The sequence below is a fragment of the Paenibacillus sp. 7523-1 genome, assembly GCF_002276415.1.
GTDB classification, from domain to species: Bacteria; Bacillota; Bacilli; order Paenibacillales; family Paenibacillaceae; genus Paenibacillus; species Paenibacillus illinoisensis_A.
Map to the genome: position 1 here is coordinate 115344 of NZ_NPBR01000024.1, position 57671 is coordinate 173014.

At 49.7% G+C, this 57671-nt stretch carries 46 protein-coding genes and 2 riboswitches (2 of these 48 cut by a window edge); of the genes, 17 read left to right on the top strand and 29 right to left on the bottom strand.

The window, feature by feature from the left end:
* The 3 genes from CHH60_RS24090 to CHH60_RS24100 all read left to right on the top strand — a co-directional run.
* Positions 1 to 898, top strand: the 3' portion of a protein-coding gene (locus CHH60_RS24090) for a ribonucleotide-diphosphate reductase subunit beta (protein WP_095361526.1). The gene continues 134 nt to the left of window position 1, outside the view; 898 of the gene's 1032 nt are visible here — the last part of the coding sequence; the start codon falls outside the window, past its left edge; its stop codon occupies positions 896 to 898.
* Positions 899 to 1051: 153 nt separating this feature from the next.
* Positions 1052 to 2011, top strand: coding sequence for an SMI1/KNR4 family protein (locus CHH60_RS24095; protein ID WP_095361527.1), 960 nt, complete (start codon positions 1052 to 1054; stop codon positions 2009 to 2011).
* Between the two features lie 29 nt (positions 2012 to 2040).
* Complete coding sequence (locus tag CHH60_RS24100; protein WP_095361528.1) at positions 2041 to 3075, top strand: aminoglycoside phosphotransferase family protein; 1035 nt, start codon at positions 2041 to 2043, stop codon at positions 3073 to 3075.
* Between the two features lie 117 nt (positions 3076 to 3192).
* Here CHH60_RS24100 and CHH60_RS24105 read toward each other — a convergent pair whose 3' ends face one another.
* On the bottom strand, positions 3193 to 5010 hold the full coding sequence (locus tag CHH60_RS24105) for a S9 family peptidase (RefSeq protein WP_095361529.1): 1818 nt from the start codon (positions 5008 to 5010) through the stop codon (positions 3193 to 3195).
* A 134-nt stretch (positions 5011 to 5144) separates the two neighbouring features.
* Positions 5145 to 5564 carry a metallothiol transferase FosB gene (gene fosB, locus CHH60_RS24110; protein WP_095361530.1) on the bottom strand — a complete coding sequence of 140 codons (420 nt, stop codon included), beginning with the start codon at positions 5562 to 5564 and terminating at the stop codon, positions 5145 to 5147.
* A gap of 156 nt (positions 5565 to 5720) precedes the next feature.
* Between fosB and CHH60_RS24115 the strand changes: the two genes are divergently transcribed.
* The 4 genes from CHH60_RS24115 (at position 5721) to CHH60_RS24130 (ending at position 11524) form a co-directional block, all read left to right on the top strand.
* The gene (locus tag CHH60_RS24115) at positions 5721 to 6620 is read left to right on the top strand and encodes a glucose 1-dehydrogenase (protein ID WP_095361531.1); all 900 of its coding nucleotides are present in this window, start codon (positions 5721 to 5723) and stop codon (positions 6618 to 6620) included.
* A gap of 192 nt (positions 6621 to 6812) precedes the next feature.
* Complete coding sequence (locus tag CHH60_RS24120; protein ID WP_095361662.1) at positions 6813 to 8423, top strand: gamma-glutamyltransferase family protein; 1611 nt, start codon at positions 6813 to 6815, stop codon at positions 8421 to 8423.
* Between the two features lie 413 nt (positions 8424 to 8836).
* Positions 8837 to 9844, top strand: a complete 1008-nt coding sequence (locus tag CHH60_RS24125) for a BMP family lipoprotein (protein WP_095361532.1) — start codon at positions 8837 to 8839, stop codon at positions 9842 to 9844.
* A gap of 27 nt (positions 9845 to 9871) precedes the next feature.
* Positions 9872 to 11524, top strand: a complete 1653-nt coding sequence (locus CHH60_RS24130) for a methyl-accepting chemotaxis protein (RefSeq protein ID WP_095361533.1) — start codon at positions 9872 to 9874, stop codon at positions 11522 to 11524.
* Positions 11525 to 11669: 145 nt separating this feature from the next.
* Here CHH60_RS24130 and CHH60_RS24135 read toward each other — a convergent pair whose 3' ends face one another.
* The 3 genes from CHH60_RS24135 to CHH60_RS24145 all read right to left on the bottom strand — a co-directional run bounded on the left by CHH60_RS24135 (position 11670) and on the right by CHH60_RS24145 (position 14733).
* Positions 11670 to 13343 carry an NAD(P)H-hydrate dehydratase gene (locus tag CHH60_RS24135; RefSeq protein ID WP_095361534.1) on the bottom strand — a complete coding sequence of 558 codons (1674 nt, stop codon included), beginning with the start codon at positions 13341 to 13343 and terminating at the stop codon, positions 11670 to 11672.
* A gap of 80 nt (positions 13344 to 13423) precedes the next feature.
* Entirely contained in the window at positions 13424 to 14056 is a 633-nt protein-coding gene (locus tag CHH60_RS24140; RefSeq protein WP_095361535.1) for an NAD(P)-dependent oxidoreductase, read from the bottom strand.
* A 251-nt stretch (positions 14057 to 14307) separates the two neighbouring features.
* Positions 14308 to 14733 carry a GNAT family N-acetyltransferase gene (locus CHH60_RS24145; protein WP_095361536.1) on the bottom strand — a complete coding sequence of 142 codons (426 nt, stop codon included), beginning with the start codon at positions 14731 to 14733 and terminating at the stop codon, positions 14308 to 14310.
* Between the two features lie 111 nt (positions 14734 to 14844).
* Here CHH60_RS24145 and CHH60_RS24150 point away from each other — a divergent pair, with 111 nt between their 5' ends.
* A complete protein-coding gene (locus CHH60_RS24150) occupies positions 14845 to 15732 on the top strand; it encodes a hypothetical protein (RefSeq protein ID WP_095361537.1) in 888 nt (295 codons plus the stop codon).
* A gap of 167 nt (positions 15733 to 15899) precedes the next feature.
* Here the strand turns inward: CHH60_RS24150 and CHH60_RS24155 are convergent, their stop codons facing one another.
* Entirely contained in the window at positions 15900 to 18656 is a 2757-nt protein-coding gene (locus CHH60_RS24155; RefSeq protein ID WP_255248071.1) for an S-layer homology domain-containing protein, read from the bottom strand.
* 314 nt (positions 18657 to 18970) lie between these two features.
* Here CHH60_RS24155 and CHH60_RS24160 point away from each other — a divergent pair, with 314 nt between their 5' ends.
* Both CHH60_RS24160 and CHH60_RS24165 read left to right on the top strand, forming a co-directional pair.
* Complete coding sequence (locus CHH60_RS24160) at positions 18971 to 21280, top strand: AraC family transcriptional regulator (RefSeq protein ID WP_095361538.1); 2310 nt, start codon at positions 18971 to 18973, stop codon at positions 21278 to 21280.
* 168 nt (positions 21281 to 21448) lie between these two features.
* Positions 21449 to 22987 (top strand): extracellular solute-binding protein, encoded by a 1539-nt coding sequence (locus CHH60_RS24165; RefSeq protein ID WP_255248072.1) that lies wholly within the window; start codon positions 21449 to 21451, stop codon positions 22985 to 22987.
* Between the two features lie 137 nt (positions 22988 to 23124).
* Here CHH60_RS24165 and CHH60_RS24170 read toward each other — a convergent pair whose 3' ends face one another.
* The 6 genes from CHH60_RS24170 to CHH60_RS24195 form a co-directional block, all read right to left on the bottom strand.
* Positions 23125 to 23364 (bottom strand): YezD family protein, encoded by a 240-nt coding sequence (locus CHH60_RS24170; RefSeq protein ID WP_095291770.1) that lies wholly within the window; start codon positions 23362 to 23364, stop codon positions 23125 to 23127.
* A gap of 221 nt (positions 23365 to 23585) precedes the next feature.
* Entirely contained in the window at positions 23586 to 24461 is an 876-nt protein-coding gene (gene cysW / locus CHH60_RS24175) for a sulfate ABC transporter permease subunit CysW (RefSeq protein WP_095361540.1), read from the bottom strand.
* A 40-nt stretch (positions 24462 to 24501) separates the two neighbouring features.
* The gene (gene cysT / locus CHH60_RS24180) at positions 24502 to 25338 is read right to left on the bottom strand and encodes a sulfate ABC transporter permease subunit CysT (RefSeq protein ID WP_095361541.1); all 837 of its coding nucleotides are present in this window, start codon (positions 25336 to 25338) and stop codon (positions 24502 to 24504) included.
* A gap of 79 nt (positions 25339 to 25417) precedes the next feature.
* Positions 25418 to 26497: a sulfate ABC transporter substrate-binding protein gene (locus tag CHH60_RS24185; RefSeq protein ID WP_095361542.1), complete on the bottom strand. Its 1080-nt coding sequence runs from the start codon at positions 26495 to 26497 to the stop codon at positions 25418 to 25420.
* A gap of 476 nt (positions 26498 to 26973) precedes the next feature.
* On the bottom strand, positions 26974 to 28782 hold the full coding sequence (locus CHH60_RS24190) for a rhamnogalacturonan lyase (protein WP_217990007.1): 1809 nt from the start codon (positions 28780 to 28782) through the stop codon (positions 26974 to 26976).
* 329 nt (positions 28783 to 29111) lie between these two features.
* Positions 29112 to 30167, bottom strand: coding sequence for a lactonase family protein (locus CHH60_RS24195; RefSeq protein ID WP_095361544.1), 1056 nt, complete (start codon positions 30165 to 30167; stop codon positions 29112 to 29114).
* A gap of 87 nt (positions 30168 to 30254) precedes the next feature.
* Between CHH60_RS24195 and CHH60_RS24200 the strand changes: the two genes are divergently transcribed.
* Both CHH60_RS24200 and CHH60_RS24205 read left to right on the top strand, forming a co-directional pair.
* On the top strand, positions 30255 to 31286 hold the full coding sequence (locus tag CHH60_RS24200) for an AraC family transcriptional regulator (protein ID WP_176476191.1): 1032 nt from the start codon (positions 30255 to 30257) through the stop codon (positions 31284 to 31286).
* Between the two features lie 148 nt (positions 31287 to 31434).
* On the top strand, positions 31435 to 32118 hold the full coding sequence (locus CHH60_RS24205; protein ID WP_095361546.1) for an S-layer homology domain-containing protein: 684 nt from the start codon (positions 31435 to 31437) through the stop codon (positions 32116 to 32118).
* 120 nt (positions 32119 to 32238) lie between these two features.
* On the opposite strand, the gene CHH60_RS24210 is transcribed toward CHH60_RS24205, so the two are convergent.
* Together CHH60_RS24210 and CHH60_RS24215 are read right to left on the bottom strand one after the other, a co-directional pair.
* Complete coding sequence (locus CHH60_RS24210; RefSeq protein ID WP_095361547.1) at positions 32239 to 32865, bottom strand: nitroreductase family protein; 627 nt, start codon at positions 32863 to 32865, stop codon at positions 32239 to 32241.
* A 213-nt stretch (positions 32866 to 33078) separates the two neighbouring features.
* A complete protein-coding gene (locus CHH60_RS24215; RefSeq protein ID WP_095361548.1) occupies positions 33079 to 33537 on the bottom strand; it encodes an Rrf2 family transcriptional regulator in 459 nt (152 codons plus the stop codon).
* A 418-nt stretch (positions 33538 to 33955) separates the two neighbouring features.
* Here CHH60_RS24215 and CHH60_RS24220 point away from each other — a divergent pair, with 418 nt between their 5' ends.
* Both CHH60_RS24220 and CHH60_RS24225 read left to right on the top strand, forming a co-directional pair.
* Positions 33956 to 34681 carry an MBL fold metallo-hydrolase gene (locus tag CHH60_RS24220; RefSeq protein ID WP_095361549.1) on the top strand — a complete coding sequence of 242 codons (726 nt, stop codon included), beginning with the start codon at positions 33956 to 33958 and terminating at the stop codon, positions 34679 to 34681.
* Positions 34678 to 35250 carry a TetR/AcrR family transcriptional regulator gene (locus CHH60_RS24225; RefSeq protein WP_095361550.1) on the top strand — a complete coding sequence of 191 codons (573 nt, stop codon included), beginning with the start codon at positions 34678 to 34680 and terminating at the stop codon, positions 35248 to 35250. Before CHH60_RS24220 ends, CHH60_RS24225 begins: the two co-directional genes overlap by 4 nt.
* A gap of 90 nt (positions 35251 to 35340) precedes the next feature.
* On the opposite strand, the gene CHH60_RS24230 is transcribed toward CHH60_RS24225, so the two are convergent.
* Complete coding sequence (locus CHH60_RS24230) at positions 35341 to 36471, bottom strand: hypothetical protein (RefSeq protein WP_095361551.1); 1131 nt, start codon at positions 36469 to 36471, stop codon at positions 35341 to 35343.
* 301 nt (positions 36472 to 36772) lie between these two features.
* Between CHH60_RS24230 and CHH60_RS24235 the strand changes: the two genes are divergently transcribed.
* A complete protein-coding gene (locus CHH60_RS24235) occupies positions 36773 to 37258 on the top strand; it encodes a CcdC family protein (RefSeq protein WP_176476192.1) in 486 nt (161 codons plus the stop codon).
* A 116-nt stretch (positions 37259 to 37374) separates the two neighbouring features.
* Here the strand turns inward: CHH60_RS24235 and CHH60_RS24240 are convergent, their stop codons facing one another.
* From CHH60_RS24240 to CHH60_RS24260, 4 genes are all read right to left on the bottom strand, one after another.
* Positions 37375 to 38394: an NADP-dependent oxidoreductase gene (locus CHH60_RS24240; protein WP_095361552.1), complete on the bottom strand. Its 1020-nt coding sequence runs from the start codon at positions 38392 to 38394 to the stop codon at positions 37375 to 37377.
* Positions 38395 to 38651: 257 nt separating this feature from the next.
* Positions 38652 to 39401: a type I methionyl aminopeptidase gene (gene map, locus CHH60_RS24245; RefSeq protein WP_095291747.1), complete on the bottom strand. Its 750-nt coding sequence runs from the start codon at positions 39399 to 39401 to the stop codon at positions 38652 to 38654.
* 521 nt (positions 39402 to 39922) lie between these two features.
* Positions 39923 to 40741: a serine/threonine protein kinase gene (locus tag CHH60_RS24255; protein WP_255248073.1), complete on the bottom strand. Its 819-nt coding sequence runs from the start codon at positions 40739 to 40741 to the stop codon at positions 39923 to 39925.
* Positions 40742 to 40884: 143 nt separating this feature from the next.
* On the bottom strand, positions 40885 to 41538 hold the full coding sequence (locus CHH60_RS24260; protein ID WP_095291744.1) for a hypothetical protein: 654 nt from the start codon (positions 41536 to 41538) through the stop codon (positions 40885 to 40887).
* Between the two features lie 494 nt (positions 41539 to 42032).
* Between CHH60_RS24260 and CHH60_RS24265 the strand changes: the two genes are divergently transcribed.
* Positions 42033 to 42986 carry an L-lactate dehydrogenase gene (locus CHH60_RS24265; protein ID WP_095361553.1) on the top strand — a complete coding sequence of 318 codons (954 nt, stop codon included), beginning with the start codon at positions 42033 to 42035 and terminating at the stop codon, positions 42984 to 42986.
* 126 nt (positions 42987 to 43112) lie between these two features.
* On the opposite strand, the gene CHH60_RS24270 is transcribed toward CHH60_RS24265, so the two are convergent.
* The 6 genes from CHH60_RS24270 to CHH60_RS24295 all read right to left on the bottom strand — a co-directional run bounded on the left by CHH60_RS24270 (position 43113) and on the right by CHH60_RS24295 (position 50957).
* Positions 43113 to 45821 carry a PAS domain-containing hybrid sensor histidine kinase/response regulator gene (locus CHH60_RS24270; RefSeq protein ID WP_095361554.1) on the bottom strand — a complete coding sequence of 903 codons (2709 nt, stop codon included), beginning with the start codon at positions 45819 to 45821 and terminating at the stop codon, positions 43113 to 43115.
* Between the two features lie 481 nt (positions 45822 to 46302).
* Complete coding sequence (locus tag CHH60_RS24275) at positions 46303 to 47037, bottom strand: ABC transporter permease (protein ID WP_095361555.1); 735 nt, start codon at positions 47035 to 47037, stop codon at positions 46303 to 46305.
* Position 47038: 1 nt separating this feature from the next.
* On the bottom strand, positions 47039 to 47755 hold the full coding sequence (locus tag CHH60_RS24280; RefSeq protein ID WP_095361556.1) for an ABC transporter permease: 717 nt from the start codon (positions 47753 to 47755) through the stop codon (positions 47039 to 47041).
* A complete protein-coding gene (locus CHH60_RS24285; protein ID WP_095291735.1) occupies positions 47752 to 48666 on the bottom strand; it encodes an ABC transporter ATP-binding protein in 915 nt (304 codons plus the stop codon). Before CHH60_RS24285 ends, CHH60_RS24280 begins: the two co-directional genes overlap by 4 nt.
* Positions 48667 to 48765: 99 nt before the next feature.
* Positions 48766 to 50277 carry a sensor histidine kinase gene (locus CHH60_RS24290; protein WP_095361557.1) on the bottom strand — a complete coding sequence of 504 codons (1512 nt, stop codon included), beginning with the start codon at positions 50275 to 50277 and terminating at the stop codon, positions 48766 to 48768.
* Entirely contained in the window at positions 50274 to 50957 is a 684-nt protein-coding gene (locus CHH60_RS24295; protein ID WP_095361558.1) for a response regulator transcription factor, read from the bottom strand. Before CHH60_RS24295 ends, CHH60_RS24290 begins: the two co-directional genes overlap by 4 nt.
* A 205-nt stretch (positions 50958 to 51162) precedes the next feature.
* Between CHH60_RS24295 and CHH60_RS24300 the strand changes: the two genes are divergently transcribed.
* The gene (locus CHH60_RS24300; RefSeq protein ID WP_095361559.1) at positions 51163 to 52923 is read left to right on the top strand and encodes an alpha-glycosidase; all 1761 of its coding nucleotides are present in this window, start codon (positions 51163 to 51165) and stop codon (positions 52921 to 52923) included.
* Positions 52924 to 53107: 184 nt separating this feature from the next.
* On the opposite strand, the gene sdaAA is transcribed toward CHH60_RS24300, so the two are convergent.
* From sdaAA to CHH60_RS24320, 4 genes are all read right to left on the bottom strand, one after another.
* Entirely contained in the window at positions 53108 to 54055 is a 948-nt protein-coding gene (gene sdaAA, locus CHH60_RS24305; protein ID WP_095361560.1) for an L-serine ammonia-lyase, iron-sulfur-dependent, subunit alpha, read from the bottom strand.
* A complete protein-coding gene (sdaAB, locus tag CHH60_RS24310; protein ID WP_095361561.1) occupies positions 54045 to 54734 on the bottom strand; it encodes an L-serine ammonia-lyase, iron-sulfur-dependent subunit beta in 690 nt (229 codons plus the stop codon). The genes sdaAA and sdaAB overlap by 11 nt, the downstream gene beginning before the upstream one ends.
* A gap of 106 nt (positions 54735 to 54840) precedes the next feature.
* Positions 54841 to 54943: riboswitch (glycine riboswitch) on the bottom strand.
* Between the two features lie 4 nt (positions 54944 to 54947).
* Positions 54948 to 55073: riboswitch (glycine riboswitch) on the bottom strand.
* Positions 55074 to 55266: 193 nt separating this feature from the next.
* Entirely contained in the window at positions 55267 to 56544 is a 1278-nt protein-coding gene (locus CHH60_RS24315; protein WP_095361562.1) for an MFS transporter, read from the bottom strand.
* Between the two features lie 215 nt (positions 56545 to 56759).
* Positions 56760 to 57671, bottom strand: partial view of a PH domain-containing protein gene (locus CHH60_RS24320; RefSeq protein ID WP_095361563.1) — the 3' portion only. The gene runs 609 nt beyond the window's last position; only the last 912 of its 1521 coding nucleotides appear in the window; its start codon lies off the right edge, out of view; the stop codon is at positions 56760 to 56762.

The window sequence follows — 57671 nt, forward strand, 5'->3', positions numbered from 1 at the left end:
GCTCAATCACTGGATCGCTGACGAAATTCCAATGTCCAAGGATGCATCCCAATTCGCCCAACTGGATCCGGAAGAACAGCGTACATTCAAAATCAACATTTCCCTGCTGGCTGTACTTGATTCCATGCAGACGATGTTTGTAGGTGACGTTAAACGCTACTTCACTGATTCTTCGCTTGAAGCGATCTCGGCTATTATCGGACAACAGGAAGTGGTTCATAACCAATCGTATTCCTACGTTCTGTCTTCCATCGTGTCTGATCGGGAGCAAAAAGAGATTTTTGAATATTGGAAACATGATCCCGTACTGCTCGACCGCAACCGGTTTATCGCCGATATCTATCAAAGCTTCCGGGACGAGCCGTCTCCACAGACATTCTTCCAAGCTATGGTAGCCGACTTAGTACTTGAAGGTATTTTCTTCTACAGTACATTCGCCTTCTTCTACAATCTGGCTCGTGACCAGAAGATGATGGCAACCAGCCAGATGATCTCTTACATTCAGCGTGATGAGAATCAGCACTGCTACTTCTTCGCTGAAGTGTTCAAGCAGCTGCTTGTTGACTTCCCTGAACTGAACACACCTGAGAACATGGACTATGTCTATAAAACAATCAATCGTGCTGTCGAGCTGGAAACCAACTGGGCACACTACACGCTCAGCAATGTTCGTGGAATTGACCTGAACGAGTTGGAAGATTACATCAAATACATCGCCAACAAACGTCTGCGTCTCATGGGCATGGATAAAGCTTACGAAGGCGTGGATGTAAACTGCATGCCTTGGATCAAGCCTTTCTCTGATGAAGCACTCAATGCAACAAAAACAGACTTCTTCGAGGCGAAATCCCGTAACTATGGTAAAGTCGGCGACGACAACGGATTCGACGATTTGTAAGTTCAGATATAACATACAGAAGACACAATATATCCATAAAACACTCCCTCGATGGGAGTGTTTTTGTTACGTTTTGTACCCTTCTCCCCATGGATGAAAATTCTGGGATATAATGGAGAAGGTTTGAATCTCCTATTGAAATGAGGCTAAAGGATGGAACGAGAACTCCTTGATCAATTGAACACCTGGCACGAACAGGACCTGTTTGGTCTCATTATCAAACGCATTGAACAGATCCCTGTACCCGATCGGAATTATGACCTGACAGGTCATCTAGCGAGAGCATATAACAATAGCGCACAATACCGTGAAGCCATTCAGCAGCTTAAGTCCGTTGAAGAGCAAGGAAAATGGGATCCGCTCTGGCAATTCCGTCTGGGTTATGCCTATTACCATATGGCCCTATACGATCAGGCATTGCAAGCATTTGAACAGGCTGACCGGCTTCAGCCCTATGATGATTCGACACTCGAATTTTTGAATTCAACCCGTTCCAAAGTTGTAAAAATGCAGCGGGACCGGCAGCGTCATCTAGAGAAGCTGGCCGAATGGGAACAAAGCGGAATCCAGAACCATCTTAGAGCAGCTTCAGGCTCCTATGATCCCTCCACGTTTTGGGAGCAGACCGACTATGCACAGAGCAGCTATGTTTCTTCTCCTTTCGATGAAAGCCAAATTATCTCTACCGAGCAGGAACTGGGCTACAAACTGCCTGCTTCCTATATTCAAATAATGAACACTCAAAACGGTGGAGTTCCTGCACGTACCGTTTTTCCTACGGAAGAAGTGACATCCTGGGCGGAAAATCATATCGCCATTACCGGCATGATGGGCATTGGGAATGACAAGTCCTATTCCCTTACCGGAGAAATGGGAAGTCGCTTCATGATTGAGGACTGGGGATATCCTGATCTGGGCATTGTGATCTGTGACTGTCCATCTGCCGGTCATGATGTCGTGATGCTGGATTATCGTTTCTGCGGTCCGCAAGGTGAGCCCTGCGTTGTACATGTGGACCAGGAAGATGACTATGAGATCACTTACCTGGCACCGAGCTTTGAAGCATTTGTTCGTGGACTGGTGGATGAGGAAACATTCGATCTGGACGAATAGGACGAGGACTAAACCGGCAGGAGGCCCTTATGACAACCCGAATTTATTTTGCTACCCACCAAATTGGCGATGTTGCATTCTCTTCACTTCAAGAAGCACTCCATGAATTCGACTTGGGAATCCTGGAAGATTACAAACAAACCGAAAAGGGAGTCATGGGCCAGACACTGCTCGTCCGTACCTCTCAAGGGGAGTATATTCTGAAAGGCAACCCGTTGTATGTTGGACAGCTGCAGGAAGAACAGTTTTTCGCCCAGCAGTTAGCTAAGCACACGGCCATTCCAGTACCCGTCCCCTACCTGCTGCAAAAAAACACGGACTTGCTGGGCTGGAGTTACGCAATCATGCCTCGTTTACCGGGAAAACACCTGTATGATTCTTCTCTACAGACAACACTCGGACAGGATGAGCAAGAAGAGATTGCCTCCATGCTCGCACATAGCCTGATTGAACTGCATCGATGGAAAGTACCGGATGCAGGCGAGTATGACCCCATAGCCGAACGAATTGTTCCCTTTGCAGGTACTTATCTCGACTGGCTGTATGGAACCATCCGTCACTGGCTGCTGGATGCCCAGAGGTACTCTGTCATTACGGATGCAGATATAGCTTGGGTGGATGAACAGCTTAGGCATGCAGAGGCTGCATTTGAGTCCATGCCCGTTCCGGGTTTTGTCATGGGAGATTTCAAGGTGGAGAACTTTGTCATCCAGAAGGTTGGCAGCCATGCTTCCGACTGGCGCATTAGTGGGCTGTTTGATTTTACCACCTCCTATTTCGGGGACGGTACGGCAGATCTGACTAAAATGACAGCCATGTATATACATAAAAATCAGCCCGAGCTTGCCAAGCGCTTTCTGTACACTTACCGGGAACTTGTCTGCGCTGACGATGAAGAGCGATGCAAACAATTCGCCGTTCGCTTAGGGATCCATCTGCTGTATCAGCGTATTCTCGTATGGGGAGAAGCCAAAGCAACCAATCGGGTCACATGGGAGGCAGATCTGCCTTTTGCAGTCTGGGCACAGCACTTTATCGATTCTGTGCTTGAATTGATTGATTAGAGCAGCCGATCTGTATGCAGCGAATAAGAATAAACCAAAAAACGGCCGAAATCAGGGACTGCCCCTGCTTCGGTCGTTTTTTATCCTGTCTTGCTATCTAAATTGTTAAACGATAAGTTAAGCTTGGGCTTGCGTTACAGGCGCTTCCTGATGCTTCTGCAGAAACTCCAGCATCCGCCGATACACAAGAATCTCATTCGTCTTTCGGGAGAAGCCATGACCCTCATCGTCCAATACGATATACTCCACGTCTACGCCCTTACCCTGAAGCGCCGCCACGATCTGATCCGATTCAGCCTTCACAACCCTTGGATCATTCGCGCCTTGAATGACCAGCATCGGATTTACCATCTGGTCAAGGTAAGTGATGGGTGAGTCCTTCGTTAACCGCTCACGGTCGCGAACGGGGTCACCGAGCCAGTTATCCATCATCGGTTTCCAATCCTCAGGGACGGATTCCAGGAACGTAAACAGGTTGCTTGGCCCAAAGATATCGACTGCTGCCCGGAACAGCTCGGGATGGCGACCTGCAAGCAGCAGCGTCATGTACCCGCCATAACTGCCTCCAACCACAAACAGGCGATCTGGTGAGGAGATGCCTTGGTCAAACAGCCAATTTATGCCGGCAACACAGTCCAGCCTTGGCCCCTCGCCCCAGTCCCTCTCTACCATCTTCACAAACTCGGCACCATACCCGGTGCTTCCACGGAAGTTTGGCGCAAAAATATGATAGCCCTGTGCCAGCATCAGCTGGAACATCGGCCGGAAGAACTTGGCTTCCGAAGCCTGTGGTCCACCATGCGGCCAGAACACCGTGTAACCGTTGGCCTGCTCCGCCTTGGCTTTAAAGAAAAGTGCCTCGATTTCCAGCCCATCATAGGAGTTGTACCGAACCAGGTCAGGATAGACCAGATCATCCGGATCAAGCCCCGTCACCCGGTTGGCCGTTAATGATTCCCAAGAATCACTCCCCGCAGGCAAACGGTAGATATTATGCGGCTGAATCGCACCCCGACCAAGAATGTATACATTACCCGCTTTGGTTACGTGCGTCTGTTCTACCGTATCCAAAGGTATGTCGAGTCGACGCGGCTGCGCAGCATCTTTGCCCAGGACGTACATTCGGTTTTCCGTGCCTCTAAGCGTCCAAAAGTACAATGTCTTCGATGCCTTATGCCAGCGAATCAGCTCCACGTCCTCCCCTTCAATTTTGCACAAAGGTCGGAACTCGCGGGTATCCAGTCTATATTCAGCCACATAAGAGTATTCTTCCTTATCATTGGTGACGAGCAAAAGACGATGGTCATCTGCAAATAGAATTTCGGATACCTGGCTCTGTCTCTCCGAATCGGGCAGAATGGATATAATCTCCCCTTCCAAGTGCAGATGCGCTGTCTGATACGTATTGGAATACATTTTCACAATGACGAAACTCTTCTCGTCGGGACTTATCGCAACCAAATAGCTCGTCGCCTCTTCCCCGCTGTACAACAGCACATCCTCGCCTGTCTCCAGGTCGCGTCGACGTGAATTGAGATAATTCGGGTTACCCGCACTCGTCACGTAATACAGTCGCTGTCCATCCTCGGACAACTCCGAGAAATAACAGCGGTCATTCGGCTCTGCAGGCACAATGGGCAGCGGCACGCCACCCTCCGGTTTAAGCGCATATAGATGGTAGTTCTCATCGCCGTCCCGATCAAACCCTGTGAGAATATGGCGTCCAAGCGGATCAGGCTTAATAAACTGACTGCTCTGGTTTAAATACGTCAAGGGATACGGATAGCCACCCGGCAGATCCATCGCCCAGATATTCGGCTCACCGTTCAGATTGCTGTCAAAAAACAAACGTTTCTCGTCAGCCGATACGGCAAAGTGCGAAATGCGATACGTCTGAAAATACTGCTCTACATCCGGTTTGGGAAACTGAAGCATGACAAACCTCCTTGGGAATGAACAAAAGTATTTAACGGTGGTGAATTAAGGTATATTTGTCCATATTACAGGAAATTCCATTGTTTACACAATACTCATGTCCTATTCCTCTACATGAGTTATCTGATTCATTTTTACGTATAAAAAGTCATATGTGGTTTATCTTCACGATAATAATCCAGTCTTTGTTTCATGGTGCCTGTGTGCAGTTCGAACAGATGACCATCGGGATCGGTAAAATAAACAGACCTTGCATCTCTGGGATCGCGCGTTCTGCCAGGAAGAATATCGGCCCCTGCTGCCTTTAGCTCTTGCACAGACTGATCAAACTCCTCTTCCTTCACAGTGAAGGCAATATGTGTATAGGTTCGTTCCGTATAATTGCGAATAACATCCTCCTGATTCAAAGCGATCCAGAGACCAGCCAGTTCAAAATAGGCCAGCTTGCGGCCCTTCACTTGAATTCGGGCACCGAGAGCCTGCTCATAAAAGGTAATGGATCGTTCCAGATTGGATACGGAAAAGCAAAGATGATTAATTCCCTGGATATTCACTCGCTCCTGACACCTCCACTATTTAGATTACTCACATCCTTATTATGGTATATTTCTCCTTCAAAAAACAAATGACTTCTTCTCTCAACGCACCTTCTTCTAGGCAAACGCATAGCTTAGGCATATCAATGAATGCTCGAGGAGGATGCAAAGCGAATGAATCCTGTCTACCCTTTTTATGGTGAGAAGACGGTCTGCAAAGAGCAAAAACTGGCATTTCCACCCCAGCACCAAGATCGGCAGCCAGGTCTGGAAACACTCATGGTACCTGAACCCATTAGCGAGGATCCGGCGTATATCGGCAGCTGCAAATTGGATGGCAAAGTAGCCATCATTACGGGTGGGGACAGTGGAATCGGCAGAGCCGCAGCCATTGCTTATGCCAAGGAAGGTGCCGATATAGTCATTGCTTACCTGTATGAACGGACGGATGCCGAGTGGACTCGGGATCGTATTGTAGAGCTGGGCCAGCGCTGTCTGCTCATTGAGATCGACCTCCGGCTGAAGAAAAACTGTGATGCGGTCATTCGTTCTACAATGGAAACTTTCGGGAAAATAGATGTTCTGGTCAACAATCATGCGGTGCAGTATGTGCAGCCGAGTATTGTCGACATTACGGAGGAACAGCTCTATCATACGTTCCAGACCAATGTATTTTCCTATTTTTTTCTGATCCAGGCCGCTCTCCCGCATATGTGCAAAGGGGCTTCCATCATCAACACGGCTTCCATTACAGCCTATAAGGGCAATGTGCAGCTGATTGACTACTCCTCCACCAAAGGGGCTGTTGTCTCTCTGACACGCGTACTCGCCAAATCACTGGCTTCTCAGGGAATTCGGGTTAATTGTGTAGCTCCAGGTCCAATCTGGACCCCTCTTATTCCCTCCAGCTTCTCTGCTGAAGATGTGCAGGTATTTGGAACCGAAACGCCGATGGGTCGTGCAGGCCAGCCCTATGAACTGGCAGCGGCCTATGTCTATCTCGCATCGCGTGATTCTTCGTACGTAACCGGTGAATGCATTCATATCAACGGCGGCGATATGGTGACCACCTAAGGTCAGGTGTGGTGAAAATTAATAGGTATGAAGCAAAAATATGGTGTACTTACTTAACCGATTTATCGTCCATGTCAGGTTGAAATTGGCAAGTTCAGCAGGAGAATCAGGATCTTGTTCCGAAGTGGGTTAGGAGTTAAGCATCCGGTATACCGGAACCAGACATCTTGGGACAAGGAGCTGAACCGTCTGATGATCTATGATCCACTCTATCAACCGTACCCCTCTTATCGTGTGCCCGTCTATGCCAACAAAGGCATGGTCGCCACTTCGCAGCCTCTTGCAGCACAAGCAGGTCTGGATGTGTTAAAAAAGGGCGGCAACGCCATTGATGCCGCGATCGCAACGGCTGCTGCGCTCACCGTGCTGGAGCCAACGTCCAATGGCATTGGGGGCGATGCCTTTGCCCTCGTCTGGACCGAGGGCAAGCTGCACGGCCTGAATGCCAGCGGTCCTGCGCCTCAGGGCATATCCATTGAGGCGCTCAAGGCGGCAGGCCATTCGGAGATGCCGAAGCTTGGGGTCATCCCGGTGACGGTGCCTGGCGCACCGGCAGGCTGGGCTGAGCTGAGCCGCCGCTTCGGGCGGCTCACGCTGGCGGAAGCGCTGGAACCGGCTATCCGCTACGCGGAGGAAGGTTACCCGCTTGCGCCTGGGCTGGCCCGCCACTGGGCACGGGCAGCGGACATTTATGCACGCCAGGGCGACGGGGCAGCCGGGCGTGCTTGGTTTGAGACATTCGCTCCAGGCGGGCGTGTTCCGGCCGCGGGCGAGATGTGGCGTTCGCCGGATCACGCGAATACACTTCGCCGAATCGGCGAGAGCAGCGCACGTGACTTTTACGAAGGAGAACTGGCGGAGCGCATTCATTCGTTTATGGCAGAGCATGGCGGCTACCTAACCAAGGACGATCTGGCGGCCTTTCAGCCTGAATGGATCGATCCCATCTCGGTTTCCTATCGTGGCTACGATGTCTGGGAGATCCCGCCAAACGGTCAGGGACTGATTGCCCTCTCAGCGCTCAATCTGCTCAAAGGATTCAACTTTGATGAAAAAGAATCCGTGCTCGGGTACCACAGACAGCTCGAAGCGATGAAACTCGCATTCGCCGATGGAGAGAAATATATTACCGAGGAACGGAAGATGGGCGTCACGGTGAAGGAGCTCCTATCCGAAGCGTATGCGGAAGAGCGGCGCAAACTCATTGGGGACATGGCACGCATGCCTGAAGCAGGCGATCCAAAGGGAAGCGGTACGGTATACCTCGCTGCGGCTGACGGTGAGGGCAACATGGTTTCCTTCATTCAGAGCAATTATATGGGCTTCGGCTCCGGGCTGGTCGTACCGGGAACAGGTATCGCCCTGCAAAATCGGGGCCACAATTTCTCTCTCGATCCGATTCATGCAAACGCCCTGGAGCCAGGCAAACGCACCTATCATACAATCATTCCTGGGTTCCTTACGCGCGGTGATGAAGCAGTTGGCCCATTCGGGGTCATGGGTGGTTTCATGCAGCCTCAGGGCCACGTGCAGGTTGTCATGAACACAGTAGACTTCCACTTGAATCCACAGGCAGCACTGGATTCTCCAAGGTGGCAGTGGACAAAAGGCAAAACGATACTGGTCGAGCCCGGCTTTCCGCAGCATATTGCACAAGCACTTGCCCGCAAAGGGCATGATATTCAGGTTGCTCTCGACCCTTCCATGTTTGGACGCGGCCAGATTATATGGCGTGACCCAACCAGCGGGGTACTATGCGCTGGCACCGAAAGCCGGACAGACGGATCGGTGGCTGCATGGTAATACAGCTCAGCTTAAAACTGTATTTTTGGTGAGCAGTATCGTAGACAGAAGCAACCGTAAGCTGACCATTTGCTTCGGCGGCAGGAGAAACCGTTGATATATAGAGGATGGCTGATCATTCATGAATCGCTATCGTCCTCACATCACTAGATATTCAGATCAAAAAGGCAAAGAAGAGATCATTCACTGATCTTGTCTTTGCTTTTTTTGGGTTAGACGATCGGCATGGAGGTACGGTATGTTAATAAACCCTGCCAGATTCTGTAACAGGAATGATTAAATCATGAAAAATCGATAAAGATTTCGTAAATTTTCAGCATTAACCATAATCCCCATCCTCCTCCTGGCCGATATACATATAGGGCAAAAGACTCACCTCTCACATCACACATCTATAGAAACGAGGGTATAACATGAAAACAAAAAGGGTCACCCGGGCTTTATGGAGCATGATTTTGATTGTCATGGTTTTGATGCTGGGGGCATGTTCTTCCACAGAAAATGAAACGGCAGCGGACGAGCGGACCAAAGTAGGTATTGTCCTTACTGAAGTCGGCCTTGGCGATCGTTCATTCAATGATGCTGCTTTTGAAGGACTGGTTCAGGCCAGAAATGAAAACACGATTCGGTTTGATTATAAAGAGCCCGGAAAAGATCTAACGGCAGAAACAGCATTTGAGCAATTCGCTCAGGATGGTGTGGACTTGATTATCGGACTTAGCGACACTCTTCTGCCTGATCTGGAAAAGGTTGCTCAACAATATCCGAAGCAGCAGTTTCTTATTGTCGACGGACACTCCGAATTGCCAAACGTGACCTCCATGTCATTCCGCAGTGAAGAAGGCAGTTATCTTGCCGGCATGATCGCTGGCTTCGCGACAACCGAGAATCACGTAGGTTTTTTGGGCGGAATGGAGATTCCTCTTCTCCGCGATTTTCAACAGGGTTTCGAGCAAGGGGTGCAGGCCGTTAATCCGGATGCTACAGTTCAGGTCGTTTATGCAGGAGACTTCGGTAATTCGAAGCTTGGCGAGGAGCTGGCAGCGAAGATGATCCAGGAGCAAGACGTCGATGTTATTTATGTCGCAGCAGGCCTCACCGGCGTAGGCTCACTAACCGAAATTCAGAAGTTGGGTAAATACGCTATCGGTGTGGATACGGATCAATTCTTTCTGGCGGAAAAGGCTGTTCTCACCTCCATGCTGAAAAATGTCAATGTCTCCATCTACAACGCTGTTAACACGTTTACGAAAAACAATCACTCCTTCCCGGAGCAGAACATGGTTGAGGGGCTGGCTGAAGATGCCGTGGGCCTGACCGCATTACATAACATCACACTCAGTGCGGAACAGCAGCAAACCTTCGAAGATCGGAAAGCTGAGATCATATCCGGCAAAACCAAAATTACGCTTGAACCCTAAAATCGACGGATTAGAGGAGATACGCTTATGAAATTGCAAGGCAAACTGATTATTAATGCGTTAATTTCATTACTTCTATGTCTTGTGTTGGTAGCCTATATCATCTTTCAGTTACTGGGCATCAACGCCAAAAATCAAAATCTGGTGCCAGCCATGCTCAAGGTCAGTGAGCTCAAAGCCAATCAGATTCAGACCCAGCAGGCGCTGGATGTGTTCTCTTTCTCGATGACAGCCGGCAATCAGAATGCCGTACGCAGCTTGTTGGACGAAGGTAAAACGATGATTCAGGAACTTACCGAAGGATTACTGGAAACTGATGAACAGCTTCGATTGATGGGATCCATTCAGACAAAATTGACTGCACTGGATCAGGGGGCAACTGAAGCCATGCAAGCCTTGGACAGCTCGGAAGCCAAACGGTACAGCACACGAGTGCAGGGCATTCAAAATGATATCTACATGCTCGATGAAATAACCAAGGAACGGTATGATCAATACACGATCAATCTGGAGCAGGACATTCAGCAGACCTGGCAAATTGCATTGGGCGGCGCTGTCCTCCTGCTCGTCGCTGCCATGCTGTTCAACATGTATACATCCCGGAAGCTAGCCAAACGTATTGGATTGCTGAAGAACGCTGCAGGACAGATTGCAGCAGGCGACCTTACCCAGCAGCTGCCTGAAACCCGGGGCAAGGATGAACTGGATGAGCTGAATCGCTCCTTCCGTCTTATGACAGAAAACATTCGCAATATTATCCAATCGATTGATACCGCCGGGAAACGGGTGGATGGCATGGCTCAGGACATTGACCGCGGCAACGACACCATGCAGGCCATTGTGCAGCAGGTCTCCCGTACGACGGAAGAGCTGTCCATCGGCAGCCAGAAGATTGCGGAGGATCTGAGTGAAACGGTGATGGTCGTGGACAAGATGCAGCACACGTTCGGCAGCAACCTTCATGCCACTTCCCAATCGGCGATCCATGGCAACGAGGTGATGAGCACGGTTGAGGAAGGACACACGGCCATTGAGGAGCAGCTTCGCCTCGCTGAAATGAACCGGATCGCCATGGCTGAGGTTGAACAAACTGTGCAGGAGCTGGAAGAAAGCGCAGCCCGCATTACCACGATGACAGGTTATGTGTCCGAGATCGCCAAGCAGACCACGCTGCTCTCCCTGAACGCTTCAATAGAAGCCGCTCGTGCCGGCGAAGCCGGTCGCGGTTTCGCCGTGGTTGCAGGGGAAGTCAACAAGCTCGCAGAGCAGTCTGCACAATCCGTGCAGCATATCTATGCGGCTGTGGGAGAGATCACAAGCGCCATGGACAAGGTGAAAGGTTCTGTAATGCAGAGTATACAGCTCTTCGCTGAACAGGAAAAGGCGACCGGACAAACCCGGGATTCCTTCTCGGCTATTCGTGACAGCGTAGAACAGATCAGTACGGGTATTAACCAGCTGGCCGAAGATATGCAGCTATCCAGTCAGCTAAGTACACAGGTGCAGCAGGCCATTGAAAACATCAGTGCCATTACGCAGCAATCGGCAGCAAGCAGTGAAGAGATTACGGCTTCGACAGCTGAACAGCAGCGCTCGTTTGAAGAGGCCAGCATCAAGGTCAAATCGCTGCGTGATATCAGTGAGGAAATGCATCAGGAGCTGCAGCGTTTCCGCTTGTAGTAATGGAATGCCTCATCCTTAATCATGTAAACAAGAAAACCTCCACTTCTCTTGGTATGAGAGAAGTGGAGGTTTTTTAATGAGCGTGAGTTTACACAGATTATTATTCAGTTCACGCAGGTTAAGGCTCTCTCAGCGAAGAGAATCACAGGGCGTCAATGATGTCTCCTGCCAGCAGAGACGCCGGGTCACCGCGCCGCTGCGCAGCCTGCTCGGCGGCCTGGCCGTGCAGGTATACACCAAAAGCGGCTGCCTGCTCCGCGCTGAGTCCTTGAGCGAGCAGACCGGCGATGATGCCGGTCAATACGTCCCCGGCGCCGCCCGTTGCCATGCCGGCGTGCCCGGTGGTGTTGATGTACGCCTCGCCGGAAGGCGTTGCGATGACCGTTCGTGCTCCTTTGAGCACCAGGGTCACGCCCTGCTCGCGGGCGTACCTTGCAGCGTGACCAATTCGGTCACGCTGCACTTCGGGGGTCGGCATGCCCAGCAGGCGGCCCATCTCTCCGGGGTGCGGCGTCAAAATGGTCGCTGCACTGCGCCGGCCCCAGTCGCGAGGCCCGGCTCTGCCCGCGTCTGCGAGCATGTTGAGGGCGTCCGCGTCGATGACGAGCGGGCGATCCGTCTGCTGCCACAGGCGGCGCAGCCAGCCAGTGTCGCCCTCGAAGCGGCCGAGGCCTGGCCCGGTTGCAATCACGTCGCGGCTCTCCGCAAGACGAAGCACGGCTTCGGCGGAAGCCGCGTTCCACTCGCCGCTGTCGCCATCTGCGGCGGCTGCGAGCATGAGCTCAGGCACACTGCCGATGACATGCGGCAGCAGTGCCGCGGGCAGTGCCCATGTGGCGAGTCCGCAGCCAGCGCGCAGTGCAGCCTTGGCCGAGAGCAGACCTGCGCCGCTCATCGGCAGACTGCCTGCGACCAGCAGTACGTGACCGTAGGTACCCTTGTGCCCGTCAGGTGCCCGCAGACGATTCGTATCCACCTTGAGGGCACCGCGCATCACTTCTTCTGTCAACAGACGAACGGTAGGACCGTGCTCTGGCGCAAGCCGTGCCGGAATGCCGATAGCGCGCACCACGATGCGACCGGCAGCCGTTGCGCCCGGATACTGTACAAGTCCGCGCTTCAGCAGCGCAAGGCATATAGTCACCCGCGCTTGAATGCAGGGCTCGTATACCTCCCCGGTGTCGGCATTCAGCCCGCTTGGCACATCGGCGGACACGACCGGCTTACCGCTGTCGTTCGCCGCCTCAATCAGCGCCGCGTAAGCTCCCCGCGGCGCCCCCTGCGAGCCGGTGCCCAGCAGTGCATCCACGATGCCTGTGCACCGGCTGAAGTCCACGGCTTCACGGCCGTGGACAAGGGCAGGGATGCCGAGCTGCGCCGCGGCATCCCGCTGCACTGCGGCTTCGCCTCGCAGTGACTCGGGCGCATCGGCGTAGATCAAGGTAACGCCGAGCCCCGCTTCAAGCAGATGGCGGGCGGCAACCAGCCCGTCCCCGCCATTATTGCCCTTACCGATCAGCATGTACCAATGCTGATCAGCAGGGTGCGCCATCACCAGCGCCGGATCGGCGATGATGTCGCCCCCGGAACCTTGACGATCACCGGGCCCGGTGTGTGCCCGCTGTGCCTCTCCCTGCTCTCGGCGCCTTTTGTGTTCAACCACCCTACCGTCCGCAACCTCTTCCCGGCACAAGGCGATAACTTCCTCCGCTATGGCTCTGCCCGCGTTCTCCATCAGACTCGCAGCAGGAATGCCCAGCTTGTGGATAGTATGCTCATCTACAGCTCGCATCTGTTCAGCGGTGACGATAAACAAGGTTCATCCCTCCCCGGTGAGTAACTTTTCATTCTGCGTTTGGCATCATTCGGTTCTAATAGCTCCCGGCAAACTCTCCCTTAATAAGCTACCGTAAAACGGGAACCAATAAACTGCGGATCATCAAGCTCATCCACCAATGCCGCAGCAAAATCGCCAACCGAGATCGTGCTCTCTCCCAGATCATCGGTCACCAAACGATTCATCCCGATCCGGAAATGGCCTGTCCGCGGTCCGGATGTAATTGTTGCCGCCGGGCTCATATACGTCCAGTGGATATCCGATTCCTCGATCAAGCCATAAGCATCCACATGTGCCTTCGCCAGGGTTCTAACTTCCTCCGGAAATCCAGGTGTATCCATCAGCATCTCGCCGGAATCGGTCAGCAAGCTGCCAGCTCCGCCAACAACAACCAGACGGCTGGCTTTACCGCGGCGAACACCCTCAATCAGTGAACGTGTAACTTCCAGCAGCTCCTCTTCTTCTCCGAATTTCGGTCCATAGGCACTAACGACAGCTTCCTGGCCTGCTGTAAAATCGGCTACCTGATCCGGGTTCAACAAATCTCCCTTTTCCACACGCAGACGTTCATGAACCATTTCCACTTTGGACGGATCACGCACAATCGCAGTCACTTCATGCCCGCGGTCCATCAGCTCCCACAGTATCGTCTTTCCAATCGTTCCAGTCGCTCCAAAAATCGCAACTTTCATATCTTATCCCTCTTTTCATTAGATATCATCTAGTCAACATACCGTTATATTGTAATACTTAATCCTATTGTTATATACCTTAAACGGCTCACGCCATCTTAAACCGGATGTAGCCACTTGTAAACCAATGTTAATAAATCGAAAGAATCCACACTTCCAATAAGCGGCGCTGCACCTATATTCCGCATCCACTGCATTTTTTACACAGCAAAAAAAGCCGCTATGGCGGCTTCATGGTGGCGATGTTTCATTTATATCCGTCCATCCTCTCCCTGTCTCCACCACATGCCTTCCGATTTCGGGCTGGTATAGGTGAAACCAAATTGGGAGTACAGACGATCTGCAGGTACATCCGCTAGAAGACTCACCAAGCCTCGAGCAGGTACATGTTCCTGCAAGTAGTCCATGATCTCGCTCATAATCAACTTGCCATATCCCCTGCCTTGAACATCCGGGTGAACCGCAATATCCACCACCTGAAAGAAACAACCGCCATCCCCAATAACCCTGCCCATGCCTACGAGTGCATCTCCATTGCGTAAACATACGGCAAAAAGACTGTTCGGCAGTCCAATTTCTGCTCCCTCCTTGCTCATCGCACTGAGACCCGCAGTTTGTCGCAAGGCAAGATACTCTGCTGCTGTGGGTGGAATGTGTTCAATACTGATCTGGTCCATGAATTGTGCCCCTTTCTGCTTGAATTCATCTACTTCCTGTGTAATAGTGAGAGAAAGCTTACGTGAAGCGTGTTTCAAGATACGTTAAGTTTGTGCAAAGGAGGAAAACGTGTGTTTCAACCCTGGATCGAAGAGCTACTATCGCGCCCCGGCGCTGAGGCTGTGCTGTTTGGAGTCATAGCTCTGCTGCTCTGGATATATATATGGTCTGCCACTGAAGTTCGCCGCAGCCACGAAAGGCAAATGCGAAGGATACAAGATACATTATACATAAGCACAACCCTATTGGGAAAACTCACCATTCTGGAACATAAAAAGTATTCATTCTCAGAAAATGAACAACAGGATCTGTTCATGGCCATGCTGGCCTGCAAATCGGCATCTGACCTCTCCTCTACGTTACAGGAGCAGATCCGCGATTGCATCAAGGAGCATGATCCTGCCAGACTCGCGCTGATGCACAGAGCATTAGAACGAGAATGCACCGCATTATCAGATGAACTCGGTCAAGATAACCGAACAGATCATTGGGGCGAGGCCATCTGGACAATCTTTCGGCCTCTGGCCGAACCAGCTGCACTGGCAGCTACCCTGTTTCTGGTTGCTGATCTTGTGTTCCGTCAGCGACTGTTGGACGTTTCCCTAGATTCATGGGAGAGCGTCCTCCCGTGGTTGCGTGCAGTTTCCTTAATGATTGCCATAATGTATGGTTATCTGCTCTGGGCCAGCCTGCGCCGCGAACCATCAGGTACAGTGAACAAAATACTCTTCTTGCTGATCGTGCTATGCTCGCTTCTCCATCTGATTGGGCCTGCTGCTGCTCCTTATGCCTTGGGATTACAGCTAGTCCTGTTCACTTCAGGTTTCGGGTTTACTGGAACTCGCCCACGTAGTGATCGCCCTTATGTAGGTCATACCGAGCTGGAGCCAACGAATGAGCCCCCTACTGAAAACGAAGTGAGTGCAGCACGTAAAGCTGGTGCCTACACGGGCGAATAGTGAGACCATTCCCTTTTTTTCATGTAATCTATGATAATCAAATGGGTAAACCAGAACTCTCAGGACTGAATCCTGCGTGTTGCTCAAGATGTAAAAAGGACTGAACTACAACGTAGTTCAGTCCTTTTCCATATAAGAATAGTATTGCTTTGATAAAATGCGTTAGCTTATTTCGCTGCAACATGTGCAATGATGCGATCCTTTTCGTAAGTAACCTGAACGTCATAACCATCCGCTGTGACTTGGTCGAATTCACCTTTAATTACGCCAGCCGTAATTAAAGTAATATCCTTGGAACCTTCGATCTTATAGTTGGACAAGTCCAGATTGAGGCTTCCTCCATCCAGATACAGCTTTTGACCAACATTAACCTGACTGTTATCATTGTCCATAACCAATTCCAACGTTCCATTGTCCATGGTAAAGTTTCTGTTTAATTTTAATGCTCCATCCGCATGAACGATGACTTTTCCATTCTCCACATACAGATCACCGAGACCAAAAGCAGATGCAGATTCAGCCACCAGCGTTCCCGCCTGCAGCAGCGTTCCACCTGTGTAACTGTTGTTGCCTGTCATGGTAAGTGTTCCTGTCCCCTTTTTCGTTAGCATTCCACTGCCGGAGATATCATTTCTCCACCAATCCTCTGCATTGAAACGCCCTTTGGAAGCATCCATATCTACGGTTACATTGTTTAGGAATGCACCGTAGCCATCCGCTGCCGTCACCAAGTCCAATCTGCCCCAACCGTTAGACTCGTCCAGAACCGGATAACCGGAATCAATGGATGTCGTATACAACACTTCTCTACGCTGCTCATCGGTCAAATAAGGCTGATGTGTCTTCAACAGCGCCTCTGCTCCCTGCGGCACTTCAGGAGCCAAACCTTTGATTCCTGTTTGTGGCAGACCATATGTGAGTTTTTCTCTGTAGAAGGCTTTATTGGCGTCATGATCTTCCCATTTCTTTTCATCATAAGCACTTTTGAATGTGTAGTCCTCTGTTACGGTATGTGCATAATCATATAAACTCATATTTTCTTTCTGTGCTGCTGCTCCAAATACCTCTCCTGCATTATCATACGCCTTCTCCATCAATTCCTGGTTCTCTTCCTTATTAAAAGCATATGCAGTCATGGCTGTAGCTTGTATTCTTGCACCTATGACATCAAGCGGCGAGTGCATCCCGGTCACAATGCGATTTTCACCCATTTGAGCAGCTCTTGTTAAAAATTCAGAGAATCGTTCTGGAGTAGCATAGGCAAAAGGAAGAACAGACAGATACGAAGCACTGGTATGACCGCTTGGGAATGCTCCATCCTTACCTCGTCCATCTTCCGCTATTCTTCTTACATAGCTTAATGCAGGAATAATTTCCACGTTGCTTTCGTATTGTTGGAAATGCTTTTCTCCCGTTGTCTTTGTTCCTCCTGAAGCCAAAGGCTCTTCTGTCACTTCACCCTTACCTAAGGTTTCCCACACAGCCAAACCATTCTCATCGACAACCTCTTTCACTTCTCCGTTCGAATTCATTCTCCATGGTCTTGGGGAAGAGTAGAAGTATTTCGAAGGGTTGGAGGATGAAGGAATTTTGAATCGAACTAGATCCACCAGAGCTACCATGTCTGCAAGCTCCGTCTTAGCCCAATCACTTCCCAATCCCTGGCTTTGATCTTCGGCCGTTTCTTCTGTCAAGACAACATCCATGTCCTTGATCTCTCTTTCGACGCTTGTCGTTGGCTTGACGATGTCTACATACGTGTTAGCCAGTGGCCCAAAAGCTTCCATCATACTGTAGATCTTATCTCTCTGGTCATCATAATAGGCAGCTAACGCCTCTTCATCGGTACGATTTTGCGTCACATCTTCTACATATTTGATGTTAGCGACCCAAGTCGCTTGATTTCGGATTTCCTCGTTTGCGAATGTTTTCTGGTCTGCGACCGCTGTTTTTTGATCATTTTTAAAGCCATCATAATATGGGGTCGGCCCATCGCCATACTTTGCAACCGCTCCCTTCACTCCCGGTTTCGTCGCAGCTGTACCATCTCTCCAATCCGATTGGTTCATGGACCAGACTTGTTCGAAACCGTCCAAGATATCAATAAATGGATTCGTTGCCGCAATATTTTTCAACGTGCCGTCGTCCGCATTGGCTCCATGTTCGACTGCAGACAGACGAGCTTCTTCGGCAGGGGCTTCCACATTCAGCACATTAGCTGTTCCCTTTGGCTTGAATGGTTTAGCATCTGCATTGGATTCTATTTCCAAGGCATTAAAAAGTGCACTTACAGCTTCTGCACGAGTGATGGATTGAAGTGGTTTGAAGCTTCCATCCGAATATCCGGATATAATTTTTGCTGCTGCAGTTCCGCCTACAGCTCCTTTGCTCCAATCCGCAATGGACGAAGCATCGCTAAATGCATTCGCAGCTCCCTCATTCAGGTCCAGATTCAGAATGCCGGCGATGATTTTGGCCGCTTCCTGACGTGTGATCGGATTTTGAGGTTTCATCGTTTGATCCGCATAACCATCCATATATCCAGCCGCACTAGCTGTAGAAACGGCCTGATAATACCATGTATCCTCAGAAACATCATTAAAGTTAATTGCAGCTTGTCCCGCATATCCAAAAGCACCATTCACCAGATTCATAAATTCTGCTCTCGTAATCTCGTTGTTTGGTTTGAATGAACGATCCAAATAGCCCCGAATCAGTCCTTCATCACCCCATGCTTGAATGTTCGCTTCCGCCCAGTGTCCCTTAATATCAGAGAACTGAATCTTCTGATCGGCTGCAAAGCTCCGATCTGCAAACGTTGGGCTTACCATAGACAACATTAGAAGTAATGCCAGTGATTTTTTAAGTGGTTTTCTCATGGCCTGCAAATACACGCTCCCATAATCGTAATTTTTCGATTTCATCAGCGAATGTGTAGGATGGTCTCCATTCATTCCGTGTCTGATCTGGGGTTAACTTTAGCACTCGGGGGAGCCTGGCATCTATAGAACAAATTCCGTTTTATATCAAATTCGTACGTTTTGGCACGTGTCTTCTTCAGAAAATAGAGTGAATAATAGAATCGTCATCTAGAGTGTAGTTGTTTGTAAATTTAGATTAACGGAAGGTAAATTATTCTGGGGGTGTTTGTTAAATTTCGATCAACATGATTTCTAGTCCCGGGGCTATTATATAATGATGAAGTTGTCTAGAAACCAGTGATGAAGGAGGAAAACGAATGCGCAAGCTCTTCCAGTCTGTGAGATCCAGGATGGTTTTTTCCTATCTTGCTGTCGTCCTTGTTATTGCGCTTCTTTTCGGCTCTATCTTATATCTTTTCTTCTCCCATCAATACAGCAAAGAGATTCGGATCAACAAACAACTGCTCCTGCAAAGTACCGTTAATTATATTGAGACCTCCGTTATCGAAAAGGTGAATCAGGTCTATCTTTCTCTTGCCTTGGGCAGTCCCGTCAGCATTCAGCTCGATAGCCTGCAAGGAAACCACAGCAAAATCCTGGACATCGAGCAGCTGCTCAAAAGTCAGGTACAAAATTATTCCGACCTGATTCAGGCCATTCATGTGTACGATACAGAGAATCATTTCATGATCTCTTCTGTACATGGGCTGCAGCTCCATGAGGTCACTCCTTCGAGCGTAGATCCTGCCTACGATTGGATTGAAGCGATGAAAAAGAGTGACAAAGGCTCCTTATGGATGCAGACACGTATGGTTCCTGAGGACACTTATATCGAATCACCCGAACAGAGGAGCACGATTCCTCTAATCTCTTATGTTCACAGTTATCCATTTCAGTCCTCTGGACAAGACAGTAAGGTCATGGTTGCGATTGATATCAAAGAATCGACGATCAGTCAGCTGATTCGTAATATGATTCCTGCCGACTATGAAAATACATACATCGTGGATCAGCGTGGAGTCGTCATATCTGCCGCTGATAAATCAATGTTAGGCAGCTCCACGAGCGAGAATCTGCTTCAGTCGCTGCTCTCCAGTCCTTCTTCCGGCGAGAGCTTCACGCAAATATTTAATCACGATGCTTATGTTGTTTCCCATGAGCAATTCGAAGAAAATGGATGGAGAATTTACACAACCACCCCGAATAAAAGCTTCTATTATAAGCTGGGTAGCTTAAAGGAAGTTTCTGCGCTTCTGGGTTTGATCGCTGTAGCGGTTGGGATAGCCATGTCGTTCGGCTTTACCGTAGCCAATTACAGTCCTCTTAAGCGGATCCTGAAAAATATCAAGGCCAGGGTAGATAGCCCCAGCGGCCTGAAGCAGAATGAATATCGATTCATCGATTCGGCTATCAACAGCCTTTCCATTAAAGTCGATAGTCTGGAAGAAACGCTGCAGGCCAATCACAAAATGATTAGACACAGTATTATGCTGAATATGTTAAATAACCGATTTACACCTGAGGAACTTACGGAACAACTGCAATCTGTTCGGGTGTCGATGGCCTATTCCCGCTATCGCTGTATCGTCATTGACCCCGTCAGCGAGAAGTGGAAGGAATTGCAGCCACGACAATTGCAGCATACGTTGTACACGATGATTCAGCAGCTGGAGACAGCAGAAATAGCTGAAACAAAGCTGCTTGCGGAGGAATTGCAGGATCACAAAATAGCAGTGATCATCTGTACGAATCAACGCGAAGAGCCTGTTTCGGATCACATTATAAACTTTATTCATTCTGAGGCGAGAAGCCGGTTCGATCTGGATTTTGCAGTGTCCTTAGGCGGCTGGGTAGAGCATTTCACGAAGATTCACACAAGCTATCATGCGGCGAACGCATTGATTCAATACAGCTACTTCTTCCCTGCTCTGTCTGCCATTCAAGACCTTGATCTTCTGCAAAGGGAGACCAGCAGTTTGGAGATTCCGGACGCGTACCTTATGAATTTTGAGAAGAAGTTGCAATCCCGTGATATGGACGGTACGGTTCTGGCCATTCAGGATGTGGTATCGACCATCAAGGAAGGCCTGTATTCAGCCGAATACAGCCGCATTATTTTATTAAAAATGGTTTCCATATACGCTGACTGCATCAATCAAGTGCGCTGGCAGCCCGCCGAGGCGAGCTCCATGAATTTGTACAAGCAATATTCCTCGTTCTACAATATCAACCGGTATTCGGAATGGATGACTGATCTGGTAACCGAATTTATCACACATATGGAGAAACGAAGCGAGGTCAGGAGCCCGGATACCATATCAGCTGTCAAAGCCTACGTTCGCGAGCATATTTCGGGCGATCTCACGCTGGATCATGTCGCAGAACAAGTGTATATCAGTCCCAAGTATCTCAGCAAGATTTTTAAGGAAGAGACCGGCATAGCCTATTCGGAATATGTCACGAATCAGAGAATGGAACGCGCACGCGAACTCATCGCACAACAGGAATTTACTATTGAGCAGGTTGCGAGCACGGTCGGATACCGTACCTCTGCTTACTTCATTAAGAAATTCAAAGAAATTCACGGCTGTACACCGAAAAACTTCATGCGCAGTCTGATGAACTGATTAGCCGAAGGGTTGCCCCTAACCTTGGACATTGATCCAGATATCAAATCATGAGAAGGAGCTGCTATGAACCTCAACCTTTCAAGAGCTCTGTGTCTATTGATCACCACCGTTATCCTTGTCATATGTATGAGTGGCTGCACCGTCTTGGGGGAACAACGCTCTCAAATGCAGCCGCACAATCCTGCTGATGAGTCTGAGAAGGATACAGAGCCGCCATATACGATTTCCTGGACCATGCATCAGAATACTCCCGTTCCTGAGGATGCCGAGATGATTACCTATATCGAGGATCTTTTTGATGTGAATCTGGAGGTCTGGAACCTGGAGAACAGACGCTATGAGGACCTGCTGGACTTGAAGCTCGCTCAAGGGAACATACCGGATCTTCTTCGGATCAGGCAGCCACATGATCTGCTTAAATATCAGATGCAGGGGGTGTTGGCAGAAATTCCCGAGGACGTACTAGAAGAACATGCGCCTCATATTGTGAAGCGAATCCGTGATTATGATTCACGTTACTTGGAGTACGGAAAAATAGATGGCACCTTATATGGAATCCCGGTCATCAATCAGACTAACATCTACCGGACCCCTGTCGTATATCGGGAAGACTGGCTGGAGAAACTCGGTCTCGATGTTCCGCGGACATTAGAGGAGTTTGAGACGGTTATGTATGCATTCGCCAAAGGTGACCCTGACGGTAATGGGAAACAGGATACATACGGGTTATCCAAAGAGGGCATGAATGTCGTTTTTGGTGCTTTTGGACAGTCCGTTTTTACCGAGCAGCTATATTTTAATCAAAAAAATGACCAACTCGTGATCGGCGCATTGGAACCTGAGATGAAGAAAGCCTTGGCTTATCTACAGAAATGGTATCAGGATGGGATTATCGATCCTGAATTCATAACTGGAGAAAATAAAGGTGGCTATAAACATTTGTCCCATGCGTTTATTAATAGCAGAATTGGGATGACCTCGATGGGCAATTATTATCATTGGACTCAAGACGGAGATTATAGCGTCCTTAATGAAAAGGACGAGGAAATTCCCGTTGAAGCCATGTTCAATGTCCATGAACTCCAACAGAAGAACGCAACTGCAGACGTTGAATTCGGTCCTCCCGTTACAGGGCCTGATGGAGTCAGTGGCTCCAAAGGTTACAATCTGCTGATGAGTTTCATTACAATCGGGGCCGATGCGGTCAATGAGCCTGGTAAACTGGAAAAAATCCTTGAAATTCTCGATTATGTCAGTGCAAACTCCGATCCGGCAGAGCAGATCAAAATGGAATATGGCCTTCCAGGAAAGCACTGGGACTGGAGCTCTTCATCTTCAGGGGAGTTTCATATTCTGCCCCCATATAACCGTATGGAGAATTACACCAATATGATCGGCTCCAGCATTGGCATGGCTGTTCCAGGTGCATCCATCGGCAAACGGGAGCAGTGGGCTGCATCTGAGGGATTGACGGAGAATGGTATTTATAATCATCTGGAGGTGGCAACCCCTGCCCTGATTCAATATTCATCCGAGTTGATCCATATGAGGGACAGCGCATACATCTCCATCATTACCGGGGATCAGCCTGTTGAAAGTTTTGATACCTTCGTGGAGGAATTTATGGAAGCAGGCGGGCAGCAGGTACTGATTGAAGCTAATGAATGGTACAACGGGCAAATGGAGACAAACTCCACCAAATAGTTTGGCCACATTATCGCATTAAAAGCATGAATTACCCATGAGTTTCCAAAAGAGTACGTGTGCTTCGGAAAACTTATGGGTAACTCACACTAAACCAATCTATGCCTCAATCAGTGCTCCCTGATGCCGTCTCAGCTCTACCCCTTCGCACTTGCATTCGATCCGCGCAATGAGCGGGGGGAGCTGCTTCGTGCAGTGCTGCCGGATTTGGAGGTGCTGCCTGAGGGCGTGTTCTCAAATCGTTTGCGTTCAGTCCGCTCCATCTGCACAATCTGACCTTCATGTACAACGATGTGAAGCGAGCCAAACTCCATGTCATTCAGCTGTCCGGCAATTCGATCCATCCATACCTCATCCACTTTTAACGGCTTAGCCATAGAGCCGCCTCCTCTTCCCGGGCTGCTGCCCGCTATATGATTGACGCTGATCATCCGTCCGACTTATAATTCATTCTTATCCAACCTATATACTTGGTTTATACATTATCAGGGCTTCCATTAGCTGTCAATCTGTATTTTCAAGAAACATAAATGAATTATATTGAACTCGTGAGAACTTCCAGAAAGGATGGAAAGAGGGCCGAAATTCGGACCCTCAACTACTTCTCTGAAACCGTTCTGTGCCCCAGCCAGCTCTTGAGCAGCAGCGTTGCCAGAGCCAGGATCAGTAATAAGGAAGCGACAGCGAACGATGCCGAGAACTGGTACTCGTTGTACAAAATCTCGACATGCAGCGGCAGTGTATTCGTCTCTCCGCGAATATGTCCCGACACCACCGATACAGCTCCGAACTCGCCCATCGCACGGGCATTACACAGAATGATGCCGTACAGCAGCCCCCACTTAATGTTGGGCAGCGTGACATTCCAGAAGATGCGCCATCCCGAAGCGCCGAGCGTAACTGCCGCCTCCTCTTCCCTCGTACCCTGATCCTCCATTAATGGAATGAGTTCTCGCGCTACAAAAGGAAAGGTAATAAACAGCGTTGCGATTATGATACCAGGCAAGGCAAAGATAATCTTGATATCATGCTCTGCCAGCCACGGACCAAACCAGCCATTGGAGCCAAATACCAGTACAAAGATCAACCCGCCCACAACTGGCGAGATAGAAAAGGGGAGATCAATTAACGTGATCATGATTCCCTTTCCCTTGAACTGGAACTTGGTGATGACCCAGGCTGCAGCTACACCAAATATCGTATTCAGCGGTACGGTAATCGCTGCAACAAGCAGTGTCAGCTTCAGGGCAGACATGGCATCCGGTTCGGTAAGAGCTGCAATATAGACACCCCACCCTTGTTTCAGTGCTTCCATCATTACAATGATTAATGGCAAAATGAGCAGCCAAAGCAGTACCAGACTTGCCAGTCCGATCAACAGCCATTTGACCCATGGAGCTTCCGTAGTTGCACGGTTTGGCCCCGGACCGATTCGCACTTGGGGATCAGGCGTTATTGGAACAGAACCCGCCATCATATGTACCTCCTTTTGGTTTAAGGTTGGCTTATTACGCCTAAGCCCGGCCTGCCTTCCTGCTCCAGCGCTGAAGGGAGTTAATCACCAGCAGCAGGACAAAAGAAACCAGCAGCAGCAGCAAGGCTACAGCCGTAGCTCCTGCGTAATCGAACTGCTCCAGCTTCGCCATAATCAGCAGGGGTGCAATCTCCGTTTTCATCGGCATGTTACCCGAGATAAATACGACAGATCCATATTCCCCAATGCCTCTGGCAAAAGCAAGTGCAAACCCGGTCAGCAGCGGCGGAATCAGGTCCGGAAGCAATATCGTCCGAAAAATGCGCCATCTCCCTGCTCCGAGCGTCGCGGCCGCCTCTTCCACTTCGGCTTCCAGCTCTTCCAAAACCGGCTGTACCGTACGTACAACAAACGGAATGCCGATAAACATCAGTGCCAGGGTAATACCTGCCTGCGAATACGCCAGCTTGATACCCAGAGGCTCCACAAGCTGCCCTATCCATCCATTCCCGGCATACAGGGCCGTAAGGGCAACACCTGCCACTGCAGTAGGCAGGGCGAATGGCAGGTCAATGACCGCATCAAACAGGCGATTGCCTGGGAATTCATATCGGACCAGCACCCAAGCCAGGAGCAGCCCAAGAACCAGATTAATCAAGGCAGCAACTCCTGCAGTCAGGAAGCTAACCTTGAAAGAAGCAAGTACCCGGGGGTTACTTGCTGTCTCAATCAACGTGGACCAGGTCAGGCCCGTGGAGTTAAAGATCAACGCTGCCAGTGGAATAAGTACAACCAGGCTCAGGTAGAACACACTGTACCCCATTGTCAATCCGAAGCCCGGCAGTGTGCGTCTCCGGGCCACCATCACCTTGCTCATGGACGTTCATCCTCTCTGCCTTCAGCCGGTAGGCTGGTTGGCCGCTTACATGGTCGTGAGCTTTATTTTGTATCCAACATTAACTGCCTGGAACGTAGATCTGGTCAAAGATTCCGCCGTCATTGAAATGTTTGGCTTGCGTATCCCGCCAAGTGCCAAATACATCATTCAGGGTAAACAATTCAACATCCGGGAACTGGTCTTTGAATTTCTCCTTCACGCTATCCAGCGTCGGGCGATAGTAATTTTCCGCGGCAATGGTCTGCCCCTCTTCGCTGTACAGATATTTCAGATAAGCATCTGCCACCTCGCGGCTGCCTTTTTTGTCTGCATTTTTATCCACGATCGCTACAGGTGGTTCAGCCAAGATACTAACGGAAGGAACAACGATATCGAATTTGTCCGGACCCAGCTCTTTTACCGATAAGAACGCTTCGTTCTCCCAGGCCAGCAGCACATCACCGATACCACGTTCAACAAATGTTGTCGTAGAGCCACGTGCCCCGGAATCAAGTACAGGTGCATGCTTGAAGAGTTCACCAACGAATTCCTTCGCCTTCTCCTCATCATTGTTGTTTTTCTTCAGTGCATATCCCCATGCCGCCAGGTAATTCCATCTTGCTCCACCGGACGTTTTCGGATTGGGGGTAATCACCTGGGTATCCCCTTTGATCAGATCATCCCAGTCCTTGATGCCTTTTGGATTGCCTTTGCGTACCAAAAATACAATGGTTGAAGTATATGGGGAGCTGTTGTGCTCGTATTTATCCTGCCAGCCGGCATTAATCAGCCCTTTATCCTCGATCGCATCAATATCATATCCCAATGCCAGTGTAACGATATCTGCGTCCAAGCCATCGATCACGGAACGACTCTGTTTACCGGAACCGCCGTGTGACTGCTTAATCGTCACTTCCTGGCCTTTTTCTTTTTGCCAATACGCCGCAAACGCCTTGTTATATTGCTCATACAGTTCTCTCGTCGGATCATAGGATACATTCAGCAGCTCGATGGCTTTGGCGGCTTCCTTGCCGCTATCCTGCTCTCCCGATGTTCCTGCCGCACTGGAGCCGCTGCTCTCCGACCCGCACGCTGCCAGTACCCCTGTTAATACCAATGCCAGACCAACCAGAATACCCTTATGAATTCTCTTTTTCATAAACAAAACTCCCCCCAGAATGGTTCTGCAATGACTACCTCAGGCAGGCTGAACAGTATGGAACGCACCGAAAAAAGAACAAAAGACGGAGGAACCACCCGCACACTTCTCCCTCACAAAGTCATGCCGACCCAAGGCCGTGTATGCTTCATCCAGAAATGATGTGCTGCAGTGTTCCTCCGTCGATACGGTTAGAACGTTATTCTGTTCAAGTTACTCTTCTCTGACTGTAATGACTGCTGACGCAATAGTTAAAGCAATCATTTTCATTATTCCTACCTGTTTAGTAAGTTATATGCATATCATAAGGGCAGCCCTCTGGCGTGTCAAACGTTTTTTCCGATTTGTTCCGGATTTCTATCCGATTGACATGGAATGAAAAATGGACAACAGGATTCCCCTGTTGTCCTCAGATCAGGCAGAATAACGGATTAACATTGCATCTTGCTCTGGTTGCCGCAGCTCATGCTTATCTTTTATTTCCCGGCATAATGAATATTGGGTACCGGTGGCGTGCTCATGCCTTCACCCAAATAAAAACCGGTGTGGGGTGGTTGATTATAGGCAACATTTTGCCATGCGATACCAAGACGATACACCGGATCATGCATCAGGGTATAAATCCGCTTGTCCGTGACCGCAGTTGTGGTGTAGATCCGCAGCGCAGAGCTATCGCTTGTCCGCCATACCACCTCTTCCCTCCAGTCCCCGAACAGGTCAGCCTGCAGATTCGGTGTGGATTTTGTACCATTATTGGAGGAAACACCTGAAGCTGTCAGCAAATTAACGGTTTTGCTGTTGGCATAGTCCCACTTATCGATTCGATTGCTGTCCAGCAGTTCCCGCAGCAGATCTCCATCCCACCAGATGCCAAAATTCGTGGATGAAGGCAAGGTTGTTCCAATTTTCTGTCCTTTGGCTGTATACAGACCACCGTCCGCCCAAACCTCCGCCCCCTTATATCTCGGGTCGATATCCGCTGCCATGCCGCGTCCGATATCCTTTGTTGTAGGTATGCCCCAGATCAGCTGCCCTGTACGTGCATCACGGAATTCAACTCCCGCATTGGACGGGGTCTCATGAACCTGAAATACCTCCAGCCCGGCACGGTCGGGGTCCAGGTCACTCAGATGCATGGCGTCGCCATGGTGAAGCCCTGTCGTGTACAACCCTTTTCCGTTATCATCCACCGCCATGGCACCGTAGATAATCTCATCCTTGCCGTCTCCATCCACGTCCGCTACGCTCAGATTATGATTCCCCTGTCCGGCATACCCCGAATTGCCGGATGTATTCGAATCGAATGTCCACTGCTTCGTCAGCTGCCCATTCCGCCAGTTGTAGGCTACAAGCACCGTACGAGTGTAGTATCCACGTGCCATAACCAGACTTGGACGTTCTCCATCCAGATAGGCAATCGCTGCGAGGAAGCGATCAACCCGGTTGCCATAATTGTCTCCCCAATCGGATACGTTGCCACGTGCCGGTTCATAGTTCACTGTGGACAGAGCTTTGCCAGTCTGCCCATTGAAGATGGTCAGGAATTCCGGTCCGGATAGAACGTATCCGCTGGAATTGCGGTAATCCTTGCTGGCATCGCCAATGACCGTACCGGTGCCATCCTTGCTTCCATCAGCCGTTTTCATCGCAACCTCGGCCTTGCCGTCGCCATCCAGGTCATACACCATGAACTGGGTATAATGAGCACCTGCGCGGATATTTTTGCCGAGGCTAATTCGCCATAAACGTGTCCCGTTCAATTTATAGGCATCGATAAATACTTCACCGGTATATCCACTCTGAGAGTTATCCTTGGAGTTGGAAGGGTCCCACTTCACGATTAGTTCATACTCCCCGTCGCCGTCCAGATCGCCTGCACTGGCATCATTGGCGCTATACGTGTAAGCCACCCCATCCGGTGTTGTCCCGCCCGCCGGTATGCTGAGGGGCACAGACAGGTAGTTGTTTCCCCATACACTCGCAGCTGTCGAAGCCGACTGCTCGGTTCCGCCCACTACGGCCCGAACCGTATATTTGGAACTGCTTGTCCCGCTGGCATCCTGAAGGTTCGTGCTATTGGTTATGGGGGATGCGTTCACTTTGGTTCCATCCCGATATACATTGAACGAAACATTGGATCCTTCCGTACCCAAAAGACGCCAGCTGACAAATACACCTGTACCTGTCTTTACCGCAACCACCCCACGGTCCAGGAACTCCATCTGACGCGTACCCGCCGCCTCGGTTACCGGTGTGTTCCCCAGTCCAAACGCAGTCGTCAGCATGGCTGAACTTAGCAGGGCTATTCCGGCAATTCGCAGCGTCCTTCTCCAAGACAATCGATTCAACATAGAATAATAGCCTCCCCAAATGGAATTGGTAAGCCCGTTGTCTCCTTAGCGTCATCTTTATGTAAGCGCTTTAATATTTTCATTCTAAATTAAACATTTAATTCCATCTATAGGTCTAAATTAGTAATTTAGTGTCGTAAGGACTTTGATTTTGTATTCTTCGCGATACGTTGAATGATTAAAAAATAAAGACCATGCTGGATTAGGCCCATGCATGGTCTTGAGATAATCGGATTTGAGTTTGCTCCTTGCAGCACTGCAGCTTATACCACAGGCGTAATACATACCGGACGGGACACTTCGAGCTTAAATCCATTGTGCGTCAGACGCCCATCTTCCCCATCCATTTGAAATGCAACAATATTGTTGCTATCCTGATTGGCCACGAGCAGAATGCCGCCTGGCAGCAAATTAAAGTTGCGAGGAGTTTGACCGATGGTCGACGTCCATTCCACGGCTTCCAATTTTCCGGATTCCTGATCAATATGATACAGCACGATGCTATCATCCCCGCGGTTGGAAGCGTACAGGAAACGGCCGCAAGGGGATACACGAATATCTGCAGCTGTTCCTTCTCCCGAATGCCCTTCAGGCAGTGTGGAGATATGCTGCAGCGTATTGAACTCACCTCTCCGCTCATCATACATGAATGCGGTAACCGTGTTGTTCAGCTCATTAATGACATATGCCCACTTCCCACTCGGATGGAAAACCAAATGTCTTGGACCTGAACCAGGGGGCTGATTCGTTTCGCGGTGTGTGACCAGCCTTCCTTCTTCCATGCGGTAAACAATAATCTGGTCGAGCCCAAGGTCACATACGACCGCATACTGTCCGGACGGGTCCGGCTGTATGGAATGAGCATGAGGTCCTTCCTGACGGTCATCGTTTTTTCCTCTGCCCGTATGTTCAACCAGTGCACTCATCTCTTCAAGCGTCCCTTGATCCCCTACCGGGAATACATTCACACTCCCACTGCTGTAGTTCGAAGTCAGAACCCATTTGCCATCCTTGGTGACCGACACATAACAAGGAGAAGCCCCTTTGGTCAGTTTCCGATCCATCAGATGCAGTTCACTCGTTGCCGTATCCCTGCGATATACAAGCACCTCTCCCTCATCGGTTTCACTCGCAACGTACAGACAGTTGGCATCTGGGCATAATGCGAGATAGGATGGGTTGTCCACACCCTCAGTGTGACTGACGATTCTCATCTCACCTGTATCTGCATCCAGTGCGCACAGTACAATCCCTGGTTGATCCGCTGATGCATAAGTTCCTGTATAGAAGAATGTTTCATTCGCTGCTGTTCGTTCCATATCTCTCATCTCTCCTTCTCTTTTCCAATTCCATGTCTATCTCTCTTCATGAGTCGGTTCATGCTCTGGATTAATGGTTCCACTATAATGTACTTACCCAATTCACCGGCTTCTGCTTCACCGGAACAGACGCAACGTTCTCAAGATCATGATATTTCTGTGAACGCTTGCATATTCGACATTGACTCCCCCATCCTCCCTCACCATAATACAAGTATGAGACCTTACAACCGTACAACCACACTGCGCAAATCTGCTGGATTCCCTATGCAAAAACTCGTTGTACTGCCTGATCCACTGCTCGAAGAAGCAGCACGATACCATATTACTTCAGGGCTGTACGTTACGGATATCGGATATTTCCATGAAGCGGAGCATCATTACCGGGATCGGCCTCAAGGATGTGACTCCCATATTCTCATGTATTGCGTACAAGGAACAGGATGGTACGAATTAGATGGCAGCAAACCACAAGTTGTACATGCAGGTGACCTGGTCATCTTGCCTGCATATATGGCACACGTTTACGGGGCTAATGCGGCAGAACCCTGGAGCATCTACTGGATTCATCTGCGCGGCGAACACGCTTCTACCTACATTGAACTGCTCCTGGCCAATAAAATCTCTGCCATCGCTCCTTCCAAAGCCCCCAAATGGCTGGAACTGTTCCATGAATGCTATGATGCACTGGAAACCGGGTACTCCCTGCAAGCCATGATATACGCAACGCAGATTACGGGCTATATGCTCGGTATGCTGGCCTATGGTCAGGGAACAGGTGCCAGCATGATCAGCAGCAAACGAGCGGCAGAACAATCTGTCCAGTATATGCTGGAACACCTGGAGCACGGATTGACGTTAAAGGAGCTCGCCGCACAGGCCCAGTTATCGGCACCCCATTATTCACAACTGTTCAAGCAGGCAACCGGACATTCACCCATAGATTATTTCCTGCGACTCAAAATCCAGCATTCCTGCCGTTATCTTGATTTTACGGACTGGACCGTCAAACAAATCAGCTCTGAGCTGGGGTTCAAGGACCCTTATTATTTCTCACGACTGTTCAGCAAAATGATGGGACGTTCACCCACGGAGTATCGCAACAAATCCAAGGGCTAGCTGTGCAGTTGTGCATTCCCTTGTTATTTGAGACAAAATGAATGATCTGTTGGAAAATTGCAGCAACCTTTTTTAGACAAGGGTCGTCTATAGGGGCAAATAGCTTTTATACAAAGGGACTCCCCTAGAAAAGTGAGGCGATTTCAACATGAAAAAAAATATACTAGCCACTATAACTGCCGGAGCACTGCTCACACTCTCCCTGAGTGCTGGCCCGATTAACGCTGCTCAAGCCCATTTTACTGACCTTCAAGGTATTGCAGGTGCTGACAAAATTGAAGCTCTGCATCAGGATGGATTGATCAAGGGAGTGAACGACAGCTTGTTCAAGCCGGAACAGCAATTAAATACTGCACAAGGAGTGCAGCTGATTACCGATGGTCTCGATCTGAACCTGGATGCGATTCGTTTTATCAAACAACCGCTCCCGAGTGATACCTTCAGCAACGTCAAAGACGGTGTATGGTACAGCGATGCCTTCATTCGTGCCCAGTATAATGGAATTCAGATGCCCAAGGACATCGATCCGGCTGCAGAAATGACACGCGAACAATTCACTCTGTTCCTGATGAAGGGGATCGAAGCCAAAGGCGGCCTGCCGATGATTAACATCAAACCGGTAGAAATTACAGATGAACAGGAGCTTACTCCGGAATATCAGGGTGCGGTTCAACGCTCGCTGGTACTTAAAATCAATACGCTTGATGCGGATGGTAACTTCAATCCGAAGGAAACCATCACTCGCGCTGAAGCTGCAGTTATGATGTACAATGCCATCGAATACATGGAAAGCTTCCATGCTCCGCAAATCCCGGAAACACCTGAGAAATAAGAATTGCATTGAAGAGATGGAAAGGATGGGTAGCTGAGCTACCCAACCCTTCCTGCCTCTTACAGCAAATAGCCGCATGCTCCCTGAGGGGCATGCGGCTATTTTTAATACGAATATATCTTAGAACGAACCTCTAACTACGACATCAGACAATGGGAAACGACCTGCCGGGCGAGCCGGTTGTGCCGCTTTACCTACTGTGATCAGCATGATAGGAATGTAACGAGGAGGAATGTTAAATGTTTCAATCAGTTGTTGCGGGTTGTAACCACCCATTGGGCATGTATCATAGCCAAGGGAACGCGCAGCCAGCATAATGTTTTGCGAAGCCAAAGAAGCATTGCGGATCGCTTCGTCGCGAGCCGTTTGCTGACTTTGATAAGCACCGTTGATTTGACCAACCAACGCGTCGCGAATTTCAGGCTTCAAGTAGCCAGCTTCAACAGCCTGATCATAGATGACCGCATTGCGGTTAGCTTCGAGGTCTCCGAGTACAGCGATTGTAACCGAGCTTTCTGTGATTTGACTTTGACCATAAGCGATCGGCAGCAATTTAGCCTTATCCGCTTCGGATTCAATCACAAGGAATTTCCAGTGCTGCAGGTTCCATGCAGACGGAGCTTCAGAAGCTGCAGTCAGGATGGCAGTGAGATCCTCCTCTGGCATAACATAACCGGCTTCATATTTCTTGACTGAATGACGTTCGTTAATGACGCGCAGTGTTTCATTGTTTTCAATGCTGGACATTCATTCCACTCCCCAAAAGTTGTTTTTATTATATCTTATCATTTCTGTTGTTTCATTTATGTTCGCAAGGCCATATCAAGTGATCTCTACGAGATACCCACCTTCCGAATATAACATCAGCGCAGACGATCGCACCCATCTGTGTTCACGTTATGCCCGGAATCACCTGAAACATCCATGAATCTCATTTCACCGGGACAACGTCCATGCCAATTAACCGTTCGACGACAATTCATTCTTGGACGAAGAGCATGCTTCCCCATTTCCGATACGATGCTTCACATCCTCAATCGATATACTGTCGAAATAGGAAGTCAGCGCTTCCTCACCGCCATCATAGATGCTCCCCATGACATCCTGCATATTAGAGGAGACGATGCAATTGGAACCGGACTCTCCGGAACACCAATTGGGCCCAAGTGAGCCGCCGGCAACCAGACGGTACAGCTCTCCAAGCTTGATCTCCTCGCTCGGACGACTGAGCAGGTATCCGCCGTGAGCACCTTCCTTGGTGGTCAGATAACCATTCTTCCGCAGCACACTAAGAACCTTGCGTACTCTCGCCGGGTGCGTACCGACGCTATGGGACAGGTCTTCACTGTTCGCCATGCACTCATCCTTCATGGACAGAAAAACCAGACAATGGACGGCAATGGTAAATTCACTGTTCATCACTTACTCCCTTCCCGGCAGCAATCACCGATGTGCTTCAACACAAGGTAAGTTCAACTGTTATTATAGGAATAACAGTTATGTTTGTCAACTTCTGCTCCCCCGTTCAACCAGGCCCAGGATTCCCTATAATAGCAGCATTTATCGTCCTCAAACAGAACAAGGTCATTTTACGAAAGTAACCGTGATTCTATACAAAATGAACAAAAAAGTGAGCCAATCGCATCGCGAATGGCTCCAAAAAGATAGACATATGAAAGGGCTTACGTCATCATTATAATCGGTATTTCTCAATTTGAAAACGCTTTTTTTGTAAAGAGAAGATTTTCCTCGATTTTTTTTATTTTATAAGACATCTTGCAAAAACTAATGCCATTAGTTATATTACTAATACCATTAGTTTTAGGAGGCCAATTGAATGAGATTAACTCGTGAACATGACGTTATCCAGATTTCCTTTCTCCCCCGTCTTTTCCCTGTGAACGTCTATCTTGTGGAAGAAGAAGATGGTGTAACCGTCATTGATGCGGGGATGCCATTTAGTCTGAAGGGGATTCTTGCTGCCGCCGAGTCCCTTGGTAAACCGATCACCCGGATTATTCTGACCCATGCCCATGGCGACCACGTTGGTGCGCTGGATGGCCTCAAGGAGGCAGTTCCTTCAGCAGAAGTCTCCATCTCCAGCCGGGATGCCAGGCTGCTGGCAGGAGATGCTGCCTTGCTTCCGGGAGAACCCCAGACCCCGGTACGCGGCAGTGTGCCGAAGGGCATCCGCACCCGCCCGGACCGGCTGCTGGAAGACGGCGATCGCATTGGTTCCCTGATCGCCATTGCTTCTCCAGGCCATACGCCAGGGCATATGGCCTTCATGGATACGCGCAGCCGCGTGCTCATTGCCGGCGACGCGTATCAGCTGCATGGCGGCCTCGCCGTCTCCGGCCGCGTGCGCCCGCTCTTCCCGTTCCCCGCGCTGGCGACGTGGAACCGGGAACTGGCTCTGTCCAGCGCGAAGCACCTGGCCGAGCTGGAACCGTCCGTGCTGGCGGTAGGCCACGGACGGATGCTGCACCAGCCAGCGGCCGCCATGCGTGCGGCTGCGGCTGATGCGGAGCAGCGGCTGCGCCCTGCCGGGGGGCACCTGTGAGCCCGCGGCAGGGGCTGGATCGCGGCACACTGCTAAGTGCCGCGGCCCAGCTTGCCGACAGCGACGGCTTCCAGGCGCTGACGCTGGCCGCATTGGCCCAGCGGCTGGACGTGCGCTCCCCGTCGCTGTACAACCACATCAGCGGGCTTCCCGGGCTTCGCCAGGAACTGGCGCTGATGTCTGTACTGCAGCTCAGCCAGGCACTTGCCACGGCTGCCGCTGAACGCACGGGCGACGAGGCCATTCAGGCCATCGCCGCAGCCTATATCGGCTTTGTCCGCCAGCATCCAGGGCTGTACGAAGCCTCGTTCCACGCTCCGAATATCCATGAACCGGAGCTTGCTGCAGCCAGTGCAGCTACGCTGGACATTCTGCTGCATGCATTGCAGCCCTACCCGCTCACCGAAGCCGAAGCGCTGCATGCGGTGCGCGGGTTAAGGAGCCTGTGCCATGGCTTCGCATCCATTGAAGCCCAAGGCGGGTTCAACATGGATTTCGATTCCAATGAGAGCCTGCACCTGACCGTCCAGGCCTTCCTTAACGGGCTACAGCATTTGCATCAGGACTGACTACTCCACACCGTAAATATCAGAAAAGGGATGCAGCACTACACTGCATCCCTTTCTACCTTCGGCCGTTTCTCTCCGGAAGGTCTTTCTCTATGGCCACACATGCTCTTCGGCTTCAACTTCCTTCAGAATCTGTTTCATGACAGGCACGTATACCTTCCAGTAAAACATATCCGGTATTTCTCTTTGATTCGGTGTAAGCCACTCTTTAATAACATCCCATCCCTTGATCCTGCGCCAGAATGAGTAATGCTCCATCTCTCCGAATGAACCTGTCATATAATACGACTGATAATCTCCATCATTACGAAGGATGGCCGGAAAATCACCCGGAATACCGGCATTAATCAGCTTCTGCCGTCCTTCTTGAGTCAGGCTCGTTTTATATCTTGCGAGTATCGATTCTGGCGAATCCGGCACGACAACATCGAACCAGCTGGTATATTGGAACTCCTGCTGAATGCCGCTCCACTGTCTGCCTTTCTCCGTAAAAGATAGCTTGATCTCTGCTGTCTGGACATCCTTGCCGCCACGCAGCACGATGATCCGGCCATCTTCATGCACCAGGAGAATGCCCTTTCCGGAGTACGGCCAATCCTGCCCAGCAATACGCTCATAATCTATACGTACCTGCTCAGGCACTTGAACTCGGCTCTGCAGATTGGATATGTATTTCCCCCGCCACCCGCTGCTCTTCAAGCCCAAAATGGGATGAAGCTGCTCCCTGACGTTATCCGATGTCCATAAGGATTGTGTATTATACTCTGCAACGACGGCGACCCCTCTGCTGGCTGCTTCGCGAATTTTAAGGGCATCATAAACTGTTAACCCTGCGTCCTCCTCGACTTTCTTCGTTCTGAGACTAACAGGAGATGCAGCGTTTGTTTTCGATGAAGCCAAATAGATCAGATCCGTTTCAGTGACTTCGTCCGGAAGTTTTTTCGTTATTGGAGAAGCATGCATTAGGAGGTTAACCTCCTCCTCATTTTCGTCATAAACGTATCGTTCTCCGGTCTTCTGTACAATCTTCTGTTGATTCAACAGCCAAACCAGGCCCTTATATCCTGGAGAAGGTGCATTAGCCGTTTTGTCTATAATCATGATGTTCAGCAGCACTGGCGCTTGAGATTGCCACCAGATCCAGGGGACAACCAGACCGACCGATATCACTGTCAGACAAGCCAGCAACCATAAGGTTAGCGGCCTGTGGTTTCTTTTCATGCTGTGTCTTCCTCCCAGGGTGTCTTGCTTGCTCTCTTTGTGCATCGATATCGTGCTTGATTACCTTATTTGCCCTTACTCGCATAAATGCACCTGCAATGGGTAAAATAATACAAATTTTCAATACCAAACTGTGTTAATCTCGTTATACCGTATTCGAACAAATGATGCACTAAGCATTCTATCGGCTTTCTTGGTTTGTGATATAATAGAATCTATATATAGAAACATTAAATTCTATGATTTGTTTGATGATCCGGATGTACGGAACATATATTATTCCAGAAAGAGGGATATTTTCGTGGCTCAAATCAGTCCGTCTTACCTTCAGATCGGTGCAACCCTGGGTATGCTCATCATGGCATTGCTTGCCATTTTCATTCGGTTGAAAGCCAGTCACAGACCGGTGACCATACGCAAAATTCTGATTCCCCCACTGGGCATGAGTACCGGATTTTTTATGTTTGTTGTACCAGAGACACATTTTCCGTTATGGTGGGCATTGATTGCATTTTTGGTTGGCTGGTTCATCTTCTCGTATCCTCTCATTCGCAGTACCCGGTTTGAAAAGGTAAACGAGGAGATATTCGCGACCCGTTCCCGCAGCTTTGCCTTCATTCTGCTTGGTTTGCTGGCGGTACGTCTGATCCTGCATGAAGTTATTCAGCAGTACGTTACCATTCCGCAAACAGGTGGATTGTTCTTCCTTCTGGCCTTCGGCATGATCGTGCGCTGGCGAGTATATATGTATAAACACTACAAAGAAGTCGTCGCTGCATCGGCTTGAGCTTAAGCGACGAAGTCAAAATAAAAGACACGTTCTCGGCATATAGGAATGCGGAACGTGTCTTTTTTCTGCTTATCTCGCCTTGCTTCCATGGCACATAGGGTAGTGCATGATCTTTACTCGGGGTCTGCAACTTTCACCAGCTGTTTACCCAGGTTATCTCCCGAGAACAGTCCCATAAAGGCTTCCGGTGTCTGATCAAACCCCTCCACAATGTTCTCCTCATATTGAATGAGGCCTTCCTTCATCCATTTTGCCAACTTGACGCGCCCTTCCTTGAAGGACTTGGCATAGTCCCCGAGTAGAAAACCTTTCATCAGCGCGGTATTCGTCAAAAGCAATGTCTGTGGTCTCATACCGATGTCCGGCTTCTCCAAATTGTAGGACGAAATCTGTCCACACAGCGGAATACGCGCATTTCGATTGATATGTCTGAGCACGGCATCCGAGATGTCTCCGCCAACATTATCGAAATAGACATCCACGCCGTCTGGACATACCCGTTCAATCGCTGCGGACATGTCACTCTCCCGCTTGTAGTTGAGGACTACATCGAACCCGAGCTTTTCTTTCAGATAGGCACATTTTTCGTCAGAACCTGCGATTCCAACCACTCTTGCTCCGACAATCTTGCCGATCTGACCGGCAATCATACCAACGGCTCCCGCTGCGCCGGATACCACCACCGTTTCGCCATCCTTCGGTTTGCCGATATCCTCCATGCCAAAATAAGCCGTCAGGCCCGTCAGGCCAAGGGCACCAAGATAGGCTGTAAGCGGCGCTTCCTCCGTATCAATCAGCGAGAGATCTCCCGTGTTGACAGCCGCATACCGCTGCCAGCCCCACATGCCGGAGACGAAGTCACCTTTGCGCAGATTGGGTTCTGACGAGTCCACCACTTGTCCAATTGCTCCACCTTTGATCACTTCATTCAGCGCATACGGAGGTGCATAAGACTTCGTATCCTTCATACGGCCCCGCATATAAGGGTCAACCGACAAATATAATGTACGCACCAGAACCTGTCCTGCTTCCGGTTCAGGGAGCGGAGTATGAATGAATTTGAAATTATCCCTGGATGGTGCACCTTCCGGACGGGATGCTAGTACGATCTGTTCATTTTGAGACAACTTCATGACCTCCTTGTTGCCAGTGGCCTGCGCATAGCCCTTATCATCGTATATGTTATACCACCAGCACAATATGTTATCTTTTCGAGCATTTGGATATAGCTGTTCTGGAAGCCATCGCTAGCAATTCAGAATCCCCACGATGCTCTCCGTAGCCCATATGCCAAATACTGACTCTTAATAGTTTAAACCGAAACAGGCGGATCACAAACGTGGGCCGCCTTGAAAACATCAAATATCATTCTATTGCCATAATTGATTCACTATTCCTGCGCTGTCAAAATTACAGGACCATCTGCTGTGATGGCGATGGTGTGCTCGTATTGAGCGGACAGGCTTCCGTCCTGCGTACGGGCTGTCCAGCCATCCGCATCCAGCTTGCTGCGGTACGTTCCGATGTTCAACATGGGCTCTATGGTAATGACCATGCCTTCTTTGAGGCGGGGACCACGATGCGGTGGACCATAGTGAGGCACTTGCGGTTCTTCATGCATTTTCTCGCCGATGCCATGACCGATAAACTCACGTACGACAGACAAGCCCTCCCCTTCAGCATACGTCTGAATAGCATGGGAAATATCACCGATCCGGTTGCCAACTACGGCAAGCTCAATGCCTTTGTAGAGGGACGTTTTGGTGACATCCAGCAGATGCTGGGCTTCCGGTGTCACTTGCCCCACTGCATAAGACCACGCGGAATCGGCCAGCCAGCCATTCAGATTAACGACCATGTCAATCGTAACGATATCGCCGTCTTGCAGTACGTATTTTCCCGGAAAGCCATGACAAATCACGTCATTTACAGACGCGCATGTCGCATATTGGTACCCGTTGTACCCTTTTTGCTCCGGTGTTGCGCCATTTTTCTTCATAAAAGCTTCTGCGAACTGGTCAATCTCCTGGGTGGTGATCCCTGGACGAATCATTTTCGCAATTTCTTTATGGCACGCGGCGAGAATTTCGCCTGCCTTTTTCATATTTTGTATCTGCTCTTTGGTTTTTAACGTAATCATTCCAACTTCTCCTGTCCGTTATGATCTTATCCTGTCTTCTATTGTAACGCGAAACGCACAAAATAAAAAATTCGTACAATCGGTAAAGCTCCAACATCCTATTATACGCCAACCTCGTGAGCAATGAATACCACATTCCATAAAAAACTCGAAACCCTCCTCACCAAAGAGACGTATATGCTTAAAACGGTTGAAGAAGAAAGGATGATTATCCATGTTCAAAAAAATTATTGGTAAACTCATTGATTCCAAATCTTCATCTCACCGAAGGCGCTATAGCTCCTCGGACAGACGCTCCTATAAACGCCACAGCAGCTCCTCAGGCAAACGAAGCTATAAACGATATTCATCGTCCGATATGAAATACAGGGATAACCGCCATGGTTCCGGTTATTACAAAAGCAGAAAATACAGCTCCAGTTAATATGGTGCTGCAATGATGATATATGCCAATAGGGGATGTTCAGACAGCCGTATCTCACGGCAGCAGAACATCCCCTATTGGCGTTTCCGGTTCACTTTTAATAAGAATCCAGCAAGTGTTCTATCTCGGCCTGTAATTCAGGCGCTCCTTCTGTGTATCCCGGGCGAAGCCCCAGCAGTCTCTCCAGCATGTGGTGCAAACCAGGCGTAAGGTTCAGCTCTTCCTGCCAGCTTGCAGGTGCCTTGCCCTTCTCAGGCTCATATGCCGAATACAGCATAAACAGAAGAAAGTGTCCCAGATCCTGCAGATCCTGATCAGGTACAGCCGGCTCATCCTCCGGCGTGGGCAGTTCCCGCATTCTTCGCTTCAGCTCAGGCAACAACGGCTCCCCCATACGCCGTGCCAGACCGAAGTCAATCAAATGTACGCGCTCATCACGCAAAATAACGTTGGGTATGCGCACATCCCCATGGATATATCCCCGCTCGTGAACGTGGGCCACAGGCTCCAGCAGTTGGAGAGCCAGTGCCAAGCATTCCTGCTCTGTATATTTACGGCCCTGTTCAAATATACACTGTTCCAATGTCTCTCCCCGGATATACTCTGTGGAAATGTAGCTTCTCCTCTTATATATGAATGCATGCAGCAGCTTCGGGATGGCCGGGTGATCCATCCGGCTCATCACGTCCGCTTCCCGTTCCAGCAGCCGGGCAGAAAGTCTGCCTTTGCTGGGCTTCGATTCCTTTAACGCCACTTCCTCGCCATTCAGTTCGTCGATACACAAATAGGTGAGTCCATAACTCCCCATACCAAGCAGCTCCTGAATTCGGTAACGTCCCGAAATCAGAGAACCTTCCCGCCGAGGACGGTCTGTCCACAGACCCACAAATCTTTGCCAGCTTCGTTGCAGCTCCACTTGTCCTCCCACACCGGCGACTTCTGAACTTCACGCGACCCTTCACAGGCACATTCGAGCAGTCGTAACAGCCAGTTTTCTTGTTGTACTATGGAGCTATTATATCAGGCTGTCTGCACGAAATCACGGCAACCCCTCTGCCGTCACGCTTCCTTGTGTTTCTTGGGCAGCAAGCCAAAGAGCATACGCAGCGAAGTCCCTTTCGGCTTGCGTTTACGGCCCTGGAAGCTGCGCAGATTGGTGACCAGTTCACGATCCCGTTCTTCTTCCAGCTTCTCATTCATCCATAGACGCTGCTTCTCCATCTGATCCTGGAGAGCCGTATGCGTATCAGCAAGCTGTTTCAGCGTTAACTCCAGTTCATCCACCCGCTGCTGGAGCATTTGCACACGATCATCCTGTGGCTCGATCATCCCGAAGGTCACTTCATTCACAAGCTGACCCAGACCTTCATAGGATCGAAGATGGCCAGTCGGCTCCGTTTCTTCAGGGAATACGGCAGGCAGCACGGCTGCTGCACATTCCTTCTCAGAAGTCATCTCTACCGTGCTCTCTGGCACGTTCGGAGACAGGACCGTCACCACGGCATCTGCAAGCGGCAGGTTATGTTCCCTCAGTTCCGTCATTAATCGTTCAATGCACTGAATATCGTCCGATCTGAACAATCTGGACTTGTTGGCGGAACGCTCGAATCGATATCCTTGTTCCTCAAGTGCTGCCGCATATTTACGAAGAGTACTGGCTCCTATGCCCAGGCTCTTGGCCGTTTCCGTCGTTGCTCCTGCTTCTTCAATCATCATTATTCCCTCCCGGAATGAAGTCTTTTGAATTCGAAATGGTGGCTTCAGCGTTCCCTTCTGGAACTGTCATCGGATCGGGCAACCTGTCTCATGAACAAATGGCTTTTGTTTAGCTTGCCATAGGTATTCGTCAACGTCCGGCTCGATCCCTTTGGCGGTTTTGTTCTGTTTCTAGGGATTCATAAGAACTTTTGTCACGTCTGTTATTCGTAAAAATCTCTCTTATTCCGACATGGAAGAGGAATCCTGTCACGTCGAATTATGCCGGTGCAGACGCCGTCGGTTTATGAAAACAGGATATTCATGTCAATTTTGTTAACTCCACTACTCCAATACGCTCCCGCGACAGAGGATATCATTGCTGCACTGCTTTTCCATGTGTTATCTTATGTAACGTAGAAACGGATTCCGGCATAAATTATAGGACTATACTTAACATATGGCTTGAAGTCAGGACAATTACATGATCAGGATATGGGGGTTGAACGACAGTGTTAGGCAAATCAGGTAAAGTAGCGGTGATCGGGGCGGGTCTTGTAGGCTCAAGTTGTGCATATTCCATGATCAATCAGTCGATATGCAGGGAAATCATGATGGTGGATCGGACGTATGACCGTGCTGTTGCGCAGGCGCTGGATTTTTCGCATTGTATGGATTTTACACATAATCGTACCAAAGTATATGCCGGGACATATGCAGATTGCGGAAACATGGATGTCATTGTCCTGACTGCAGGAGCCAATCCAAAAGCAGGCCAGACACGCCTGGATATACTGGAGGAGGCCGAATCGATTGCCAAAGACATCGTACTCCCCATCATGAATAGCGGATTCAACGGCATCTTTGTCGTCGCAGCCAATCCGGTTGACATAGTAACTTATATGGTATGGAAGTTATCCGGTCTTCCGCGTGAGCATGTCATTGGCACAGGGACCTCCATTGATTCCTCCCGTCTCAAAACGCTGCTATCTGAAGTGTTTTCCATCGATCCGCGCAGCGTGCACGGATATGCTCTTGGGGAGCACGGGGAGTCCCAGTTCGTAGCCTGGTCCCATGTGACCATTGGAGGCAAACCGATCATGCACATTATGGAGCAGCATAAGGAACGCTTCAAACACCTGGATCTCGACGACATTGCCCGCAAAACCAAAGACGCTGGATGGGAAATCTTCACACGCAAAGGTTCCACGCAATTCGGTATCGGCAATGCACTGGCTCATATCACTCGCTCCATCCTTAATGATGAACACAAAATCATTGCCGTCTCAGCCATTCTGGAGGGGGAGTATGGTCAAAGCGGCGTCTGTGCAGGTGTTCCAGCCATTATTGGAGGAAACGGAATTCAGGAAATTATTGAACTGAATCTGGATGCTTCCGAGCGCGAGAAATTCGAGCGTTCCTGTGAGATATTATCAGGCAACATTAATCGCCTGACCTTGGCGTAATTGTAATCGTTTCGTCAGTCTTACAGACTCATTCCAAAATGAAAAAGCATGAACAATCAAACAGGCCAGCGACCTCCTGCTAGGAGAAATCGCTGACCTGTTTGGATTAACATCTCAGGGTTATATTTAATTCGGTGCCAGCTGAGGCTGATCTGTCGGCCCCCATTGCTGAAGCACGCGCTTCAGTTCACTGAGCATCACCGGTTTACTGATGAAATCACGCATACCCATCTCGAGACAGGCTTCCTTGTCTTCCCGTTTGGCATTACCTGTTACGGCAATAATCGCCGGAATACGATCCTGTGGAATCAGACGGTGTACCAGATCAGTTGCCTTGAGCCCGTCCATGACCGGCATGTGAATATCCATCAACACAATATCATACGAATTCTGCGAGATGGCCTCAATGGCTTCAACTCCGTTGGTACATACATCTGTTTCATAGCCAAGCTTTTCCAGATACTCGGTCAAAATCTTCCGGTTCACCGGGTGATCCTCGGCTACCAGGATACGCATAGCCACCTTATCACCTTGACGTGTGCGATCATGACTGTATTGACGTGCTGTGTCTTCTGACGCGTAATCTACACTCGTTGCAGGTACTGCAAAACGGAACGTTGAACCTTTCCCGTCCTCACTCTCCACGCTAATACTACCACCCATAATCTCCACAAGCCGCTTCGAGATGACAAGACCGAGTCCTGTACCTCCATACTTGCGATTAATGACCGGGTGCAGCTGGGAGAAGGATTGGAACAACTGATCCAGCTTGTCCGCAGGAATGCCAATCCCGGTATCTTTCACTGCAAAATCAAGCACGCTATCTTCTGGCCTTCTGCCCTTAACAATATCCACATTGACATCAATGCTGCCCTTGTCCGTAAATTTCAGTGCATTACTGACCAGATTGACCAGAATCTGACGGATACGCATGGCATCCCCAACCATGAATTCCGGAATGGTTGGATTCAGGCGATACCTGATCTGCAGCTGTTTCTCGTCTGCCCGGAGTTTAAACAGCTCCGCCACCTGCTCCAGCATTTTGCGAAGAGAGAACGGTTCGTATGCAAGAGCCATTTTACCGGACTCCAGCTTGCTGAAATCCAGAATATCATTCAGAATATTCAGCAGCGCATCCCCGCTCTCCTGAATAATCTGGGCATATTCCCGCTGCTCTTCCGATAGATCGGTTCCAATCAGCAGTTCGGTCATGCCAACAATTCCGTTCATCGGCGTGCGAATCTCATGGCTCACCATCGACAAAAATTCCGACTTGGCCTGCGCTGCAAGCTCAGCCGTCTCCTTGGCGCGCACAATTTCACGCTCACCGGTTACATCATTGAACACAATGACTACGCCCTGGATCTGTTCCTGATCAATAATCGGCGTAACCTGGTATTCCACCAAGAAGCTGCTGCCGTCCTTGCGCCAGAATACATCTTCCTTGACGGAGCGTCCTTTTCCATCCATCACCGTCATGTGAATTGGACACTCTTCTTTTGGAAAATAACTTCCATCCGCACGGGAATGATGGATAATGTTATGAGCATTATTGCCAATAAATTCTTCCACTTCATAACCAAACATGGAAGCGGCCGCCGGATTCATAAACATGGTGACCCCTTCCGCATCCAGACCATATATGCCTTCTGTAACGGAATTCAGAATCAGTGCATGCTGCTTGCTAAGCTCCTGAATACGCTCCATATATTCCTTGCGTTCAGTAATGTCTGACAATATTCCGTATACTCCAACCAATTCCTGGTCGACGATAATAGGCACATTAATGATGGATGCATCGAACTTCTTGCCCGAGGAATTCACTATGCGAGTTTCATAATGCTGCGGTTTCCCCTGCTTCACCAGCTCAAAGTAGGCTCTGCCGCGCCCTACCTCACATGGATCCAGATTGGACAAAAACGATTGTCCGATGAGTTTGCTGCGGGGAATATTCAGCATTTTGACTAGATTTCGATTCACCGCACTGTACTTGCCTTCGAGATTCAAAGAGTACACCGCAGCCGGATTATGCTCGAACAAGGATTTGTAACGCTGTCGACTCTCTCTCAGGCGTCTGTCTGCATCCTTGTGCTGGGTAATATCCCGGCTTATGCTTACAATCTGGATGCCTTTTCCCTTCTCTCCAGCTACAGGCTTAGCCAAAGTTTCCATCCAGATGTAATGCCCCTTCTTGTGTCGCACGCGCATTTTGCAGCCATTGCCAATCTCGGATAGCTCGAGCGGGTCAGGGAAATCTCCGGGATAACAATAATCCTTGAAGGACTTGCCCGTCACCTCTTCCGGCTGATACCCAAGCAAAGGATACACAGATGGAGATACATAGAGCAGCTCACCATCCAGCGAACTTGTCGTAATGAGGTCTTGAGCATGTTCAGCAAGCACCTGATATTTTTCTTGCGTCTCCTGGAGTCTCCGCTCCACTTCAACAATCTCCGTTATATCTTTGGCAATACCATAGATGCCCACAACCTCTTCTCCTGCTGTAATGGGTACGTAGGTAATCTCGGCTTTTCTTACAGAACCATTCTTATGATAAAACGTGATGTTGTTACTGACTGAACGGCCAGTAATCACCTCACGAATATAGTCCCGCCTCGACTGTTCACTCTCTGGCGGACAGACCTGACTTGGATGAATACGCATCAAATCATCGAGTGTATATCCAGATATACGCTCTACAGATGGATTGGCATCGATATAGTTTCCATGGATGTCCATCACATATATGGCATCCGGGTGATTAAAAAACAGTGATTGGTAAGAACTTCCTTCAGAAATAATCCGCTTCAGGGTTTCCGTTTTATTAATATCCAAGGCTTACCCCTCTTTTCTCAGCCTTTATCTTCTTCTAACAATTCATTAAGGTCATTTAGAGTTTAAAGCCTCTACCCACGAATAACCAAGTAAGGCTGCATAGAAACAGCTTTTTTTATTCTACCAGATTCCAGTCTCACTTTGCTTACAATCTAGTATAAAAATTGCAATATTCCAAATTGAAAAAGTTGGAAGCTTCCCTTCTTTACTTTAAATCAACTTCTAATCGGGGTCCCCATTCCCAAAATTGTGTTTTGAAAATCTGGATATTAGTTACAACGCCTTAGATACATTGTGTATCATTTCCACTATAATCGATACACAAAGAGCGTACCTGCATCAGTACAAACGTACTTCATCCAGTACGAAATAGATCAGGACGTGCCAAAAATCCCCCACGTCCTCACCCGAAATACACACTCGGTTGACGGTCTTGGGGGATCTTGGTCTGATGAAGATCAGTCTTAAACATCACACCATCTTAAATTTCCTTTTTTCTAAAATAGAGAATGCCAATAAGAATAAACAGCACCGCACTTCCTCCGACTACGGTAAGGAGCGTACCAAGCGGTACGTTGTAGGCCCCGAACCCCCCGCCGTCCGTTGGTGTCATCAGCAGCATGGGCTGAGCCCAAGGATAGAATGGGCCGATTTTCGCCGAGTTCACAATCAGTATGTTCGGTACAGTCAAGGCAAAATTCAGAGCAAGGGGTGCTGCGAAGCTGCTCCATATCAGGGAAACCAGCATTTGCAGTCCGGCAAGGGGCAGGCAGGCGAACAAGCCGAGCAGCAATTTGCCGATAATGAACGACCACGGTACAGGTTCGGTAAGGCCCTGAATCCATCCTGCCATCAGAATGGATATCAGCAGCAGCAATTGGGTACAAAGCAGAAGCAATATGACAATCGTCAACTTGCCTGCATAAACGCCTGTTCGCGTGAGAGGCAGCACCAGCATTTGCTTCCACCCCCCACCAGCATGTTCGAAGCGGCAGACAAATGAAGTGAATACCCCCGTCAGGATCGGCATAAGCAGCATACCATGCAAAAAGACCATCGTTCCCATCAGGACTTCCCACTGTCCTGATGGCTCACTGAGAAGCCCAATAAGCAAAGCTAACAATGGACTCAGCAGAATCAGAAGCCATACGGGGGACTTGCCCATTTTCAGCCGTTCAGCGGACAGGATTCGGAAATACGTCGTAGCAAAGTTCATGCTAAGCCACATCCTTCCGGCTGAAATGCATCATTCCAAGCAGCATAATCAGAATACCCGCAGCCAGTCCCATCCCTGCGTACATGAATGGATTCGGTCCATTCCATGCCATCTGTGCCCATGCGAGCGGGAACATTGGTGAGATACTAAGTGCGAACATGCCTGTGATCGCAAGTACAATGCCCAAGGTCACCGGAAGTGCCTGATTTTTGGCAACCATCGTTAGCCACAATTCAATGGATAGTACAGGAAGTGCCCCGGCCAGTGGCAGCAGGCCCAGCTTGAATGCTTGAATCCAGGGAATGTCTCCGGCATTGAAGCCGAACACGAGGCCCAGAATCACGATTCCGGCAGTCAAAAGTAGACAAGAGATCACAAGCAGTATACATGCCAATAAGAACTTCGCCAGATATACTGCTGGTCTCGGAATCGGCATTGCCAGAAGCTGCTTCCATGAACCTTGCTCATGCTCAACATTCGCAATCATGGAGCTCAGGATCGTTGCGCCAAGCATTAAAGCTAACGGTACAAAAACAACCACATTCTCCAGAAGCCCATTCCACAGGTTATCACCATATATTCCTTTTAGATAATCCAGACGGAGTCCAAAGTTCAGAGCCTGCATTAAGGTAAGTCCGATGGGTGCAAGGAAGACAAGAAACCAAATGCCTTTTCCACGAATTTTGAGCCAGTCCGACGATAGTGCACGTCCCGTCATACCATAGCCCCCTCACCAATGACCCGCATGAAGAGGTCTTCGAGAGACTGTCGGTGCTCCTCCACCCGGTAAATGGCGTGATCTTGCTCAACCAATCTGCGCACAAGCAGGGCAATCGCACTGTTATCCATATATGGGAATGTAAGCTCAGACCCTTGACGCTGACCGAATTGCCCTTGTTCTCTTGCCAGCTTCATGGCTTCTTCCGGCTCGGAAACAGTCAATCGGATAGAGCTGCCTGTCTGGCTGTGCAGGTTTGCAATGGTATCCTGAAGCACCATTTTGCCTTCACGAATAATCCCTACGCGGCTAGCCATCTGCTCCACCTCACTGAGCAAGTGACTTGATACCAATACTGTAATGCCATGTTCCAGCGGCATGCGTTTAATTAACTCCCGGATCTCCTGAATGCCAGCTGGATCCAGTCCATTCGTAGGTTCATCCAATATCAACAGTTCCGGCTGACCCAGCAAGGCACTTGCAATCCCGAGTCTCTGCTTCATTCCAAGTGAATATCCTTTAACCGCACGCTTTGCATCCCTCGTCAGATCGACTATGGACAATACTTCAGCAATTCTGGATTTGGGTACATTCAGGATCCGCCGCAATGCCTCTAGATTTTCGACTGCATTCAGATGCCCGTAATAAGACGGATACTCTACGAGCGAACCAACACGGCGCAAAATATCCATGCGATCCTTGCGAATGTCTTTATCGAAGACACGAATGACCCCTTTTGTCGGTTTGATCAAGCCCAGCAGCATGCGAATAGTTGTTGTTTTACCCGCGCCGTTAGGTCCTAGAAAACCGTAGATATCTCCCTTCTTGATATGCAGATCCAATTCGCGAACCGCCGCACGATCCCGATATGTTTTCCATAAATTAGCCGTTTGAATAATGTTATCACTCACTGTTTAATCACCTCGGATATCATCGTAACCGTCCAAGGTTAAAACTAAAGTTGTCCCAAGTTTAAGTTTAGTTTAAATCGTGCTAGGTCAGACCTTAGGTCAATAGATAAATATCCGAACTCCTTCGGGTGAGCTATCCACCTTTTTACGCAGGCCCATCTCGCGGACGAGCAGATCCACAATGGACAGCCCCAGTCCCGTACCTTTCGCCCCCACCTCTTGCTGCATACCCGGACCCTGATCCCGAATAACCAGAGCTGTTCTGTCGTGAATTCGTTCAGTGGATATGCCAATGTATTTTCCGTCTCCCGCATACCGAACCACGTTCTGAAACAGGTTATCCAGAATACGACGCATGCCCTGTTCATCCACACGCCAGATCAGCGGCTCATCCGGCAGATCAATATCGATGTCGAACTGCTCTTTCTCCCATACGGGGTACCATGCCGCGGCCGTTTCCCTAACGATCCGGAAAACATCCTTCTCTTCCAGCTTCAGCGTGTACTTACCACTCGCAAGCAGATTGTACGATAACATGTTATCAATAAGACCGCTTAGATCATCCATCTTGGACTCCATGCGTGACAATGAACTGATGCCCTTATCGCTGAGCGCTTCCTTGTGAAGAGCATGCATATGCCCACGAATGACCGTTAGTGGCGTACGCAAATCATGGGAAAGTCCTGCAATGAGACGTTTGCGGAACTGTTCCTCCTCACGTTCCCTGTGACGGCTTTCGGTCAGCTGATACACCATCTGATTGAAGGAGTCTTCCAGCTGACCGATCTCGTCCGATCTGCGAATATCAACTGGAAGCGGTATGCCTTCCTTACCTGGCGTAATCATGGCTGTCTGCAAACGGATCAGCCGTTTGCGAATCCGTGCAAAAAACAGAATGGACATCACAATGAAGAAGAGAAAAATAATCGTCATCAGCAAACCAAGATATAGGAGCTCCATCGGCCAGTTGCTCTGGGATTTTTGGAGCAGGTATCTAGGCACTTCAATGACCATGAAGCCTTTTCCTTTGTCCTGATTGCCCCCACCTACAAATGAAACGACGGTTAACGGGTCACGGTAGACGGCCTCCTTCATGAATTCCATCGTGTAGGAAGCATCCCATACTGCGGGAATACGGGTTTCTACCTTTTTCTGATCATTCAGCGGCCAATTCAAAGTAGTCAGGGTTGAGCCATTTGCCGGAGTTTCAACTACTTCTACGCCTTCACCTCCAAGTATAAAAGCTGTTTTCCCATTCTCATCCACTCTGTACACTGAAGATTTGGGATACTGGGCATGTAACTGCTTCATGCGATCGTCGATCTTGGCAGGCGTTGCCTGATCCAGCTTCTTCGATTCATTGGACCAAAGATTGCTTATGTGCGTAACGTCACCGTAAGGAGCGGCGTTGCCCTTGCTCACGTTATTGACAACCACGACATAAATGACAGATGTGATCGGAAGTACAACAGGGACGAACAGCACTGCGCATAAAATTAGAATGATGTAACGGGACATCAGCGAGCGGCCGAATCGGAGCTTTCGTTTTTCGTTCTTTTTCCCTTCGCTCTGATCTTTCGGATTCTCTTGCTTACTGAACGACCTGATCATGGTTTCTTCACACGGTATCCAACCCCGCGTACAGTTTGAATGACCGACGGATTGGCCGGATCCCGTTCAAGTTTCTCGCGCAGATGGCGAATATGTACCATTAATGTTTTATCCCCATCCAGATAAGGCTCGTTCCAAACAGCTTCATAAATCTGTTCTTTCGTACGGATCATGCCCATATGCCTGAGCAGGTAAGCGAAGATGTGAAATTGTTTTCCCGATAAAATGATCTCCTCCCCCGTCTCCTCATTGACGATCCGATTGTCCTTCTCATAGATGGACAGGTGATCCAGCTTCAGGGCAGCATCGGACGAAACGGTAGATCCTGCCTTGCGCAGCTGTACTTCAATGCGTGCAGCGAGCTCATCGGGGTGAAACGGCTTGGTTACATAATCATCGGCAAAATCAAGCCCATGCAGCTTGTCATCAATGGAGGTTCTGGCCGAGAGCATGACGATGGGCACGGAAGGATGCTCCTTTTTCAGCCGCTGTCCTACCGTAAATCCATCCAGTCCGGGCAGCATGACATCCAAAATAATGAGTGAGCAGCCCCCGGCAGCTTCGGCTGCCCCCTCTCCGCTTCCCAGCCATATGACCTCATAACCGCGTTCCTCCAGGTCAGCCCTGACCCATGTCGCGATTTCCGTATCGTCCTCAATGTATAACAGTTTTGTTTTCATGCGTAGATTCGTTTCCTTTCTGTACCCTTTGGGTTAATTATATATCTGAACATATTGGAGTAAGCTGTATGTATGAACGAAGCACCATCTAAAGGGACTACTCCGTTACTTTCATTAGTATTATACCTTAATCTTCAGCTACAGAAATGCCATGCCTGATGTCCATGAAGTACATATGAAGTGAATAGACGGGAGGAATTTGAACATGCTGCTGGAAGCCATCTATCATCAACCCAAACGGAACTGGGCATATGCCTACGATAAGGATACTGTTCGCCTGCGCCTGCGTGCCAAAAAGAATGATCTCACCGAGGTATACGCCATGACTGGCGACAAATACGCATGGGAAAATACCAAAAAGCAGATCTCTTTAACCAAGTTCACCTCAGACTCCATGTTCGACTACTATGAAGGCGAAATAAAGCCTCCGTACCATCGTCTGAAATACTCCTTTTTACTCATAAGCGGAGACGAGCAGATCTGGATGTCCGAAACGGGTTTTCAGGAAGACGAACCGGACGATCCGGGGCAGATGTTTCAGTTCCCCTATATCCACCAGGGTGCAGTCTTTACGCCGCCTGAGTGGGTCAAGGATGCGGTTTTCTATCAGATCTTCCCCGAGCGATTTGCCAACGGCAATCCGGAACTGAATCCGGAGAATGTTGAACCATGGGGCGGCGAGCCTACACCATCCAACTTCTTTGGAGGTGACCTCCAGGGTGTGATGGATCATCTGGACTACCTCTGTGAGCTAGGCATTAATGCCATTTATTTTACCCCCATCTTCGAAGCAACCACCAATCATAAATATGATACCGAGGATTACCTCCGGGTAGATCGGCATTTTGGTGATGCAGACACCGTGAAAAAATTGGTCAAGCTGTGTCATGAACGCGGTATCCGGGTGCTTCTCGATGCGGTGTTCAATCATTCCGGGAAGACGTTTGCCCCATTTGTGGACGTACAGGAGAACGGGGAGAAGTCCAAATACAAGGATTGGTTCCATGTTCATGAATTCCCGCTGGATGTGAAGGATGGCATACCTACGTATGAGACCTTTGGATTTGAGCCTCACATGCCGAAGCTGAACACGGAAAATCCGGAGGTGAAGGACTACCTGCTGAAGGTAGCCGAGTATTGGATCAAGGAAGTGGGTATGGACGGCTGGCGGCTGGACGTTGCGGACGAAGTGGATGATGCATTCTGGCGCGATTTCCGCCGGGTGGTCAAGGCTGCGAATCCAGAGGCGTATATTCTCGGAGAAATCTGGAATGAATCCTCGGCATGGCTGCAAGGTGATCAGTTCGACGCTGCCATGAACTATCCGTTTACCGATGCCGTGAATGGTTTCTTTGTCAAAAATAAAATGAATGCCGAGACGTTCGCGAATTCCATCGGACGGCAGCTGTCACGTTATCCACTGCAAGCCAGCGAAGTAGCGTTCAACCTGCTGGATAGCCATGATACGCCAAGGCTGCTGACGCTGTGTGAAGGTGATCAGCGCAAGATGAAACTGGCAGCATTGTTCCAGTTCACTTATCTGGGCACGCCGTGCATATATTACGGAGACGAGATCGGGCTGGATGGCGACCATGATCCGGGCTGCCGGAAATGCATGGAGTGGGACGAGGCGAAGCAGGACCGTGAATTGTTCACCTTTTATCAGCAGCTTATCGCCCTTCGCCATGCCCATCCCGCTCTTCGTGCAGAAGGTCATGTTCGATTCTTACAAGCCCGTCCTGAAGGTAGCCAGCTGATTCTCGAACGGCAGAGTGAGGATGAACGCATTCTCGTTCTGTTCAATCGTTCGGAGGAAACGGCGATCATTGAATTCGAGGCGGGTGCGGACGAATGGACCGAATTGTTGGACGGTAACCACCGTACGGCCAGGGACGGCGATGTTCTCGCTGTTGAACTGCCAGCATACGGTTATGCCGTGTTAAGTACGGATATCAGTCAGGGATAAACGGGTAAATATTTATTTCTCATCGTCGTAGATTACATGAGCTTTCTCCTGTAAAGCCCGGAGTTAGGCTGAGGCTCTTGCTCTTCAAATAAAAAAAAGGCGTCCTGCATGACCTGTAAAGGCCAGCGGACGCTTTTCTCCATTTTGTCTCCCGTATAATAAATCCTATCCTGTCGGCTTCGTTCTATGCCTGCTCTTTCGAATTACCCTTCGTGTTCTGTGGTTCGGACTCAGCTTCAGATTCCGCACGTTTCGCTTTGGGTTTCGCCAGCTTCTCCATCATTTTCCGGCCTGTCGGCGTCTGGGCTAACCCGCCCTGCGCTGTCTCGCGGTGCCTGCTCGGCATCGCACTTCCCACTTCCAGCATGACGTCGATGACTTCATCCGATGGAATGGCACTTCTTACCCCGGCCAGCGCCATATCGGCTGCAGCCAGTGCCGTTACCGCACCCAGTCCGTTGCGGACGATGCATGGAATTTCAACAAGCCCTGCGACCGGATCGCAGATGAGGCCCAGTGTATTTTTTAACGCGAGACCTACGGCATGAACGACCTGCTCCGGCGTCCCTCCGCGCAGCTCCACCATTGCACCGGCAGCCATGCCGATCGCCGAACCGACTTCTGCCTGACAGCCACCCTCTGCACCTGAAATAAACGAGTTATTGGCAATGACATATCCAATTGCACCTGCACAGAATAAGCCGTTCACCAGATGCTCATCACTCCATCCGAATCGCTCCTGGGAGCTGATGAATACACCAGGGATAATTCCGCAAGAACCTGCTGTAGGTGTTGCCACAATCCGGCCCATCGATGCGTTGACTTCAGATACACACAAGGCATAGGCCATTGCCAGTGCGGAAGCGTCACCCGAGCAGGTTTCGCCCTGGCGAATATATTCGGCCATCTTTTTGCCGTCTCCGCCAGTCAAGCCACTGCGCGAAGTGGTGTCCTCCGTCAGTCCTTTCCGTACAGCCTCTTTCATCACCTGATAATATTCCGACATCTGCCGCACAACGTCCGCTTCCGGCGTATTGGTCTCCTGAACCTGCTCCTCGATCATTAGCCGGGCAATGGTTTTGGATTCAGCCGTACAGATCGTATTCAGCTCATGCAAGTGCTTAAACCTCATCCGAATCAACCCCTCTCTTCAAATCAATGACGCGAATATCTAGCACATGATCCAGTGAACGCAGACGTTCCAACATCTCGGCACTCGGTGCTCCGTCCATTTCCATCGCTGTTAGTGCTTCGCCATCCCGGGCTTTCCGGTCTACCTGCATATAACCGATGTTAACCCCTGAGGAGCTGATCGTAGACGTCACGGAAGCAAGCACACCTGCCTTGTCCGCATGACGCAGAACGAGTGTGGGGAATTCCCCGCTGATCTGTACCCGGAAATCATTTAACGTATGCACCGACACGCTGCCACCGCCAATCGAAGCACCAACGAGCGAACATTGACGATCGCCGTGCCACAGCTCAATCTTGACCGTATTGGGGTGCGGAGCAGGTAGTCCACTCGTATAGAACTCAACCTCCATACCTGCTTGTTCGGCATATTCCTCGGCGTCCGGTATACGCGGATCATCCGTGACATAGTCAAGCAAACCACCAATCAACGCCAGATCGGTACCATGACCCTGGTACGTATCGGCAAATGAGCCGTACAGTGTCAGCCTGGCACGTTCAGGGGTACACCCCAGCCACTGCCTTGCAATTCTCCCCAGTCTCGCTGCCCCAGCTGTATGTGAACTTGAAGGCCCCGTCATCGACGGACCAATAATTGAAAAAACATCTTTAAATCGCATCCTGCACCCCTCCATATCGTCATATCCATCCAGACATGCACCATAATGTTCCTTCATTACTGAATGATGACATCAAAAAAGGACAGTAGAAGGCCTTAGGCCCTCTCTCTGTCCTCGTTACCTGAGAGTTTCATGATCAGAGGCCGCCCCCATGGGGTACCCTTCTCATCATATACCCCTTGGGTGGCGCATTCGCGCACTCTCCAGAGTTGCGTCCAACGATGGTACATTTACCTGAGAGATTAACCACCTGCGCCGGGTGCGCAGCGGCTTGCTCCTTCGGTGCCTGGCAGCCTACTGAAACCAATGACCTGCCGAGGTCTCTCCCGCTCGTTCTCATCCGCTGTATCGTATATATTCGCTTGAACACATATCAAACGTTGTCCTTATAAGATTGATCATTCATATAACAGATTAATATGCAACACAGGTAATGTCAACAAAAGTAACGCATCATTATCATCTTGGCAAAATTCCTCTACTATTATATGCAGCTTTCCACGGAATCGTTCAGTTTCCAATAGGATATAGACTAGCTATGGAGAGATTTTGAGGAAGAGCTGTGATCCTTATAAACTGACTGTCTTGAAGGAAGCCAGCTCGTAAGCCATAACAGAAGGGCACCCAGCATCAGAACTGCCGAAACGACCGTATATACCGTTCGAAGAGAGATCACTTCGGCAACTACACCCATGACCAAAATCGAAATGACCTGCAATGCACTCAGCATGAGTCCAAGTACGCTGCTCATTCGCCCCATCAAGTCTACCGGTATATTATTCTGATAAAAGGTGACCAGTCCCGTGTTTGCTGGCGCCGAACACAAACCGAGCAAAATAAAGGCGAATGCGGCAAGTTCGAACGAAAACGAACGAGCGAACAGGAAATAACCAAGCGCAACCAGGAGCACGCCCCCGCCCATCATGTGACGGATGGACAAATGTTTGGCGAACAACCAAACCAGCAAAGAACCCGCCATGTATCCAGCTCCAGTAACACTCATCAACGCACCATACTGTGACTCGGACAGGCTCATGACTTGACGGATAAACACCACTTCCTGTGCATCCAGCGACATGCCAATAACAAGAATAATCTGGAACAAGGCATAGATGCCCACCACATATCCTGCTTGGCGACTGAATAGCATCACGGCTCGCCAATCCTGGGCGATCAGGCGAGGGGTTAGCCTTGTCCTACCGCTGCTCTGCTCTCCCGTGCCCAGCCTTGGCAGTAACATCAGGATAAGCGCCGATACCACAAAGGAAGCTGCATTGGCATAGATCGCCGCTGCAGGAGACAGATAGATCAACATGACTCCGGCTATGGCTGGGCCTGTAATAAAAGCACCTGAGCTGATCATTGCCTGCAGGGAATTGAATCGCTTGCGCCGCTCAGCAGGAACCAGCCGGGTGATGTACACCTGCGAAGAAGGCACGAATATGGATGACGACATGCTGACAAGAAACATGATGCCGTACATCATCCATAGACTGGGCATCAGCGGAAGCAGTGCCACGAGCACAGCTCTCGCCACATCCGCCCCAATCATCAGCTGCCGCTGGTCATAGCGGTCAATCAGACTGCCTGACCAGAACTTGGTGCATACCGAGGCAATCGGCGAGATAATCCACAAGCCTGCAACTGCCGCCGGAGACTGTGTCATGTTAAGCACCATCAAATTAATGGCCACAATGTAGATAAAATCCCCCAGATTGGATATGCCTACTCCGCCCAGCAGCAAGCCGGCATGTTTCCATCCACCTGACTCGGCGTCCTTCCCTTTCCCCTGATCTCGATCATTGCTCATCCATCATATCCCTCCCGGATTCATTCCTTAAATCATTCAATGCACTGATTTAAAACCCAATAATTGTATTATCTCCTATTTGATCCTTTTTCGCAGTAAAAAAATGGACAATGCCTGCGTCGATCATCATGTTTCGCAAGGCTTTCCGTACAGAAAAAAAAACTGCCGTTAATCTGGCAGTCTCAAGTCGTTTTAATCCAAGTTACTTTTCTATATCATTTTTGGGTCAAATCCGAAGCCTGCCGAAACCATTCCTTTACAGCATTAGCCTGGCCGTATTCCAGGAATATGGCTTTGAAGCCGCCCCGATTCACCATCAGCCTCGCCCGAACGGATAACAAGGACTTGCTTCGCTGCCTTCGGGTAGCCACAGTATCCACTGTGACCACATGAGGCCGGCGCATCAGCGCTGTTCTGCGGGAGATGGCCCGGTGGCGAATGGTTAGCAGCTTGCCCTGAATACTCAGCCCTTCATCCTTGAAGCAACCGTATCCCCAAACGGCACATAAGGGAATAAGCAGAAATAGAAATGCACCCATCGGGCCAAGAAACACCGTCCCCGCTGTTCCCAGCAGGGCTGCACCAAGCAGTTTCCAGCGTAAGAATAACCAGCGAGCTCGGTCCGGGGGTCTGTTAGCGGGTGGTTGCATGACGAATTGCGGTACAATTCGGGCAAGCAGCTCATTGACATCGCGGAGCGGCAGCAGCGGATGAAGCATCATTTTTTTCTCCGTCTCTGAAGTCAAAACAAAAATCTCCACCTCGGCATAACCAAACGGCTGTCGCAGCAGTCCCTCCCTGATCTCCACCGCCTGGACCTTCCCTGGAGAGAACACATGCTTCTTTCGGTCGAGCAGTCCGGAAACAATCGTAATATTACCGCCTTCCTGCTCCACCGTGAATCCGGCATACTTAATCGTGAACAGGACAGCTGATAAGATCCAGGCCAGCAAAAACATGACAGGAACAAGTCCGAGCCACCAGATTGCAGGCAGCTGTCCAGCCCGCTCAACCAAACTGCTGTAGAAGTGTGCAGGGAGCAGGTCATCCGCGAAGGAATAAACCCCCGTACCGAATACGACGACGAGCGGTAGATTCATCGTGGTCAGCGCTCCGGCAAACAGCCT

Coding starts and splice junctions, on each gene's coding strand:
- CHH60_RS24095 (WP_095361527.1), top strand. CDS start 1,052: ATGGAACGAGAACTCCTTGATCAATTGAACACCTGGCACGAACAGGAC.
- CHH60_RS24100 (WP_095361528.1), top strand. CDS start 2,041: ATGACAACCCGAATTTATTTTGCTACCCACCAAATTGGCGATGTTGCA.
- CHH60_RS24105 (WP_095361529.1), bottom strand. CDS start 5,010: ATGCTTCAGTTTCCCAAACCGGATGTAGAGCAGTATTTTCAGACGTAT.
- CHH60_RS24115 (WP_095361531.1), top strand. CDS start 5,721: ATGAATCCTGTCTACCCTTTTTATGGTGAGAAGACGGTCTGCAAAGAG.
- CHH60_RS24120 (WP_095361662.1), top strand. CDS start 6,813: ATGATCTATGATCCACTCTATCAACCGTACCCCTCTTATCGTGTGCCC.
- CHH60_RS24125 (WP_095361532.1), top strand. CDS start 8,837: ATGAAAACAAAAAGGGTCACCCGGGCTTTATGGAGCATGATTTTGATT.
- CHH60_RS24130 (WP_095361533.1), top strand. CDS start 9,872: ATGAAATTGCAAGGCAAACTGATTATTAATGCGTTAATTTCATTACTT.
- CHH60_RS24140 (WP_095361535.1), bottom strand. CDS start 14,056: ATGAAAGTTGCGATTTTTGGAGCGACTGGAACGATTGGAAAGACGATA.
- CHH60_RS24145 (WP_095361536.1), bottom strand. CDS start 14,733: ATGGACCAGATCAGTATTGAACACATTCCACCCACAGCAGCAGAGTAT.
- CHH60_RS24155 (WP_255248071.1), bottom strand. CDS start 18,656: ATGAAATCGAAAAATTACGATTATGGGAGCGTGTATTTGCAGGCCATG.
- CHH60_RS24160 (WP_095361538.1), top strand. CDS start 18,971: ATGCGCAAGCTCTTCCAGTCTGTGAGATCCAGGATGGTTTTTTCCTAT.
- CHH60_RS24165 (WP_255248072.1), top strand. CDS start 21,449: ATGCAGCCGCACAATCCTGCTGATGAGTCTGAGAAGGATACAGAGCCG.
- CHH60_RS24170 (WP_095291770.1), bottom strand. CDS start 23,364: ATGGCTAAGCCGTTAAAAGTGGATGAGGTATGGATGGATCGAATTGCC.
- cysW (WP_095361540.1), bottom strand. CDS start 24,461: ATGGCGGGTTCTGTTCCAATAACGCCTGATCCCCAAGTGCGAATCGGT.
- cysT (WP_095361541.1), bottom strand. CDS start 25,338: ATGAGCAAGGTGATGGTGGCCCGGAGACGCACACTGCCGGGCTTCGGA.
- CHH60_RS24185 (WP_095361542.1), bottom strand. CDS start 26,497: ATGAAAAAGAGAATTCATAAGGGTATTCTGGTTGGTCTGGCATTGGTA.
- CHH60_RS24190 (WP_217990007.1), bottom strand. CDS start 28,782: ATGCTGACGACTGCGTTTGGACTGGGGAACACACCGGTAACCGAGGCG.
- CHH60_RS24195 (WP_095361544.1), bottom strand. CDS start 30,167: ATGGAACGAACAGCAGCGAATGAAACATTCTTCTATACAGGAACTTAT.
- CHH60_RS24200 (WP_176476191.1), top strand. CDS start 30,255: ATGTACTTACCCAATTCACCGGCTTCTGCTTCACCGGAACAGACGCAA.
- CHH60_RS24205 (WP_095361546.1), top strand. CDS start 31,435: ATGAAAAAAAATATACTAGCCACTATAACTGCCGGAGCACTGCTCACA.
- CHH60_RS24210 (WP_095361547.1), bottom strand. CDS start 32,865: ATGTCCAGCATTGAAAACAATGAAACACTGCGCGTCATTAACGAACGT.
- CHH60_RS24215 (WP_095361548.1), bottom strand. CDS start 33,537: ATGAACAGTGAATTTACCATTGCCGTCCATTGTCTGGTTTTTCTGTCC.
- CHH60_RS24220 (WP_095361549.1), top strand. CDS start 33,956: ATGAGATTAACTCGTGAACATGACGTTATCCAGATTTCCTTTCTCCCC.
- CHH60_RS24230 (WP_095361551.1), bottom strand. CDS start 36,471: ATGAAAAGAAACCACAGGCCGCTAACCTTATGGTTGCTGGCTTGTCTG.
- CHH60_RS24240 (WP_095361552.1), bottom strand. CDS start 38,394: ATGAAGTTGTCTCAAAATGAACAGATCGTACTAGCATCCCGTCCGGAA.
- map (WP_095291747.1), bottom strand. CDS start 39,401: ATGATTACGTTAAAAACCAAAGAGCAGATACAAAATATGAAAAAGGCA.
- CHH60_RS24260 (WP_095291744.1), bottom strand. CDS start 41,538: ATGATTGAAGAAGCAGGAGCAACGACGGAAACGGCCAAGAGCCTGGGC.
- CHH60_RS24275 (WP_095361555.1), bottom strand. CDS start 47,037: ATGAACTTTGCTACGACGTATTTCCGAATCCTGTCCGCTGAACGGCTG.
- CHH60_RS24280 (WP_095361556.1), bottom strand. CDS start 47,755: ATGACGGGACGTGCACTATCGTCGGACTGGCTCAAAATTCGTGGAAAA.
- CHH60_RS24290 (WP_095361557.1), bottom strand. CDS start 50,277: ATGATCAGGTCGTTCAGTAAGCAAGAGAATCCGAAAGATCAGAGCGAA.
- CHH60_RS24295 (WP_095361558.1), bottom strand. CDS start 50,957: ATGAAAACAAAACTGTTATACATTGAGGACGATACGGAAATCGCGACA.
- CHH60_RS24300 (WP_095361559.1), top strand. CDS start 51,163: ATGCTGCTGGAAGCCATCTATCATCAACCCAAACGGAACTGGGCATAT.
- sdaAA (WP_095361560.1), bottom strand. CDS start 54,055: ATGAGGTTTAAGCACTTGCATGAGCTGAATACGATCTGTACGGCTGAA.
- sdaAB (WP_095361561.1), bottom strand. CDS start 54,734: ATGCGATTTAAAGATGTTTTTTCAATTATTGGTCCGTCGATGACGGGG.
- CHH60_RS24315 (WP_095361562.1), bottom strand. CDS start 56,544: ATGAGCAATGATCGAGATCAGGGGAAAGGGAAGGACGCCGAGTCAGGT.